Source organism: Mesorhizobium sp. GbtcB19, assembly GCF_019091085.1.
Lineage (GTDB): Bacteria > Pseudomonadota > Alphaproteobacteria > Rhizobiales > Rhizobiaceae > Mesorhizobium.
On sequence record NZ_JAGXJY010000013.1, the window covers coordinates 107,481 to 163,877 of the forward strand.

The window sequence follows — 56,397 nt, forward strand, 5'->3', positions numbered from 1 at the left end:
AAAAAGGCGACGAAAAGGTGCTGATGATGAATGACGGCGTCATCAACCGCAAATCGGTGACCGGCGACCTCTCCGTCATCCGCTTCACCTCCTATGCCTTCGACATGTCGGCCTTCATGTCGGCGGCGAACGACATCACGCTTTTGCCCAAGGACCGGACGACGGCATATCTGCTCAACCCGGATCCCAACGACAAGATGTTCCAGCGCGAACCGGGCAGCTACTGGGCGGAGCTCAACCAGCGCTTCGCCGAATGGTCCTATTCGCTGGTGTTCGCGCTGATCGCGCTGGCAGTCGCCGGCGACGCGCGCTCGCACCGCGAGGCGCGCATCAATCCGCTGATCACGGCAATCGCGGTCGCGCTGTTCGTGCGATGGCTGGGCTTCTTCGCCGCCGGCAAGGCCGACAGGGTCTCGTATTACGTCTACCTGCTCTACGCTATACCGCTCTTCGCTTCGGCGGTTTCGATCTGGTTCATCGTTTCCTCGCGCAGCATGGAACTGCCGGTCAGCTGGGCCGACTGGCTGACCAACCTTGCCAAGCGCGCCGGCGACAACTGGACGGCGTTCAAGCTCTGGCTCGCCCGGCGCGCCTCCGGCCAGGGAGCCTGATCATGGGCTGGACGCTGGGCCGCTATTTCTTCTTCCGCTACGTCACGATCACCTTCTGGTTCTTCCTGGGCCTGCTGGCGCTGGTGTTCCTGATCGATTTCACCGAGTTGTCGGGCCGTACGACAGGGCTGCCGGGTTTCACCTACGGCACGGCCTTCGCCATCTCGGCGCTCAGGATGCCGATGATCATGCTGCAGACGGTGCCGTTCGTCGGGCTGTTCTCGGCGATGGCGACGCTGGTGTCGCTCAACCGCCGCTATGAGCTGGTCATCGCGCGTTCGGCCGGCGTTTCGGCCTGGCAGTTCCTGTTCCCGTGCTGCGTCGGCGCACTGATGTTCGGCGCGCTGTCTGTCGGTGTGATCAATCCGATCGCCGCGCACGGCTTCTCCTGGTCCGAGCAGATGGAGAACGATCTCAGGGCCGGCAAGTCGAACGCCGTCACCACCAATGTGACGCCCTGGCTCAGGCAGAAGACCGAATCGGGCGACACCATCATCGGCGCCCGCGCCATTCTCAACCAGGGGCTCGAGATGGCGGACGCGGTGTTCTTCATCCTCGACCCGCAGGGCAACATCGCCGAGCGCAAGGATGCCGCCAAGGCCTTCCTGCGCGACGGCTACTGGGAATTGCAGGACGTCAAGGTCTTCAAGGGCGGCAATATCCAGGCGCTGGCGTCCGACAAGGTGCCGACGAATCTCAAGCCGGAATTCGTGCAGGAGAGGCTGGCGCGTCCGGAAACCATCCCCTTCTACGAGCTGCCGCGCAAGATCGAGGTTGCCCGCTCCTTCGGGCTCAAGGCAAATGCCTTCGCCATGCAGTTTGATTCGCTGGTGGCGCTGCCGTTCCTTCTCGTCGCCATGACGCTGATTGCTGCAACGGTTTCAATGCGATTTGCGCGAATGGGGCAGTCGGCAACGATGATTCTGGGTGGCGTCGTGGCCGGCTTTCTGCTTTATGTCGTTTCGGTACTGGTCAAGGCCTTCGGGGTAGCCGGATTCGTGCCTACAGTGGTGGCTGCATGGGTTCCGGTTGTCGTGGCTATGTTCTTTGGGGTGACCTTTCTGCTATACAAGGAAGACGGCTAGTGAGGGAGGCTGGATTGCGCAGCCATAGGCAGGCCGGTTTGGCACGCCTCTATGGGGCGACAGCCTTGGCATGTCTGTTTGCCTGTGCGGTGCCGGCGGTACCCGCGCTGGCCCAGGAGATCACTGCCAAGCCCGTCCCTTCCGGCACGCAGATGCTGCTGGCCGCCGATACGCTGGTCTATGACAACGACAAGCACACGGTGACGGCAGTCGGCGGCGTGCAGATCGACTATGGCGGCAACAAGCTGGTCGCCCAGCGCGTGGTGTATAACCGCGACACCAAGCGCCTCGTCGCCAGCGGCGCGGTCGAGCTCGTCAACAGCGACGGCACCAAGGTCAATTCCGACCATATCGACATCACCGACGACTTCGCCGACGGCTTCCTCAACGCGCTGCGCGTCGAGACGGTCGACAAGGCTTATTTCGCCGCCGAGAGCGCCGAGCGCATGGGTGGCGTGCTCACCACCTTCCATAACGGCGTCTACACCGCCTGCGAGCCTTGCGAGGACAAGCCGGACAAAGCGCCGACCTGGCGCGTCAAGGCCCGGAAGATCATCTGGAACGGCGAGAAGAAGACGGTCCGCTTCGAAAACTCGAATTTCGAATTTTTCGGCTTCCCGCTTGCCTATCTGCCCGCCTTCGAGATCGCCGACCCGACGGTGAAGCGCAAGAGCGGCTTCCTGATCCCCGGCATCGCCTACAACACCCATCTCGGCGTCGGCGTCAAAGTCCCCTATTATTTCGCGCTGTCCCCGACCTATGACCTGACCGTCACCGGCACGGGCTACACCAAGCAGGGCTTCCTCGGCGAGGCCGAGTGGCGCCAGCGCTTCAACAATGGCCAGTACACGCTGAAGATCGCCGGCATCAATCAGCAGGATCCGGGCGCGTTCGTCGACCCCGGCTACACTGTGAATTCGGGACCGAAGAACGACCCGAACAAGTTCCGCGGCATGATGGGCACCAAGGGCCAGTTCGCCATCAACGAGCGCTGGAATTTCGGCTGGGACGTGCTGCTCCAGACCGACAAGAACCTCTCGCGCACCTACAACATCGAAGGCTACAGCGACCTCGTCCACCAGTCGTCGATCTATCTGACGGGCTTGTACGGCCGCAATTATTTCGACGTCCGCGCCATGCGCTTCGAGGTGCAGGAAGACACGCTCTCCAGCGATTCGACCGCGCGCGCGGCCAAGCAGCCCTGGGTACTGCCGTCTTTCGACTACGCCTATATCCCCGACATGTCGGTGGCCGGCGGCCAGCTGTCGTTCAACGTCAATGCGCGCGTGATCAGCCGCAACCGGCTGGACGCGGTGCTGGCCAATCCGGCCGACAAAGATTCCATCAACAATGTGCGCGGCATCGAAGGCCAGTCCAGCCGACTGTCGGCGGAAGCTGAATGGAAGCGCACCTTTACCACCGAGGACGGCCTGCAGCTGACACCGTTGCTCGCCTTCCGCGCCGACGCCGGCTACGTCAACGCCAACTCTGCCTCGATCGCGGCCGTCAACCAGATGGCGGAGAATCTTAAAGAAGACGGCGACATGCGTTCTTCGCTCGCCCGCTATATGGCCACCCTCGGCCTAGAGGCGCGTTGGCCGCTTCTGTTCTCGATGCCAAATTCCAGCCATATCCTGGAGCCGACAGCGCAGGTCTTCGTGCGTCCGAACGAGCAATATGTCGGCGGACTGGCCGTTCCCAACGAAGACGCGCAAAGCTTCGTCTTCGACGCCACCACGCTGTTCGAGCGCGACAAATTCTCGGGCTATGACCGTATAGAAGGCGGCACACGCGCCAATGTGGGCTTCCGATATTCAGGGGCCTATGACAATGGCTGGGCCACGAATGCTATCTTCGGCCAGTCCTATCAACTCGCGGGCCAGAACTCCTTCACCGCGCCCGATCTCGTCAATGCTGGAGCCGAATCCGGCCTGGACAAGCCGACCTCGGATTATGTCGGCCTAGTCGGCTTCAACAGTCCGAGCGGATTCTCCGGGTCCATAAGCGGGCGTTTCGACGAGCAGACGTTCGAGGTCAGGCGCGCCGAGGTGAAGGCCGCCTATTCCGGCCTGCCGATATCGCTGAGCGCCAAATATGCCTTCATCGAGGCGCAGCCGCTCTACGGCTTTGCCACCGACCGCCACGAAGTCACGCTCGGCGCCTCGACGCACCTGGCGCAGAACTGGCGGCTGTTCGGCACCGGCACCTACGACCTCGAGACGAATGTGCTGGTCAGGGACGGTGTCGGCTTCGCCTACAACGATTCCTGCTTCACCTACATCATGACCTATTCGCAGACGCGCGATACCGTCACCAAGGAATTGTCGCAGAACATCGGCTTCAACCTGTCGTTCCGCACGCTCGGCGATTTCGGCTCGTCAACAAGCGCGATCGACACCATCCAGTGAGATGGGCAAGCGCACGGCCCGCGAGCCGTGCGCCGTTTCGGGCGCTGGCGGGTGCTTTGGTCTTGATTTGAAGCGTGATCCCTCGAAAATATGCTGATTCTCGGGGGCATGTGCCGGCGACATCGTTTCGCCGCATAGGACGGGCATGGGGTCGGCTGCATTGCGCAGGCGTTCGGAGGACGCGCGGCGCCGACGTGATGGGGAAATTGGGAAGGTAAGATGAGGAAATACCTGTTTTCGGCAGGATTGGCGCTTCTGGTGGCGGCGGCCTCGATTTCGGTCACGGCCGGCGTGCAGCCTGCTTTCGCGGCTGAGATCAAATATGTCGTCAACGGCATACCGATCACCACCGGCGACATCGCGCACCGCGCCGCCTTCTTCAAACTGCAGCATAAGAAAGGCGATGCCAAGGAGGAGATGATCGACCAGACGCTGCGCCTGGCCGAGGCCAAGCGGCTCGGCATCCGCATCAGCGATCAGCAGGTCGACGCCGCCTACCAGCGCTTCGCCTCGGGCAACAAGATGCCCCTGGCGAAACTCGACGCGATCATGAACCAGTCGGGTGTCAGCAAGGAACACTTCAAGGAATTCATCCGTGCCCAGATGGCCTGGAACCAGGCGCTCAGCGCGCGCTACCGCTCCGGCGAAGGCGGCTCGGTGACCGAGCAGGATGCGGTTCGCCGCATGCTTGACAAGGGCGGATCCAAGCCGACCGCCATGGAATACATGCTGCAGCAGGTGATCTTCGTGGTGCCGGCTTCGGAGCGCGCCGCCACGCTTGCCAAACGCAAGCGCGAGGCCGACGCCATGCGCGCCCGCTTCAACGGCTGCGCTACCACGCGCGAGTTCGCCAAAGGCCTGCTCGACGTCACCGTGCGCGATCTCGGCCGGGTGCTGGCGCCGCAATTGCCGTCCGACTGGGCCGAGCAGATCAAGGCGACCAAGGTCGGCGGCGCCACGCCGACGCGCGAGACGGACCGTGGCATCGAATTCATCGGCATCTGCTCCTCGCGCGAGGTTTCCGACGACAAGGCCGCGCAGATGGTGTTCCAGGCCGAGGGCAGCGGCGACAAGGACGCCGACGAACTCAGCAAGAAGTATGTCGCCGAGCTGCGCCAGAAGGCCAAGATCGTCGAACGCTAGAGCGTTTCCACCGTTTCACGGAAACGACGAACCGCTCTATCTCTTTGTTTCGGCGCAATTCCGGACGGAAAACCGCTCACACTTTTCCTGGAATTGCTCTAGAGACGGATGATTTCATGTCCAATCGACCTGAAATCTGAATCCGTCTCTAAATCAAAGAAACCGAGCATGATGTCGTCCGAAAACCGCTGCACACTTTTCGGCATCATGCTCCGAGCGACAAGCGTGCCACACCTCAGCAAGTCCAACGCATGAGCACGCACAAGACCGATGCGCCGCTGGCGCTGAGTGTCGGCGACCCCTCGGGCGTCGGGCCAGAGATCGCCATCGCCGCCTGGCAGGCGGGTGACAGCGCCGGCGTGCCGCCCTTCTACCTGCTCGCCGACCCCGCTTTGATCGAAGCCCGCGCTCGCCTTGTCGGCGCCAATGTGACGATTGCGGAGACGCTGCCGGGACAGGCAGCGCATCATTTTGCCCGCGCCCTGCCCGTTGTAACGCTCAATGCCCGGCACGTCGACAGCCCGGGAGAGCCGGATCCGGCCAATGCCGCCGGCACGATCGAAGCCATCGACAGTGCCGTCGCCGACTGTTTCGCCGGCCGCGCCGCCGCGGTGGTCACCTGCCCGATCGCCAAGAAGCCGCTCTACGATGCGGGATTCGGCTTTCCCGGCCACACCGAATATCTGGCGCATCTGGCTTCGCGCCACACCGGCAGGGATGTGACGCCGGTGATGCTGCTGGCCGGACCCGATCTGCGCACCGTTCCGGTAACCATCCACATCCCTCTGGCCGATGTGCCCAAGGTGCTGACGACGGAGCTGATCGTCGCCACCGCGCGCATCACCGCCGCCGATCTCAAGAGCCGCTTCGGCATCGCACGGCCAAGGCTGGCGATCGCCGGGCTCAACCCGCATGCGGGCGAAGGCGGCGCCATGGGCCTGGAGGACGCCGCAATCGTGGCGCCGGCCGTCGAGATGTTGAAGGCGCAAGGCATCGACGCGATCGGGCCGCTGCCGGCCGACACGATGTTTCATCCGCGCGCACGCGCGACTTATGACGCGGCGCTCTGCATGTATCACGACCAGGCCCTGATCCCGGCCAAGACGCTCGCCTTCGACGAGGCGGTCAACGTCACGCTGGGCCTGCCCTTCATCCGCACCTCGCCCGACCACGGCACCGCTTTCGATATCGCCGGGAGAGGCATCGCGCGCGCCGAGAGCCTGATCGCCGCGCTGAGGCTGGCGCGCCGGCTGGCCGACAGCGGCCGGCAGGCCGCCGCCGCATGAGGCTCGGTTGAGCGGGCGCACCACAATCGACGGATTGCCGCCGCTGCGCGACGTGATCGAGCAGCACGGCCTGCAGGCCAAGAAAGCGCTCGGGCAGAATTTTCTGCTCGACCTTAATCTCACAAGCAAGATCGCCCGCGCCGCCGGCGATCTCGGCGAGGCGACGGTGATCGAGGTCGGTCCGGGCCCTGGCGGACTGACGCGGGCGCTGCTCTTCAACGGCGCGCGGCGCGTGATCGCCATCGAGCGCGACGAGCGCTGCCTGGAAGCGCTGGCAGAGGTGTCCAGCCATTATCCCGGACGCCTCGAGATCATTCCCGGCGACGCGCTGAAGACGGATTTTGCCGCGCTTGCTGCCACGGCGAATGGCGGACCGGTGAAGATCGCCGCCAACCTGCCCTACAATATCGGCACCGAGCTTCTGATCCGCTGGCTGACGGTGGCCGACTGGCCGCCTTTCTATCAGTCGATGACGCTGATGTTCCAGCGCGAGGTGGCGGAGCGCATCACTGCGGGTCCAGGCAGCGACGCCTATGGCCGGCTCGGCGTGCTGGCCGGCTGGCGCACCGAGGCGCGGATTGCGTTCGACGTGCCACCGCAGGCGTTCACGCCGCCGCCGAAGGTCACCTCCTCCGTGGTGCATCTGGTGCCGCGGCCATCTCCCCTGCCCGTGGACGGCAGAAAGCTCGGCCGCGTCACCGAGGCCGCCTTCGGTCAGCGCCGCAAGATGCTCAGGCAAAGCGTCAAGAGCCTGGGTGGCGAGGCGCTCCTCACCCGCGCCGGCATCGATCCGACGCGGCGGGCTGAGACGCTGAGCGTGGAGGAATTTGTCAGGCTGACCAACGCCGTTTGATTGCCGGCGCCATCACTGGAACCCACGAACCGGCGCCATAGATAGGCAGGCGAAACAGCCTGGAGCCCGCCATGCCTGCCTATGTCATTTCCGATGTCACGATCCGCGACCGAGACGTGATCGAAACCTATCGAACCCGCGCCGCCGCTTCCATAGCCGTGCATGGCGGGCGCTATCTCGTTCGAGGCGGCGACGTGGAGACATTGGAAGGGAATTGGATGCCCGGACCGCTGATCGTCGTCGAATTTCCTGACATCGAGGCCGCGCGGCGCTGGTATCGCTCCGACGAATACGCAGCCGCACTTGAGGTTCGCGACACAGCGCTGAGCCGCAATCTCATTCTGGTCGATGGCGTCAGATTGTGAGGCAGTCGGGTCGCAAGTGAGGGTCGTCTGGTTGGCCTTTGCACTTCGCGAGGCGCTACAGGGCGCCGCCCTCATCCGGCCCTTCGGGCCACCTTCTCCCCGTAAACGGGGCGAAGGAAGGGTCACTGCGTCTTCTCGTCCAGCAATCCCGAAATGAAATCGAACAGGCCGGGCCGCCTGTCGCGCCGAAGCCGCTCCGCCGTGACGATCGCGCGGACCTCGGCGAAGGCGCGGTCGAGATCGTCGTTGACGATGACGAAGTCGTATTCCTTCCAATGCTCGATCTCGAGGCGGGCGTTCTTCAGCCTGGTCTCGATGACGGATTCCTGGTCCTCGGCACGGCGCTTCAGGCGCGCCTTCAATTCCTTCATCGACGGCGGCAGGATGAAGATCGAGACGATGTCGGCGCGCATCTTCTCCTTGAGCTGCTGAGCGCCCTGCCAGTCGATGTCGAACAGCATGTCGCGGCCTTCGGCCAGCGCGATTTCCGCCGGCTCGCGCGGCGTCGCATAGCAGTTGCCGTGCACTTCGGCCCATTCGAGCAGCGCGTCGGAATCGCGCAGCCGCTCGAACTCGCGCATGGTGCGGAAATGATAGTGGACGCCCTCGATCTCGGAGCCGCGGCGCGGCCTTGTGGTGACGGAGACCGAAAGCTCTAGACTTCCATCGCTTTCCAGAAGATTGCGCGCGATCGTCGACTTGCCGGCGCCCGACGGCGACGACAGCACCAGCATCAATCCGCGGCGGCGGATGCGGGATCCCAGATCCCTGGCAGCCGTCGGCTCCTTGGCAACCATTCCCGTCACTCCAGATTCTGGACCTGTTCGCGAAACTGGTCGACCACCGCCTTCAGCTCCAGACCGATCGCGGTGACCGCAGCGGCGTTCGATTTGGAGCATAAGGTATTCGATTCGCGGTTAAATTCCTGCGCCAGAAAATCGAGCTTGCGGCCAACGGCGCCACCGCTTCCAAGCAACGCCCGCGCCGAAGCGACATGCGTCTTCAGCCGGTCGATCTCCTCGCGGATGTCGGCCTTGGTGGCGAGGAAAGCGGCTTCCTGGTGCAGCCGGCCAGCGTCGAGATTGGCGGAGGCGTCCATCAGCAGACGCACCTGCTCGGCGATGCGCTCGCGGATCGCCGCGGGCTCGCGCGAGGGATCGGCCTCCGCCTTCAATGTCAGCGCCTCGATGGTGTCGATATGGCCGGAAAGCAGCGCGCCGAGTGCAGCGCCCTCACCGCGGCGCGCCTGCTCCAGGCCGGCAAGTGCAGTCTCGAGCGCCGACAGGATCGCGGCATCAAGGGTTGCCCGCTCCTCTTCGGTCTCGACGGCTTCGGGAATGTCGAGCACGCCGCGCAGCGAGAGCAGGCCGTCGGCGGTGGCGGGCTCGGTGCCGAACTGCTCTTGCAAGCGCTTGGCGAGCCCAGCCAGGTCCTTGAGGAAGGCCTCGTTGACCACCGGCTGGATTTGTTTGGCGGCGGCGCGGCCGACGGTCAACGTCGCCTGGAAATTGCCGCGCGCGAAGCGCTTCTGAACGGTCTGCCGGACCGCGGTCTCCAGCCGGTCGAAACCCTGCGGCAGCCTCAGCCTCACCTCGGCGCTCTTGCCGTTCACCGATTTCACCTCCCAGGCGATCGAGGTGCCTTCGCTTTCGGCGGCGGACCGCGCGAAACCGGTCATGCTCTGCAGGCTCATTGCCCTGTCGTCCCCCTGTCGCGGCCAAGGCATACAAAGCCCAGCGCCGCGCGCCCTAAAAATCGCCGGTCGATCGGCCGGCGCCTCCCTCAAAACATGAATATGGCCCCGCGTCAAAGGACGCGCGCGGCACGCTTACTGCGCGTCGTCGCCGCCGGCGTCGCCGTTCTCGCCGCTGCCCCCGGCGTCATTGCCGTCGGGAGCGGCTGGCGCCGTCGTCTGGCCGGAAGCTTTGGCGGCGTCATCCGCCTGCTTCTTCTGCAGCGCCCGGTAGCGAGCGACGTTCTGGTTGTGCTCTTCGAGCGTCGCGGCAAAGACGTGGCCGCCACTGCCGTCGGCGACGAAATAGAGGTCGTCGGTCTGCGACGGATTGGCGACCGCTTCGAGCGCCGCGCGGCCGGGATTGGCGATCGGCGTCGGCGGCAGCCCCTTGATCATGTAGGTGTTGTAAGGCGTCTGCTTGTCGAGATCAGACTGATAGATCGGCCGGTCGGCGGGCTTTCCCTTGCCGCCGAACAGGCCGTAGATGATGGTCGGATCGGACTGCAGCCGCATGCCCTTGGCCAGGCGGTTGATGAAGACGGCGGCGACGCGCGAGCGCTCGTCGCTCCTGCCCGTTTCCTTCTCGACGATCGAGGCAAGCGTGACGAAGTCGTCGATGTTGGCGATCGGCAGGTCGGGCGCGCGATGCGACCAGACGTCCTCGACCAGCTTCTTCTGGTCGGCGACCAGCTTGTCGACCATCTGCTGCCTGGTGGCGCCCCGGGTGAAGCGCAAGGTGTCGGTGGCAATGCTGCCCTCGGGCGGCAAGCTCGCCGGCATGTCGCCGGTGAGCGCCTCCTGTTCGGCGACGCGCTGCAGCGCCTGCTCGACCGTCAGCCCTTCGGGAATGGTCAGCGAGTACATCACCGACTTGCCGCTCTTGAAGAGCTCCATGATGTCGCGCATCGAAGCGCGCGGCTTGATGGCGTATTCGCCGGCCTTCAGCGCCGATTCATTGCCGGTGGCTCGCACGCCGAGCCGGAAGATGCGGGCATCGCTGATCAGGCTGCGGCGTTCGAGCTGGTCAGCGATATCCTGCACGCCGGTGTTCGGCTTGATCAGGAAGGTGTCGCCATTGGCCGACGGGCCTGGCTCGACGAAGGCCTGCATGCCGAAATAGAGCGCGGCACCCGAGGCGAGCACGAGCAGGATCACCACGGAGAGGAAGAAATTCAGGAACACGACGACCTGGCTGCGCGAGGCGCGCGAGCGCTTCGACGGCGGCGGTGTGCCGGCTTCCGGTCGCAACGCTTCGGCCGCCGTCTTCGGCATGATCGGGCCCTTCGTGCCTTGCCGCCCGAAATCCCCGCCTTCGCCCGGATTGGTGTTCCCCGGATTTGTGCTCATGGGCGCGCCCTACCGTCTGATCTTGCAACGAATCCCCCGGCCACAAGCTAGGGGAGAATTTGGCAAAAATGACGGCAGGTGGCGGGACTGCCGGCTGGTTGTCTGTCTCCGAGCAATCCCGGTCGGAAGCGACAATGCGCGCTTCCGTGGGATCTTTCAGCCATCGTAACGCTGGAACACGAGCGAGGCGTTGGTGCCGCCGAAGCCGAAGGAATTCGACAGCGCGACATCGATCTGGCGCTGGCGTGGCTTGTTCGGCACGAGATCGATCGCCGTCTCGCGTTCCGGATTGTCGAGGTTGATCGTCGCCGGCGCGATGTTGTCGCGTATGGCGAGGATCGAGAAGATCGCTTCCGCCGCACCCGCAGCGCCCAGCAGATGGCCGATCGACGACTTGGTCGACGACATCGAAATCTTCGAGGCGGCATTGCCGACCAGCCGCTCGACCGCGCCGAGCTCGATCGTGTCGGCCATGGTCGATGTGCCATGCGCGTTGATGTAGTCGATGTCGGCCGGCGAAAGCTTCGCCCGGTTCAGCGCCGCCGTCATGCAGCGGAAGGCGCCGTCGCCGTCTTCGGCCGGCGCGGTGATGTGATGGGCGTCGCCCGTCAGGCCGTAGCCGGTGACCTCGGCATAGATCTTGGCGCCGCGCGCCTTGGCGTGCTCCAGCTCTTCCAGGACGACGACGCCGGCGCCCTCGCCCATGACGAAGCCGTCGCGGTCGCGGTCGTAGGGCCGCGAAGCCGTCTCCGGCGAGTCGTTGCGCTCGGTGGACAAAGCGCGGCAGGCGGCGAAGCCAGCGATCGACAGCCGGGTGATCGGCGCCTCGGCGCCGCCGGCAACCATGACATCGGCATCGCCCCACATGATCAGCCGGGCCGCGTCGCCGATGGCGTGCGCGCCGGTCGAGCATGCGGTGACCACCGCATGGTTCGGGCCTTTCAGGCCGTGGCGGATCGAAACCTGGCCGGAGACCAGGTTGATGATCTGCCCGGGAATGAAGAACGGGCTGATGCGGCGCGGGCCGCGCTCCTTGAGGATCATCGCGTTTTCGGCGATGCCGTCGATGCCGCCGATGCCGGAGCCGATCAGCACGCCGGTGGCGCATTGATCCTCATGCGTCTGCGGCTTCCAGCCGGAATCGGCCAGCGCCTCGTCGGCGGCGGCGATGCCGTAAAGGATGAACTCGCCGATCTTGCGCAGTTCCTTCGGCTCGAGCACGGCCTCCGGATTGAAGGTGCCGTTCGAGCCGTCGCCGCGCGGGATGACGTGGGCGATCTTGCAGGCAAGATCGTCCACCTCGAAGCCGGTGACGCGCCGGCAGGCGCTGCGGCCGGAGAGCAGTTCCCGCCAGCTGTGCTCAACGCCCATGCCGAACGGCGAAAGCAGGCCAAGGCCCGTGACGACGACACGCCTCATCGCAGGTCCTCCCCGGTCATGCCTGCGAAAAAACTCAGGCCGAGGCCTTGTCGATATACTTCACGGCATCGCCGACCGTCAGGATGGTTTCGGCGGCATCGTCCGGGATCTCGACGCCGAACTCTTCTTCGAACGCCATGACGAGTTCGACCGTGTCGAGGCTGTCCGCGCCCAGGTCGTCGATGAAGCTCGCCTGCTCCGTCACCTTGTCGGCATCGACGCCGAGATGCTCGATGACGATCTTCTTGACGCGCTCTGCGGTGTCACTCATTTGGGGCAATCCTCGTCTTAAGTTGTCTATCTTCGTTAGCGGGCGGAATGCCGCTAATCAAGCTGAAAGATGGTCTTGCGGACAACGCAACGCCACAGGACCGGTTTTTGCCCGAACCGCCGGGTTGCGGGCCGCATTACACGAAAAATCACGGGCGTCCAAGCCGAAATGGCTGTTTTCACAGGCGCTCGGCTCCCCAGATCGCCCTTAGATCATCGCCATGCCGCCATTCACGTGAATGGTCTGGCCGGTGACGTAAGCCGCCTCGTTGGAGGCGAGGTAGGCGACCGCGGACGCAACCTCGGCGCTGGTGCCCATGCGCTTGGTCGGGATCGCGGCCATGATGGCCTCTTTCTGCTTGTCGTTGAGCTTGTCGGTCATGGCCGATTCGATGAAGCCGGGGGCGACGCAATTGACGGTGATGTTGCGGGTGGCGATCTCTTGCGCCAGCGACTTGGAAAAGCCGATCATGCCGGCCTTGGACGCGCAGTAATTGGTCTGGCCGGGATTGCCGGTGACGCCGACCACCGAGGTGATGTTGATGATGCGGCCATGGCGGCGGCGCATCATCGGATGGGTCAGCTCGCGGGTCAGCCGGAACACGGCGGTGAGGTTCACCTCGATCACGGAATCCCAGTCGGCGTCCGACATGCGCACGAACAGGCCGTCCTTGGTGATGCCGGCATTGTTGACCAGGATATCGACGCCTTCCAGATCGGCTTCCGCCTTCTGTCCGAGCGCCTTGACGGCGTCGCGGTTGGTCAGATCCGCCGGGAAGAGCTTCACCCGATCGCCGAGTTCACCTGCGAGCGCCTCGAGCTTCTCGACGCGGGTGCCGTGCAGGCCGACGATCGCGCCCTGGCTGTGCAGCACCCTGGCGATCGCTTCGCCGATGCCTCCCGATGCGCCGGTGACGAGCGCCTTGCGGCCGGTCAGTTCGAACATTTTTGCAACCTCATTTTTCCGAATGCGACGCAGGCGATCCCGGCTCCGTATACGCCAAATCATCCAAGCCACGCCAGAAGTCTTCGGCATTTAGGACATCTTCGTCGCCGCGCCGAATCCGCTCCACAACGGCAGTTGCAATGCGATACTCCTCGATCAGGCGCTCAGCTTTGCTTCGGCCAATTTTCGATACGGGCATGCAACACCTGTAGGCAGGAACTTTTCTTAGCCTAGCACGGTCAGTGCCGCCTCGACCTCCGCCGCCGTGCCGACCGTGCCGGTGGCGATGTCGCGGTTGATGCGGCGCGCCAGGCCCGACAGCACCTTGCCGGCGCCGACCTCGTAGAGGCTCGCAACGCCATTGGCGCCGAACCATTCCACCGTCTCGCGCCAGCGCACGCGGCCGGTCACCTGCGCGACCAGGCGGCGGACGATCTCGTCCGGGTCGCTGGTCGGTGTCACGGTGACGTTGGAGACGACCGGGACCACCGGCGCCTGCTTCGCCACGCCGGCCAGCGCTTCGCGCATGATGTCGGCCGCCGGCGCCATCAGCGCCGAGTGGAACGGGGCGGACACCTGCAGCATCAGCGCCCGCTTGGCGCCCTTTTCGGTGCAGAGCTTCGCCGCCAGCTCGACCGCCGCCTTGGCGCCGGAAATCACCAGCTGGCCGCCGCCATTGTCGTTGGCGACCTGGCAGACCGAGCCTTTGGCAGCCTCAGCGCAAGCGGCTTCGACATCGGCCTGTTCCAGCCCGATGATCGCGGCCATGGCGCCCTCGCCGGCAGGGACTGCCGCCTGCATGGCGTTGCCGCGGGTGCGCAGCAGCTTCGCCGCATCGCCGATCGAAACGAAGCCGGCGGCGGCAAGTGCCGAGTATTCGCCCAGCGAATGGCCGGCTACATAAGCCACCTTCTCCTTCAGCGAGAAGCCGCGCGCTTCGAGCGCCCGCATCGCCGCCAGCGAAACCGCCATCAGCGCCGGCTGGGCGTTGGCGGTCAGCGTCAGCGTCTCCTCAGGGCCTTCCCAGATCAGCTTCGACAGGTTTTCGCCGAGCGCGGCATCCACTTCCTCGAAGACGCGGCGCGCCTCGGGGAATTGGTCGGCGAGGTCCTTGCCCATGCCGACGGCCTGGCTGCCCTGGCCCGGAAAGGTGAATGCGACGGCCATTTGAGGTCTCTCCAAAGGCTGGTTTTCCCTGCCTCTGGCGCAAGGCGGACGGCCAAGTCAAGCCCGTGGACGTCTCTTCGGCCCGCATTTCAGCCGGAAAACCGCGCTGACTCCCTGTTCCAAAAGGCTTTTTGACGATCACACCTGATGAAAACCGCTCACGTTTAGTTTGCTGGCTCTTCTTATTTCCGCCACAGGCGCTAGCTTTGCGTGACACTTCGATGACAGAACCATGACGCGTGTGGAAGGCGTGTTGCGTGGGCCGGGGGAAGTAGAGTGGCAAGGATCAGGAAAGGCGCGGCCAAGCCCGTGCCTCAATTTTTGGAAGACGATCCGTCCACCGGCTATCTGCCGGGGCGACCCTGGCCGACTGTACGCTACGGCCTGGCGACGCTTCTTGCCGCGGCCCTGCTTGTATTCGCGATAGAATGGATCGTGCGCGGCGATTTCTTCGGAACGGTCGATTTCTTCCTGCAGCCGTTCAAGCCGGGCTGGACCACCATCATCGTTTTCGCGCTGGTGCTGGTTGGGCTCGACGCCATACTCGGCCGCAGCCACCAGAGCCTGATGATCGTGGCGCCGCTGACGCTGGCGCTGGCCTTTGTCGGCCACCAGAAGTCGCATTATCTCGGCGATCCGCTCTATCCGACGGATTTCCTGTTTGCCCGCCAGATCATGGCGCTGATGCCGCTGCTGGTGCGCGAGCGCCCATGGACCGCCGTCATGCTCGCCGCCGGCATCGTCGGCGGGCTGGCGCTGCTCGTCTATGGCTGGCGGAGCTGGCGCCGGCGCGTGCCGATCCTCAGCCGCAAGGGCCGCCTGGCGCGGCTGGCGCTGGCCGTGCCGCTGCTCGCCTTCTTCGTCTCGATCATGGACTACGCCACCTTCTCGTGGACGCGCGACCGGCTGCAGATCATCCCGATCATGTGGGATCAGAAGGAAAACTACGCCTCCAACGGCTTTGCGCTGGCCTTCGCGATGAACGTGCCGATGGCGCATGTCTCGGCGCCGCCCGGCTACTCCGACAAGACGATGGCCGCGATCCAGCGCCCCGACGTCGCCGCTTCGGTGCCGGACGAAAAGCCCGACATCATCGTGGTGATGAGCGAATCCTTCTGGGATCCGATCAAGCTCCCCGGCGTGACCATCAAGCCAGACCCGATCCCGACGGTCAGGGCGTTGCGCTCCGGCTCGATGTTCTCGCCCGAGTTCGGCGGCATGACCGCCAATATCGAGTTCGAGGCGCTGACCGGCTTTTCCAACGCCTTCCTGCCGGCAGGCTCAATCCCCTACCAGCAATATGTGCGCACCCCTACGCCTTCGCTGGCGACCTTCCTGAAGAGCGAGGGCTACCGGGCGCGCGCCATCCATCCGGGCACCAACTGGTTCTGGAACCGCGGCGCCGTCTATGCCGATTTCGGCTTCACCGACTTCCGTTCGGAAGAGACGTTGCCGCCGATGGAAAAGCGCGGGCCGCTTGCCTCGGACGCGGCGATGACCGACGAGATCATCCGCGAGGCCGACACCAGCGACGATCCGGTGTTCCTGTTCGCCGTCAGCCTGCAGAACCACGGACCTTACGAGCCCTATCGCTATTACAATCCGACGCATTCGGTCGACGCGCCGATCAGTTCCTGGGCGCGGGAATCGCTGCTTTCCTACGCCGAGGGTTCGGCCGATGCCGATCGCGGCCTGCAGCGGCTGATCGACTGGGCGAAGAAGCGTGAGCGCCCGACCATCATCGCCTTCTTCGGCGACCATCTGCCGCCGCTGGGACCCGTCTATGTCGAGACCGGCTTCCTCAAGGACAACGTCGCGCCGCGCAAGGAACCGACGGCGGACGCCGCGCTCGAGCATCACGACACGCCTCTGGTCATCTGGTCGAACCGGTCCGGCCCGGTGGAAAATCTGGGCGCGGTGAGCCCGGCTTTCCTGCCCTACCATATCCTGACCACGGCCGGCATCACGCACCCCTATTACACCGGCTTCCTCGGCGCGCTGCGCGAACATTATCGCGTGGTCGACCGCAACCTGCTCCTGTCGCCCGAGGGCGAAGCGACGCCGGATTGGGCGAGGCAAAAGCAGATCGATCCGAAGATCAACGATTTCCGGCTCATCCAGTACGACATGATGTTCGGCAAGCGCCACTCGGCGCCCGACTTCTTCCCCGAGACGGTGGACAAGCTCGTCGCGCATACGAGTTGAGGTGACGGCAATCTAAGCCCCCGGGACAGTTGGGCTGATCAGCCGGCGGGGCCACCACCCCGGCTGCGAGGATTGGACCGATGCACTGGCGCGCAATTTTGTCCCAAACTCATGGCAGAACGGGGCCAAGGAAGATCACAGCCGAGATCTTCGCCTTCCTCATCTTCGACAGAGACGCCAGTTACTTCATGTCTTTTAGCCGGCGCAACGCCTCCGGGAATCGGCGTGAGAGCGGCGCTTCGTAGCCGCCAGGGAGATCCACGTGCATGTCACCTGAGCCGGCTGGACGAAGACCTGTTACGCGAGCACCATTGACCAGCCAGGATCGATGTGTCCGTTCGAAGCCGGAGGGGACCAGTCGCTCCGCATAGGAGGAAAGCGTCCCGCGAACGAGCGGTCGCCGTCCGTCATCCAGCAGCACTTCGACGTAGTTGCCGGCGGCGCGCAGGGCCAATACCGCGCGCAAAGGGACGCGTATCGTACGGACCCCGGCGGCGATGTCGAAAGTGGGTTCGCTCCCGGACTGCGGGGCGACATCGCGCTTGGCCTTCTCCGAGTAGGAACGGTAGGCGACCAAGAGGGCCGCAATGATCAGGTAAGTCAGTGCATCCTTGCGATATTCATAGAGCCAGTCGCCGAGCTCAAATTGATAGTAGGAACCCATGACGCCGTAGATGACCTTCCTCAAGGCCACCATGCCCAGCACATGTTGCGCCGAGAAGAAGAGACTGGCCAAGACGTGAACCAATAGCACGCGCCCCCAATGTGCCCGACCGGGACTTGCGAGCCGGAGCGCGGACGCAATGATCCACACTGCTCCCAAAGCCGACAGGCCGCTCGACGCCTCGGCCACGCACGGGATCCACAGCGCGACGCCCGGGCCGTGTCGGAGCGAATTGTGCACGAGGGTGAACACGTTGGATAGATCGACCAGCGCCAAGCCGGCCGCAATCATCCCGAACGAGGCAGCGTCCAGCCCAGATGAAGCGCTTTTCGTCACGTTGAGAAGGCCATTCATCCCAGCACTCGTTCTTTCATCCCTGTTCTCGCGCCGGCCGTCCCCCAATGCTTGTTCGCGCGAACAGTTCAATCATAGTCGGGCTCCCCTCTCAGGAAAATACCAGCGGCAAGACCAGACGGTTTGGCCAATACCAGCGGCAAGGTGAGAGACAGATGCAGAAGGGATATATCCGCCGAATTGGGCTGGGCACTATGGCCTTGCTTGCCACGGCCGTCGCCGCGCACGCCTTGCGATACTACGCCACGTTGGACAACGTGTGGTTCGGCGTCGATCCGAATATCAAGGCAGTCATACTGCAAGTGCCTCTGCAAGCCTTGACGCACATGTTCGTAGCCCCTGTTGCTTTGGCCCTGGGACCGCTGCAATTCTTTCCGGGATTACGAGCGCGCCATCCGACACTGCATCGTTGGTCCGGCCGAGTTTACGTCCTGGCGTGCGTCGTGAGTGGTGCAGGAGCACTGGCTACGTCGCCATTTGCTTCGGGTGGCTGGGTAGCTGGTCTCGGCTTCGGGATTCTCGCGGTGCTATGGATCGGCACCACTATGGCCGCTTGGATTTCCGCCGTGCGGGGAAAGCTTGAGTGGCATCGGCTACTTATGCGATTCAGCTATGCGTTGACCTTCGCAGCCGTAATCCTTCGCCTGCAGATTCTGATCGGTTTTGCATTGGGGTACGGCAGCTATTCCGGCATGTCGCCGATTCTTGCGTTTACTTCATGGATACCCAATGTCCTGATCGTTGCCCTGTATTCGGCGTTAGAAGCTCGGTGGCGGTCCCGTGGGTTCAATGAAAGCCGCCCGGCCCGCGCCAGACATGTCGAACGCCTGTCGCAGTAGCGGACTACTTGCGCCGCTCGGCGCCCGACTTCTTCCCGAGACGGTGGACAAGCTCGTCGCGCATACGAGTTGAGGCGGCGGCCGTTCGAGCCGGCGCCTAGAGCGTTTCACCGTTTCACGGAAACGGCGAACCGCTCTATCTCTCTGTTTTTACGCAATTCCGGACGGAAAACCGCTTCACACTTTTCCTGAAATTGCTCTAGCCGTGCGGGTTTGCGGCGCGTGGGTCCGGTATGGGCACCGCGGCGATCAGTTCGCGCGTATAGGCCTCGCGGGGTGACGACAGCACCGCGCGGCGCGGGCCGGCTTCGACGATGCGGCCGCCCCGCATGACGGCGACGTCATGGCTCATGCGCTCGACCACCGCCATGTCGTGCGAGATGAACAGATAGGCCAAGCCCAGCGTCTCCTGCAGCTCCAGCATCAGGTCGAGAACGCGCGCCCTGACCGACACGTCGAGCGCGGCGACGCTTTCGTCGGCGACGATGAGCTTGGGTTCGAGCGCCAGCGCCCGGGCGATGCAGATGCGCTGGCGCTGGCCGCCGGAGAACTCATGCGGATAGCGCGAGGCATGATCGGCGGCGAGCCCGACGCGCGCAAGAAGCGAGGCCACACGCTCACGCCGCTCGCCTTTGCTGCCGATGCCGTGGATGACGAGCGGCTCGGCGATGGCGGCACCCACCGTCATGCGCGGGTCGAGCGAGGCATAAGGGTCCTGGAAGATCATCTGCGCGGCGCGGCGCACCGGCCGCATCGCACCGGCGGAGAGACCCTGGATGGAGGTGCCGCCGATGGTCACCGAGCCGGTGAAAGGAACCAAACCGAGCACCGCCTTGCCGGTGGTGGACTTGCCCGAGCCGCTTTCGCCGACGAGGCCGAGCGTCCGGCCCGGCCTGATGTCGAAGGATACGTCCTGCACCGCCGGCGCCTCCAAGGCGCGACGGCGGAACAGGTTGGAGGAAGCGCCATAGTCGACGACGAGGTTCTTGACCGAAAGCACCGGCGCGGCGCCGTTTGGCGCCGGCGGCCGGGCGGTGGCCGTGACCCGGGGCGGCGCGTCGGTTCCCGCGAAGGCGCCGAGGCGCGGCACGGCGGCGAGCAGTTCACGCGTGTAGTCGGCCTGCGGCCGCTCGAAAATATCGAGCACGGAGCCCGCCTCGACGATGCGCCCATCGCGCATGACGGCCACCCGGTCGGCCATCTCCGCGACGACGCCCATATCATGCGTTATGAGGATGATGGCGGTGCCGAATTCGCGCTTCAATTCGCGCATCAGTTTCAGGATCTGCGCCTGCACGGTGACGTCGAGCGCCGTCGTCGGCTCGTCGGCCAGAAGCACCTTCGGCCGGCATGACAGGGCCATGGCGATCATGACGCGCTGGCGCATGCCGCCGGAGAGCTCGTGCGGGTACTGCTTCATGCGGCGCGCCGGGTCGCTGATATGCACGACGTCCAGCATGTCGCGGGCACGCTTTTCGACGCTTGAACCCTCCGCGCCCTGGTGGATGCGGATCGCCTCGGTCAACTGCGTAGCGATCGAATGTACAGGGTTGAGCGACGTCATCGGCTCCTGGAAGATCATGGCGATCTCCCCGCCCCTCACGTCGCGCATGGCGCGTTCGGGCAGGCGCGGAAGCGATTGGCGTTCGAGCCTGATGTCGCCGCCGGCGATGCGCAACGAGGCGCGCGGCAACAGGCGCATGATCGAAAGCGCCGTCACCGACTTGCCCGAGCCGGACTCGCCGGCAAGGCAGAGCGTCTCGCCCGGCGCCAGCACAAAGCTGATGCCGTCGATGACGCGCCTGGCGCCCTCAGGCGTCAGCGCGTCCACCGACAGATTGTCGACGGTCAGGACGGCATCCTGTCGTCGGGAATCGCCAGACCTCAAATCGTCTGCCATCAGTTGAAGACGATCCTTGGGAAATAGAACGACACGACCCAGTTCGGCATGTCGACGATCTCGCTGATGCGCAAGTCGCCGCAGACCGAGCAAAGCATGTAGGCATCGACCGGCTTCAAGCCATGGTCGGCGGCAAGCAGGTCGACCATGCGCATGACGCTTTCGCGCGCCGCGATCATCAGATCCGGTCCCACGCCGGTGGTCGCTTCATAGCCGGCCCCGTCGAGATGTCGGGTCACCGGCCCCGGCGTGGTGAAGCGCGGGCTTTCCAGCCGCGCGTCCTTGACCAGCTCGATCGTCGCCTCGACGTCCATGCGGCTCTCGATGGCCGTGCCGCAGACCTCGCCGTCGCCCTGGGCGGCGTGGGTGTCGCCGATCGAAAACAGCGCGCCCTCGACCTCGACCGGCAGATACAGCGTCGTGCCGGCGGCAAGGTCGCGGATGTCGAGATTGCCACCGACGCGGCGCGGCGGCACGATAGAATGCAGGCCGGGTTCGGCCGGTGCCACGCCGATCGTGCCGGCGAAGGGTTTCAGCGGCACGCGCCCGCCCGGGCCATAGAGCGCCGGCGCCATCGAGGCGGCGTCATATTTCCAGATATGCAGGGCCGGCTCCTTGAACTGGTCAGCGAGCAGGCCGAAGCCCGGAATGTTGGCGGTCCAGCCGAGACCCGACGGCTCGAAATGGCGCAACGTGATCTTCAGCGCATCGCCTGGCCTGGCGCCCTCGACATAGACCGGTCCGGTCACCGGGTTGACCTTGCCGAAATCCATGGTCGAGACATCGGCCACCGTGGAGTTCGCATCGAATTGGCCGCCCGAGGAATCGAGGCATTCGAAATGGATCGTCGAACCCGGCCTGGCCGTCAGCGCCGGCTCGAAATCGCGGTTCCAGCCGAAATGGTGGCTGGCGCGATGGATGGTGTAGTCGCACTTCACGCACATGGTTGCTTCTCGTTTATCCTTGGCAAGCCGCCCTCCCGTTTGGCGGCATCATTGAAAGGCGGCCGGCGGCGGACTGAACGCCCGCCACCGGGAAATGAGACGGCCTATTTGTTCACATAGATCGCTTCGTAATCGATGACGCGGGTGGGATCGATGTAGATCTCGTCCGGGCCGCCCATGCGCTTGGACTTGGCCACCACGCGGCGCTCGTTGAAGACCGGAATCCAGGGCGCGTCATTGGTCTGGATGTCGGTGAAGATCTGCGCCCAGGCCTTGTTGCGCTCCTCGGCCTTGGCCGGCACCGGCATGGCGTCGGCGGCCTGGCCGCGGGCATCGATGTCCTTGTTGCAGTACCACGACCAGTTCCAGCCGCCGGCCACCGCGCTGCCGCAGCCGAGGATCGGCCCATAGAAGTCGGATGGGTCCGGGAAGTCGGCGATCCAGCCGAGCCCGCCGGACCAGACCATCGGCGCCTGCCCCTGCGTGCCGCCGGCGGCGATGACGTTCGGATTGGCCACCGCCTTGATCTCGGCCTTGACGCCGATCGCGGCCAGATCCTGCTGGATCGCCTGGGTGATGCGCGGCTGCGGGTCGGTGTTGGAGGTGTAGATTTGAGTGGCGAAGCCATCCTTCAACCCGGCTTCGGCGAGCCGCGCCTTGGCCTTTTCCGGGTCGTAGGCATAGCCCTTGTAGTTCTGGTCGTAGCCCGGCATCAACGGCGGCAGGACCTGGCTCGCGGGCGTGGCGCGGCCGTTGATGATGCGCACGATGCGGTCCTTGTTGATGGCCATGTTGACCGCCTGCCGCACCTTGGCGTTGTCGAAAGGTTTTACCTGCGTGTTCAAGGTGACATAGCTCGTTTCAAGCTGCTGGCGGTCGACGATCATGCCCTCGAACTCCGGCGACTTCTTCATCTCCAGGAATTTCGCCGGCGGGATGCCGTCGCCGGCGATGTCGACCTCGCCCTTCTGCAGGCGCAAGAGCGCCACCAGCGGCTCCTGGCCAACCTCGATCGTGAAAGAGTCGACATGCGGCCGCTCCTTGATGAAATAGTCGGGGTTCTTCACGAAGACGAGGCGCTGGCCGATCGTCCACTCCTTCAGCGTGAAGGCGCCGGAGCCGACCGGGTGCTTGCCGAAGTCGCCATTGGCGGCTTCCACAGCCTCCTTCGGCACGACGGACGCGAAGTTGAGCGCCAGCACGTTGAGGAAGGTGGCGTCGGGCTGCGACAGGGTGAACCTCACCGTGTGATCGTCGATCGCCGTGATGCCCTCCATCGTGTCGGCGGTGCCGGCCGTCATCTTGTCGGCGCCGGTGATCGAGTGGAAGAAGCCGGCGCCCGGACCTTGCGTCTTCGGATTGACCGCGCGCTCGATGGACCACTTGACGTCCGCCGCCGTCACCGCGCGGCCGTTGGTGAACTTGACCCCGGGATGCAGCTTGAACGTGTAGACCTTGCCGTCGTCGGAGACGTCGTAGCTGTCGGCAAGCGAGGGCCCCAGTTCCGTCGTGCCCGGCTTGTAGTCGACCAGGCGCGAGAACAGGGCGTTGATCATCGACCAGTTCTGCCAGTCATAGCCGATGGCAGGGTCGAGCGTGGCGATGTCGTCCTTGTAGGTGACGATGATGTCGCCGCCATTGGTCGGCGTGTCGGCGAAGGCGGCGGGCACCAGGGCCGAACTGGCGAGCAAGGCCGCGAGGCCTATTCTTCTGACGAATTTATACATGAGTTCACTCCTCTGTTGGTCTTGTTGGTTATTGGCTGCGGATGCGGGGATCGACGAACGGGGCGACAAAATCGGCGAGCAGATTGCCGAGCACGATGGCCAGCGCCGAGACCAGGGTGACGCCCATGATGATGGGCACGTCGACCTGCTGGATGGCCTGCCAGGCAAGCTGGCCGATGCCGGGCCAGCCATAGACTGCCTCGACCACCACCACGCCGCTCATGAACTGGCCGATGTCGATGCCGACCATGGCGATGATCGGCAGAAGCGCGTTGGGCAGCGCGTGGCCGAGCACGACGCGGCCGCCGCTGAGGCCCTTGGCGTGAGCCGTGCGCACATAGTCCTGACGCAGCACCTCTATCATGGCGGAACGCACCATGCGCGCGTACCACCCGGCGCCGAGCACGCCGAGGGTGACCGCCGGCAGCACGACATGCCTTGCCGTGCCGAAGCCGGACATTGGGAACCAGCCGAGCGTGGCGGCAAAGACATAAAGAAGCAGCAGCGCTACGACGAATTGCGGCGACGAGACACCGACGAAGGAGAGCATCATGATGGCGCGGTCGACGAAGCCGCCGCGCCGGACCGCCGCGATGATGCCGAAGGTCAGGCCGAGCGCCACCTCGACGACGATGCCGGCGGCCATCAGCACGAGCGTCGCCGGCAGCCGCGCCAGGATCAGCGGCAGCACTTCGGTCTTCTGCGTGTAGGAGCGGCCGAGATCGCCATGCAGCAGGTTGCCGACATAGTGCAGGAACTGCATGACCAAAGGCTGGTCGAGGCCTAGCTCATGCCGGATGGCGGCTACCATCTGCGGCGTCGCGGAGCGGCCGGCGATCAGCACGGCGGGATCCGCCGGCAGGCAATAGAGCAGCAGGAAGGTGATGGCGGCGACGCCGAGCAGGATCAGGGCGGCCTGGACGAGGCGGCGGGCGAGGAAGGCGGCCATCGTCACAGCCTCCCGCGCTGCGTCGGATCGAGGATGTCGCGCAGCGCGTCGCCGATCAGGTTGAAGGACAGCGCCGTGGCGAGGATGATCGCGCCGGGGATGAACACCAGCCAGGGCGCGTCCTGGAAGTAGCTCTGGCTCTCGAAGATGATGTTGCCCCAGGAGGGCTGCGGCGGCTGCACGCCGATGCCGAGGAAGGACAATGTCGCCTCGAGCAGCACCGTGGTGGCGATGCCGAGCGTGCCCCAGACGATCGCCGTCGGCATCAGATGCGGCAGGATGTGGAAGACGATGATGCGGCCGTTGCCGGCGCCCAGCGAACGCTCGGCGAGGATGAAGTCACGCTCCACCAGGCCGCGCGTTTCGGTATAGACGATGCGGGCGACCTGCACCCAGTTCACCAGGGCGATCACCATGGCGACGATCCACAGGCTGGGCTTCAACAGCGCCGCCAGTGCGATCGCCAGAAGCAGTGCCGGAAAGGCCATCATCAGGTCGGTGAAGCGCATCAGGAGATTGCCGGCGGTGCCGCGCAGATAGCCGGCGAGCAGCCCGACCAGAAGCCCGATCGCGACGGCGACGCCGTTGGCGACGAGACCGATGATCAGCGAGGTGCGGGCGCCGAACAGCACGCGGGCGAAGAGGTCGCGGCCGAGCGTGTCGGTGCCGAAGAAATGGCCGCCGCCGGGCGGCAGCGGCGCGCCTTCGAGCGACAGGCCGTCGGCCAGCTGGTCGTCCGGCGAGAAGTGCGCGATCCATGGCGCGAAGATCGCCGCCAGCAAAACGATCGCGACCACGATCAGCCCGAACAGGGCGGAAGGCCGTCTTACAAGTTCGCGCAGAACTCGCATGGCAGCCTACATCGCTCGCGGCACGGGCTCGTGCCCGGCGACGATTGCTACGGCGACGTGCTCGACGGTGAGCCGGCGCTGCATGGCGAGGCGACAGAGCGTGCGATAGGCAGCGGTCTCATCGCCGCCCTGCGCGGCCATGATCGAGCGCATCGCGTCGTAGACGATCGGCCGCAGCCGCAGACGCTCCTCCAGGCCGGCAATGCGCGCCCTGACCGCGGTGCGCTCGTGATGGGCGTGCGTGGCGAGCACCAGCGCCGGATAGACCGAGGAAGCGGCGACCGGCTTGGCGATGAGCGCGCCGGCGCCCTTTTCGAGCGCCCAGGCGATGCGGCCCGGCGCTTCGGAGCCGAGCAGCGCGACCACCGGGACGGGCGCCTCATCGCCGGCCCATGGCAAGAGATCGTCCCACCCCTGGTCGGCGTCGACCAGGACGATGTCCGCCGCCGTTTCGGTGAGATCGAGCGGTTTCCACTGCACCAGGACAGTCACGCCGAGACGTTCGAGCTGACGCGTCAGGCGCTCGATGTTGTCGTCGGCGCGATGCAGGATCGCGGCGCGCCAGGAAACGAAATTCGGTGTCCGCGTCATTGCACGACCCTCAGATGCGGAGCGTGCTCATTGGCCAGCGTGCCGACAAGGTAAGGGTCGGCTACGATCGCGCCACGCGAGGCGATGACGTCGAAGCCGGACTGCTCGTTGATGCGGCCGAGATTGAAGGGCAAGGCCGCATGGTTGGTCCGCGGGTCGATGGCCAGCATTCCGAGCACGGTCTGCCGCGGCCTGGCATGCAGGAAGCCGCGCACGCTGGCCGGATCGTCGCGATCGGCCTCGGTGACCGCCTCGGCGCAGAGTTTTACGGCGGCATAGGCGCCGGCAAAGAAGCTGGAGACGCGGCGCCCGGCGCCGAAACGGGCAGCGACGCGCTGCTTGAAGATCCGGTTTTCGCGCGATTCCAGGCTCTCGAAGTAAGAGGCCGTCGAGAGTTGACCGACGGCTATGCCCGGGTCGATCTCGCCCAGCTCGCACTCCGTCAGATCGCAGCTCAGCACCGGGCAGCGTTCCGGCGCGAAGGCGGGATCGCGGTCGGCCAGCCGGCGCACGGCGGCCAGGAAGGCATAGCTCGACGGGCCGATCATGTTGTTGAGGATGAAATCGGGCCGGTGGCGTTCCAGATCGGCGATCAGCAGGCCGACATCGGTCTCCTCGATCGGCAGGTAGCGCTCGCCGAGCACCTCGCCGCCGGCGCGGGTGAGAAGCTCGCGCGCCAGCCGGTTCATCTCCCAGCCCCAGACGTAGTTGGCGCCGGCGAGATAGACGCGCTTGCCGTGGCGAGGCAGCATGTAGTCGAACAGCGGTATGAGATGCTGGTTGGGACAGGCGCCGGTGTAGATGACGTTCTCGTTGGCCTCGAAGCCCTCGTAGGGGCAGATGTACCAGAGCAGCCCGTCATATTTCTCGACCAACGGGATGACGTCCTTGCGCGACAAGGAGGTGATGGTGCCGATCACGTTGCGGCATTGATCGTCGCGCAGCATTGTGCGGATCAGGTCGAGGTAGCGCTCGGGCTGGCCCGCGGGATCGCCGAAGACCGGCTCGATGTGCACGGGGCCGCCGGCCTGCTCCAGTTCCTCGATGGCGAACTCGGCGCCGGCGCGGCAGTCGCGGCCGATCGCCCCGTAGGGACCGGTTGTCGAATAAAGGATGCCGACCCTGAACGTCTTCACCCGGACCTCAAAAATCAAAGGCCCCGCACGCGCCCCATGCTGCCATGAGACGCGGCGGGGCCATGCTGCCCTTACCCGGCCTAGCCGGGCGCGATTTCTTACGCAGGAAAATGTGCGCTTGCGAAATAGAACACGAGCAGGCGCACGCTTGTCAACGGCCACGCGCTGGAATGGGCCGCGATGGCGCTACGCGCGACCTTCGACATAGGAGATGATGACGAATTGGATTGGCCGCGAGCCCAGCTGCCCCTGCCCTCACTCGGGCCGATACAGCTCGTCCATGCTGAGCGCCGCCAGCTCGGAGAACGGCGCCTGTTTCTTCACCCTGCCATGCTCCAGGATCACCAGGTCGTCGCAGAACGAGATCGTGCTGCGGTGGTGGCTGATGACGATCGTGGTGCGGCGGCCGGCGCGCGACTTCAGCGTTTCGACGATCGCGGCTTCCGAAAGGCCGTCCACCGCGTTGGTGGCCTCGTCGAGAATCAAGATGTCGGGATCGCGCACCAGGGCACGGGCGAGCGCGATGCGCTGCCTTTGGCCGGCCGAAAGGTTGACGCCGCGATAGCCGACGACCGTCTGGTAGCCTTGCGGCAGCGTTTCGATGAAGCCATGCGCCTCGGCAAGTTCGGCCGCGCGGCGGGCCTCGTCGGCTGTGGCCGTGTCCTTGCCGTAGGTGATGTTGGCGAGGATCGTGCCGTCGACCAGTTCCAGCTCCTGGCTGGCTAGAGCGATGTTGCGGCGCCAGTCGGCCGGATCGATCTCGCCGAGCGATGCCCCGTCGACAAGGATCCTGCCCCCATCCGGCTCGACGAAGCGGCAGAGCAGGTTGACGATCGTCGTCTTGCCGGCGCCGGAGCGGCCGATCAGCGCGGTCGAGCGCCCGCTCGTGATGTCGAAGCTTGCCGCATGCAGCACCGCGGCACGCTGCTCCTCATTGGCATAGCTGAAGCTGACGCGCTCGAAGGCGATTTTTTCGCTCAAGGCGGCGAATGGCCGGCTGCCCTCGGGCGGCGCCGGCTTGCCTTCGGGGTCGAGCAGCCAGGTCACCTCCTCCAGCGAGCCGGAAAGCCCCTGCAGCTGGCTCCAGGTCATCTGCAGCGACCTGACATGCGGCTGCAGGCGGTAGAGCAGGATGAGGAAGGCGGCGACCAGCGGGAAGCTCAAGCCGGCGAACCAGGCGCCGATCACCACCGCCAGGAACAGCATGGCGTGCAGCACTTCGGTCAGCGGCCCCAGGGCGCCCTGGCGGTTGGAAAGCAGGAAAGCCGCCCGCCGCACCCCGTCCGATGCCTTTTCGAACGCCGCCTTCTCGCGCGCCTCCTGGCCGAAGATGCGGATCAGCCGGCCGGCATGCACCAGATGCAGCATCTGCGAGGCCAATGCGCTGTTGCGCGCCGCGACGCTGCGGCTGGGTGCCCTGAGATGCGCCGACAGCGCCATATGCGCCGCTTGGATCAGCGCCAGCCCGAGCATCACCAACAGCGTCATCTGCCAGGAGAGCAGGAGAAGGAAGGCAAGCAGGATGATGGCCGCCGAGGCGCTGACGATGGCGCCAAGCGCCCCCTGGATGGCGTCGGAGGCGCGCCAGGATTCGTTGGAGATGATGTTGAGCAGCCGCCCGGGGCTCTGTCTCAGAAAGAAGGGATAGCCGATATTGAGAAGACGATCGGCGAGCGCGCCGCGTATCGACTGGCTGGCCTTGCCGTAGATATGGGCGGTCAGCACCGAATTGGCGAAGGCGAGCAGGTTCTTGAGCAGGATCGAGGCGAGGATCGCGGCCGCAATCGCGATCAGCCGCTCGCGCTCGCCGAGCCCTGCGCCGACCGTCTGCAGGAGCGCGGAAAGGCCGGCCATGCCGGTCGCCTCGCTGTGCCCCAGCATGACGCCGAGCAGCGGGATGACGAGCCCGATGCCCAACCCTTCCAGCGCGGCACTGGCGAGCCCGAGCACGACGACGACGGGCACAAGGCCGAACTGACGCCGCCCGAGCGCGCGCCGCACGATCGACCAGGCAGGGGCTTTGGGTCCGGTCATCGCGCACTGGCCTCCGCGCTGGCCTCAACGGTCTCCTCGACGCGTTGCGCTGGCCGGTCCGGACGTCTGGCAAGCACGAGCAGTGCAAACTTCGCCGCGCCCGCGAGGTTCATCAGCACGATCGGCCAATGCGACAGCCTGAGCTCCTGGTCGAAACGCGGCCCGCCGATGAGCTCGCGCGTGGCGGCCCGCATCGCCCAATAGAAGTGCCGGAGCAGCCAGGGTGCGCGGCGCATGTGCTTCAGGCAGAGCGCGCCGTTGCCGAAATGGTAGTCCCGGTGCAGCCGGTCGATCGCTTTGCGGTCGCGCCGGCCGTGATGGTGGAAGATGGTCATGTCGGGCACATATTCGACCGGTATGCCGGCGAGCATGGCGCGCACCAGATAGTCGGTGTCCTCGGCCGAGCGCAGCGCCCCGCCGGCGCCGAAGCGTTCGTCGAAGGGGCCGACGCGGATGGCGACGTCGCGATGCATGGTCATGTTGCAGCCAAGCACGAAGCCGCCCGGATGGACGGTGGGCGTCAGCCGCTCGCGCTTGTCGCAGCGCTTGATGGTAAAGGGCAGGTCCCTGGCGTCGCCGATCTCGACGCGGCCGCCGCGGATCAGCCACTTCTCGCCGCTCGCATAGTGCCGTTCGAGGTCGACGAGGTAGTTGCGGTCGAGCCTGCAGTCGTCGTCGACGAAGACCAGCACGCGTCCGCGCGCGTGCGCCAGCCCGGCATTGCGCGCCGCCGCCAGTCCGGGGCGAGGCTCCGAGATCGCGGTCAGCGTGATGTCGGACGCCGTGGCTGCCGATGCAAGAAATTCGGTCGTGCCGTCACGCGAGCCATTGTCGACCACCACCAGCTCGGCGGCGAAGGCCGGATGCGCCCGGCAGGCGGCGCGGATCGAGTCGATGCAGGCCTCGAGCACCGCGAGGCGGTCGCGTGTGCAGACGATGAAGGAAACCTGCGGCCGCCGCTGGACGGGCGATGGCGGAGCAAGGTGCCGCAGCAGCGGATGGCGCTCGGCCCTCATGCCGCCCCCATCCAATAAGGTGCGAGCACCGACGACGCCGGAGCGGATTTGAAGCGGTAAGCCATCCAGTCCGCGCGCCGGCCGGCCCACATCGAGGCCTGGCTCAGCCAGGGCGCCCAGGCGCCCGGGCTGAGCGCGTATTTCTCGCGGCGGCGGATCGCATTCCACTTCCCTGTCAGCGTCAGGAGCTCGTGGGTCAACGCAGGCCGCTGCCGGTCGTTGACGAGCTGGTAGAGGAAATAGAACAGGTTCAGCGCGCCGGCCGCGAAGCTCGGCCGCGACGCGGCGGGCAAGCCGGCGATCCGCTCCTCCAGGGCGCGGATGAAGGCGGCTGCGCGGCGCACACTGTCGAGGGAAGCATCGTCGCCGACGGCGCGCAGGTCGGCGCTTTCCTCAGCCAACCCCTCCGCCTCGAGATTTTCGCCGACGATCCGCAAATGCGTGCGCCGCATCTCGCTGCCGTGCAGGCTGGTCACGCTGCCGGGATGCAGGCGGTAGACAAGCAGGCTTTCCGGCATCACGGCCACCGGATAGCGGCCGGCGAGCCGCCGGAAGAGGTCGAAATCCTCGGCATGCCGGTAGCCGCCGTCGTAATAGAGGTCCGCCGCGTCGATGACCCGGCGGTTATAGACCACGGTCGGATGCATGAGGAGCGTGAAGAATTTCGACAGCACGGGAAGGCTGAGCCGGAACACGGGATCGAGCCGGCCCTTGGCGATGCGGCCGTGCAGCAGCGTGTCGACCACCGAGCCGCAGAAGCCGAGCTCGGGCCGCGCGGCAAACAACGCCGCCTGCCGCGACAGGCGCCAGGGATAGGCGAAGTCGTCGGCATCCATGCGGGCGATGAGCTCGCCGCGGGCCACCGTCAGCCCCTCGTTGAGGCTGGCGACGAGCCCGCGATTCTCGCGCGAAATGATGGAGACGCGGCTGTCGTCGCGGCGATAGCGTTCGAGGATCTCCAGCGACCGGTCAGTCGAGCCGTCATCGATGGCGATGACTTCGAGCCGGTCGTAGTCCTGGCGCAGCATCGAGCCGATCGCGGCGGCGACGTAGGGCTCGGCATTGTAGACCGGCAGCAGGACGGAGATGAGCGGGCGTGTCATGGATAGCTCCGGTCCGTCGGCTGCAAATCGAGTGCCGCTTTTGCGCCGGGATAGTTGGCGCCGAATCGCCGGACTTCGCCCGGCGCGCGCGGCCGCGCCACATAGGGAAAATAGCGCTTGAAGCTGTTGAGCGGCTTTTCGAAAAGCACCCAGGAGAGCGAGGCGGCTATCACCGTGGCGGCGCCCGCGACCAGGAACCGGCCCGGCCCCTCTTCCGAGACGTTGAGCGGTATCCAGGGCTGCGCCTTGACGGCATAGGCGAGCAGGATCGGGTGGTAGAGATAGACGCCGTAGCTGATGCGGCCGAGGAAAAGCAGCGGAGGCAGTTCACAGAGCCTGCCGAGCTTGCCGCCGAGACCGTTCGAGAAGGCAGCGACGATCGCCATCAGCGGCACCAGCGGCAGCACCTGCACCAGCACCCAGCGCGGCCACTCCCAGGCCGAATTCGCCGGCCCCGGATCGGACCAGACGACAAGCAGGAAAACCGCCGCCAGGGCCGGCCAGCCAAGCCGCATCCAGCGCGGCACGTCAGCGCCCCGGGCGCGGCGGGCGGCAAGCAGCGCGCCGCAGGCGAGCGCGTCCATCGAGGCAGGCGGCAACAGGTCCCGGGCCAGCGCCGGGTTGGCGGCGATCGGCCAGTAGAAGCGGTAGGCGAGCGAGAAGGCGATCACGCCGATGGTGATCGCCTCGATGCGCCTGCGCGGCGCCAGAAGCACGATCAGCGGCCAGGCGACGTAGAATTGCTCCTCGATGCTGAGGCTCCAGAAGTGACAGAGCAGCCAGGGCGTCCAGTCGTTGCGATGCGCGTACCAGAAGTTGGAGAGATAGAGCGCATGCCAGACAAGCGAGGATCTGGCCTGTTCCAGATCGGTGAACCAGACGAAGGCCAGCACCGCGAAATAAGGCGGGAATATCCGGAGCGCGCGCCTGGCATAGAAGGAGCGCAGCGCCGTCCCGGCGGCAAATTGGTCAGCGTCGCGCGCCTCCAGCAAAAGCCTGGTGATCAGGAAGCCGGAGAGCACGAAGAAAAGCCGCACGCCGAGATGGCCGAGGAAGGACGTGCCGTCGGGCGCGAAGAAATGCGAGTAGAGCACGAGCGTGACGGCAAGCGCCCGCAGCGTGTCAAGCTGGAGGTCGCGACCGCCGGCCATCATTCGCAGCCGCTGGCGCTGACGACGTGACCCAAGCCGCCTGCCGCAACATCCGTGACGGTCAACGGAAACCGCAAGCCTGCCGACTCCTGAACGCATATTTGCCTACGCTAAAGCACTGCAGCACAAAATGGTGCGCTGCAACACAGAATAGGTATCCGGCTGAACGGAAACGTGATGCCGGTTCCCGAAAATGCCATGCCCATGCCACTATTCCGCCCCTTTTGGCGAAGCGGCAATTCGCCGATCAATGCGGGGGTGCATCAGGCTTTCGAAATGCCCCTGGAGACTGGAAGCGTTCTGGCTTGAAGAGGACCGTTAGGCCCTTTCGATGTTGCGACGCAATTTGAAGTGAGCAGACTTCCGAGAGGACTTCAGGGAGTTCCAATGCTCCTGCTGTCGGGGATCGCTACCGGCGCGCCTTCGGGATGCCGGAGTGCCCCTCGTCAGTTGGTGAGTTGCAGCCTGGAGAACTTGTTGGCGATGGTCTGGAAGACGTTGGGCAGCTTGGCCGGGTCCTCGACGGCGTAGTAGTCGCTCGGGTCGGACGCGCAGGCGCTGTAGAGCGAACGGTTGGCCGGCGTGTCGGCCTGCAGCACCATGGTGTAGAGCTGCACGCCCTGGCTCTTCAATTGGGTGCAGACATCCTTGGTCCAGCCGTCGACGTTGCGCGCCGCCGCCGTCTGGTTGTCGGAGCCGAAGCGGCCGCTGGCGAGATAGCCATAGGATGTGTAGTCCGATTTCTGAGGCGTGTTGCTGGCGCCGTAGACGACGTTCTCGCCATCGGTGAGCAGCATCACTACCTTGGTGACGCCCGGCGTCTTCCAGGGCGATGCGTCGGTGTAGGGCGGCTGCGGCGACAGCACACGCTGGCCCCAGGCCAGCCCCTCCGAGACATTGGTGCCGGAGCCGTTCCATTCGCTCATCTGGGAGGCGGCGGCGCGCAGGCCGTCGAAATCGTCGGTCAGCGGAACGATCGGCGTCGGGCAGGCGCGGTTCGGCCCGATGGTGACCGCGCTGCCGGTCTCCGTGACCACCTTGTTGGTCGAGGCGACATATTTCGCGATCTTCTTCAAATCGGCGCCGGTGAGCGCATTGACCAGGCCGGTCAGCAGGCCGCTGAGATCGACGCCCAGTATGTTGTCGCTGAGCTTGCTGTCGTCGATGCTGTCGTCGAGGTAGGAGTTGTTGTAGCCGGTCGACGAATTGCCGTAGGCGGCGGACGGCTTCTTGGCGACATCCGGATCGTCGGGGGCGAAATAGGGCACGAACAGCGTGTCGGGATTGGATGGGTCGGGCGGCGTGTCAGATATGTTCAGCGCGCCCGGACGCGCCTCGACGCAGCCTTTCCAGCCGGTCCCCTTCCAGCCCGTCTGCTTCAAGGCGGGAACATCCTTCTGAAGCTGCTTGAACAGCGACATGTGATCGGGGCGCTTGCCTTTGACGACAGGGAAATTGATGCCGTTGGTGGACGACTTGCCGTTCATGTCGATCCAGGCCGGGTCGAATTCGGGACCGTTGACGTTGACGGCGGTGACGAAAGGCACCAGCGAGGCGCGAACGGGACGCGTCGGCGACTTGACCGCTTCGAGATAGTCGAGCAGCGACGTCGTCGCCTGTCTCAGCGCGGCGATGCGCGCGCCAGCCATGGAACCGGTGTTGTCCAGCACCAGCACCACTTCGAGCTGGTTGTTGGATTCGACCGCCGATGCGTTGACGCTGATGTGTCTCTCGTCACCAAACAGGAAGGCGAAGTTCAGGTTCACGTCGGCGCTGGCGGAGGCTTTGGTCTTGACGTAGTTGACGCCTTTGTCGACGACGAGCGTGGCCTTTGCATTGGCAAGTTCGCCGTTGTTGGCGACATTGGCCTGGAAATAGCGGTTGAAGGCGTCGCTGCGCGTCACATCCGCATCGCCGAGATGCGAGGAGGCAAGGTTGGCGGCGTCGAGGGCGTTTTGGAGATTGCTCTTGGCCCGCATCAGCGTCGAGACGTCGGTGGCAAATGCCACCGCGGTCAGGATCGCCGGCACGCCCAGCGCCAGCATCAACGCGAAATTGCCGCTCCTTGAGCGCCAAAACTGCCTGAGAAGCATTTCCTACCCCCGGAATTGCTCGATTTTCCGCCGCAATACGGCCCGCGCGCTTCTCATGCGCCCTTCATGATAAACGGCTGGTTACAACCAGATACAACCTTGTGTGGTGGTTAAAACGCCATTACCGGAAAATCGATAAAATCCGCTGCTGGCTAACGTTGGCGTTTTTTCAACGGCAGAATTGAAGGTATGGCAGGCCGCGCCTGACGGCACAGAGGAAAGAGCCCGACCGCGGAGCCCGCGACATTGGTGACGCCGGCCGGGCCTTGCCTTCCTGGCGAATTGCTATATAGACGCCCGCAATCTGCCGGTCCTTGCTGGGGGCTGAACGGAGGGCCGTGGCTTTTTCGAAGGTCGCGACACGAAGCCAGATGCGCTTCCGGCCTCCCGTGTCTCCGCTCTCGACCGTCTCGCGATGCTCCTTTCTTCCCCGCTCTCGATGATCGGGTCAGACAAGTTGCAGAGGCTTAGCCGCGAGGGCCGGACGGAGAAACGAAGAAAGGCACTAAAACATAATGGCTCTTTACGAACATGTGTTTCTTGCCCGGCAGGACCTGTCGCAGCAGCAGGTTGACGCGCTTGTCGAACAGTACAAGGGCGTCATCACCGCGAATGGCGGCTCGGTCGGCCGGATCGAGAACTGGGGACTGAAGTCCCTCACCTACCGGGTCAAGAAGAACCGGAAGGCTTACTACACGCTGATGGACATCACCTGCCCGCCGGCCGCGCTCAACGAAATGGAGCGCCAGATGGGCCTGTCCGAGGACGTCCTTCGCTTCCTGACCGTCAAGGTCGAAGCGCATGAGGAAGGCGCTTCGGCGATGATGCAGAAGCGCGAAGAGCGCTCCGAGCGCGGCGGCTTCGGCGACCGTGAGCGTGGCGATCGTGGCCCGCGTTCCTTCGGCGACCGCGACCGCGGCGACCGTGGTCCGCGTTCGTTCGGCGACCGCGAAGGCGGCGACCGTGGCCCGCGCCGTCCGCGCGAAGGCTTTGAAGGGGGTGCAGAATAATGGTCGACATCAACCAGATCCCGACCCGGCGCCCGTTCCACCGCCGCCGCAAGACCTGCCCGTTCTCCGGCGCCAACGCCCCGAAGATCGACTACAAGGACGTGCGTCTTCTGCAGCGCTACATCTCCGAGCGCGGCAAGATCGTGCCCTCGCGCATCACCGCCGTCAGCCAGAAGAAGCAGCGCGAGCTCGCCAAGGCGATCAAGCGCGCCCGCTTCCTCGGCCTGCTGCCCTACGTGGTTCGCTAAGATCTCCGAAGCGGGCGGCTCGCTGCCCGCTTCTTTCACCCATGGCGACGGGCGCCGCTGGGTCTCGATCAAAATCCCGAGTTGGGGCCAATTGCCTCTAACTGCCAAGACAGGCAGGACAGCGACAAGAGCGGCGACGCCGCGCCAAGCTTCCTGACCTGTTCCAATTCATTCAGCGCCGATCGAACGGTCGGCGCACAGACGAAGGAACGAAACCATGGAAGTCATTCTCCTCGAGCGCATCTCCCGCCTCGGCCAGATGGGCGAAACCGTGAAGGTCAAGGACGGGTTCGCCCGCAATTTCCTTTTGCCGCAAGGCAAGGCGCTGCGCGCCAACGAAGCCAACAAGAAGAAGTTCGAGGGCCAGCGCGCCCAGCTCGAAGCCCGCAACCTCGAGCGTAAGTCGGAAGCCACGCAGGTCGCCGAAAAGCTCGACGGCAAGAGCTTCATCGTCGTGCGCTCGGCCGGCGAGACCGGCCAGCTCTACGGCTCGGTGTCGACCCGCGACATCGCCGACCTGCTCATTGCCGAAGGCTTCACCGTCAACCGCAACCAGATCGAGCTCAACCAGCCGATCAAGACCATCGGCCTCTCCAATGTGGCGATCGCGCTGCATCCGGAAGTCGAGGTCACCGTGACGCTCAACGTCGCGCGTTCGGCCGACGAGGCGGAGCGCCAGGCCAAGGGCGAGACGCTGACCACCGCCGAAGCCATCTATGGCGACGACATCAACGACAACGCCCGGCCGGAGAATTTCTTCGACCCGAACGCCGAGTTCGAGGGCGGCGAAGAGAACGCCTGATCGACCACACAACCGAAGCATCGCTTCGGTTCGCCGTCCTCCAGAATCTTCTGGACTAACGCCCGGGTCTACGACCCGGGCTTTTTTGTGCCAAACGGAACTTTTCGACACCCTATATCTTGTGCACATTACAGCGTGGCGCGTCGATTGGACGCGGGCAACGCGCTGTGGCATTTTGGCATTCCAGTCCGATTACCGGGTGATCCGACTGAGGGGACATTTGGTCATGAATATCCTGTTGAAACACGTTCTGGAGCGCCTGGTACGGGCCGGCGACCTCAAGGTGACCGGGCCCAAGGGCACGACGCACAAGTTCGGCGACGGCAGCGGCGAGCCGGTGCATATCCACATCAAGAGCATGCATGCCGAGCGCGCCATCAGCTTCGACCCGATGCTGGCGGTGCCCGAGGCGTATATGGACGGCGAACTGGATGTGCTCGAAGGCGGCGTGCTGGGGCTGATGCGCATCGCGTTCCAGAACATGGGCTCGAGCGGCATCGACGTGTCCTGGTCGAAGGCGATCGAGGGTCTGCGCCATGCCTTCCGCCGGCTGCAGCAGATCAACACCGCCACGCGCTCGCGCCGCAACGTGCAGCGCCACTACGACCTGTCGGGCGAGCTCTACAAGCTCTTCCTCGACGAGGACATGCAGTATTCCTGCGCCTATTTCGAGCAGCCCGACATGACGCTGGACGAAGCGCAGCTTGCCAAGAAGCGCCACATTGCCGCGAAGCTGCGGCTCAAGGCCGGCCAGACCGTGCTCGACATCGGCTCCGGCTGGGGCGGGCTCGGCCTCTATCTCGCCAAGATCTTCGATGTCGACGTGCAGGGCGTCACGCTCTCCACCGAACAGCATGGCGTCGCCACCGACCGCGCGCATGCGCAAGGCCTCCAGGACCGCGTGCATTTCGAGCTCAAGGACTATCGGCACATCAACGAGCGCTTCGACCGCATCGTCTCGGTCGGCATGTTCGAGCATGTCGGCGTCAACCATTACCGAACCTTCTTCGACAAGACCGCGACGCTGCTCAAGCCGGACGGCGTGATGCTGCTCCACACGATCGGCCGTTCCGGCGTGCCGTGGGCGACCAGCGCCTTCGTCCGCAAATACATTTTCCCGGGCGGCTACATCCCGGCGATGTCGGAGGTGATGCCGGCGATCGAGAAGTCGGGCCTCGTGGTGACGGACATAGAAATCCTGCGGCTGCACTATGCCGATACGCTGAAGCACTGGGGCGCACGCTTCGCCGCCAACCGCGACAAGGCCAAGGCGATCTATGACGAGCGCTTCTGCAGGATGTGGGAGTTCTATCTCGCCGCCTCGGAAGCCGCCTTCCGCTGGCAGGATCTGGTGATCTTCCAGTTCCAGATCGCCAAGAAGAACGACACGCTGCCGGTGACGCGCGACTATATCGCCAAGTGCGAGAAAGCATCGGAGCTGCGCGACCGCGGCCACCAGGAGCCGGAAGCGCCCGCTGCCCCGCCGGCCAAGCCGACGCGCAGGCGCAAGGCGGTGGAATAGGCAAGCATTGCCGCTTGCCATTGTGGCCTGACGCCACGAAAAAGGTCTCGTTCGCGAGACCTTTTTCATGACCTACCTCATCTACATCGCAGCAGCGCTTGCCGAGATCGCCGGCTGCTTTTCGTTCTGGGCATGGTGGCGGCTGGAGAAGTCGCCGCTCTGGCTTCTTCCGGGCCTCGTCTCGCTGGCGCTGTTCGCCTTCCTGCTGTCGCTGGTCGACACCGACGCGGCGGGCCGCGCCTACGCCGCCTATGGCGGCATCTATATCGCCGCTTCGCTCGTCTGGCTGTGGCTGGTCGAAGGCGTGCGCCCCGACCGCTGGGATCTGGCGGGCGCGGCGCTTTGTATCGTCGGCGCCTCGGTCATCCTGCTCGCGCCTCGGGGAGCTTAAGCCGTGGAATTGCCCGCCCCGCTCCGCCAAGGCGTCGACAGCCTGCTGGAAAAAGTGCCGCTGGCCACGCTGAGGCAGGCCGCGAAGACGCTTTCGGAACGCTATCGCGCCGAGCTGCGCGACGGCCGCCTGCACATGGGCGAGGACATGGCGGTCAAGGCCTATCTGGCGACGCGGCTGCCCGCCACCTATGCCGCCGTGCGCGCCAGCCTCGAAGCGTTGACCGAGGCCCGTCCCGGTTTCCGGCCGGCGAGCCTGCTCGATATCGGCGCCGGACCTGGCACCATGCTTTGGGCCACACTCGATGCATGGCCCGAGCTGGAACGGGCGGTTCTGGTCGAGGCAAGTGCCGCCGTGCGCAAGACCGGGCAGTCGCTGGCGCAAGGCGCGATCGCCACCCGCACCGAATGGATCGCCGGCGACGCGACCATCGATCTTGACGGCATCGAGCCCGCCGACCTGGTCAGCGCCGCCTATGTGCTGGACGAGATCGCGCCTCTATCGCTGCCGAAGCTCACCGACCGCCTCTGGCGGCTCACGGCCGACACGCTTCTCATCGTCGAGCCCGGCACGCCCGCCGGCTGGCAGCGCGTCCTTGCCGCGCGGCAGCAACTGATCGCGGCCGGCGCGCATATACTGGCGCCCTGTCCGCACAGATCGCCCTGCCCGCTCGCGCCGCCCGACTGGTGCCATTTCGCGCGCCGCGTCGCCCGCTCGCGCCTGCATCGCCTGGTCAAGGAGGCCGAGGTGCCGTGGGAGGACGAGAAATTCATCTATCTCGCCGCCTCCAGGCAGCCTGCGCCGGCGCGCCCGGCGCGGGTGATCGCGCCGGCAAAAGGCGGCTCCGGCAAGGTGGTGCTGAAACTCTGCCGGCCCGACGGCAGCGCCGGCGAGCAGCTGTTCAGCAAGCGCGACGGCGAGTTGTTCAAGGCCGCGCGGCGGGCGGACTGGGGCGATACCGTATAGTGGCCAAGGCTCAGCTGCCGGCTTGATTTTGTTCTTTATTTGTTCTATTCATTCCAACGAATCACAATCCAAGTCAAATGGATTCGAAGCACGGGAATTTTGTCCTGTGGACGGCCTGCCACTCCTGTGAACATTGGGCATCAAACCGGTTGGGCCGAGGAGTGTTGCAGAAAGGTCAGCACCCGATCCGTCTCCTTCTGATATCGAGGAAGGCGGGATCGAAATCGGGGACATCATGGCAGAAGCGGCGAGAAAATTCGGCGCGGCGGAGACGCCGCTTTATCGCGAGGCACCGAACAATATCGAGGCCGAGCAGGCGCTGCTCGGCGCCATCCTCGTCAACAACGACGCCTTCTACCGTGTCTCGGACTTCTTGAAGCCGGCGCATTTCCACGAGCCGCTGCACCGCCGCATCTTCGAGGTGGCGTCCGAGCTCATCCGCATGGGCAAGATCGCGACACCGATCACGCTGAAGACCTTCCTGCCGGCCGACGAGAAGGTCGGCGACATGACGGTGGCGCAATATGTGGTGCGGCTGGCGGTCGAAGCCGTCACCGTCGTCAACGCCACCGACTATGGCCGCGCCATCTACGACCTTGCGACCCGCCGCGCGCTGATCACCGTCGGCGAGGACATGGTCAACATCGCCTATGACGCGCCGGTCGACATGTCGCCGTCCGACCAGATCGAGGACGCCGAGCGGCGCCTGTTCGAGCTCGCCGAAACCGGCCGCTATGACGGCGGCTTCGAAAGCTTCAACGACGCGGTCAAGACCGCTGTCGACATGGCCAACGCCGCCTATATGCGCGACGGCCATCTGTCCGGCATCTCGACGGGCCTGCGCGACCTCGACCGCCGCATGGGCGGCCTGCAGCCCTCCGACCTGATCGTGCTGGCCGGGCGTCCGGGCATGGGCAAGACGTCTCTCGCCACCAACATCGCCTTCAACATCGCCGAGGCCTACCGGCCGGCGCAGCAGGCCGACGGCACCTTCAAGGCCGCCAATGGCGGCGTCGTCGGCTTCTTCTCGCTGGAAATGTCGTCGGAGCAGCTCGCCACCCGCATCATTTCCGAGCAGACCGAGATCTCGTCGTCGAAAATCCGCCGCGGCGAGATCACCGAGATGGATTTCGAAAAGCTCGTCGCCTGCTCGCAGACGATGCAGAAGATCCCGCTGTTCATCGATCAGACCGGCGGCATCTCGATCGCGCAGCTTTCCGCCCGCGCGCGCCGGCTGAAGCGGCAGCGCGGCCTCGACCTCATCGTCATCGACTATATCCAGCTGATGCAGGGCTCGAGCGCCAAGTCCTCGCAGAACCGCGTGCAGGAAATCACCGAGATCACCACCGGCCTGAAGGCGCTGGCCAAGGAACTCGGCGTGCCGATCATCGCGCTGTCGCAGCTGTCGCGTCAGGTCGAAAGCCGCGACGACAAACGCCCGCAGCTATCGGACCTGCGCGAATCCGGCTCGATCGAACAGGACGCCGACGTGGTGCTGTTCGTCTATCGCGAGGAGTATTACCTCAAGAACCGCGAGCCGAAGCTCGGAACCGACGAATACATCAAGTGGGAAAACGAGATGAACGAGGCGCGCGGCAAGGCCGAGTGCATCGTCGCCAAGCAGCGCCACGGACCGACGGGCACCGTCAGCCTCGCCTTCCACGGGGAATTCACGCGGTTTTCGGACCTGGCGGAAGAGCATCATCTGCCGGAGAGGTTTGAGTGAGCGTTTTGGCCCACGTCAGCGCTCCGTCACACCCCCCTCTGTCCTGCCGGACATCTCCCCCGCAAGGGGGGAGATTGGCTGTTACCACGACCTTCGCCAATCGCCGACGTTGCAAAAAGAGCGCCGGTGGCCAAGCTGCTGATCTCCCCCCTTGCGGGGGAGATGGCCGGCAGGCCAGAGGGGGGTGGGCGGGAACGCCAGCCTTCGAAAATTTGCGGTTGGCACAGCCCTGATGGCCAAATCGCGCGTTCAGTTCATCTGCCAGAATTGCGGCTCGGTGCATCAGCGCTGGGCCGGCAAATGCGATGCCTGCGGCGAATGGAACACGCTGGTCGAGGAAGGCACGTCCGGCGGCATCGGCTCGGGACCGGCGAACACGCGCAACGCCCGCAAGGGCCGCGCCGTGGTGCTGACCAGCCTGTCCGGCGATATCGAGGACGCGCCGCGCATCGTTTCGGGCATCGGTGAGCTCGACCGCGCCACCGGCGGCGGTTTTGTCCGCGGCTCCGCGCTTCTGGTCGGCGGCGATCCCGGCATCGGCAAGTCGACGCTGCTGACGCAAGCCGCAGCGGCGCTCGCCTCGAAGGGTCACCGCATCGTCTATGTTTCGGGCGAGGAGGCGGTGGCGCAGATCAGGCTCAGAGCCCAGCGCCTCGGCGTCGCCTCGACGCCGGTCGAGCTCGCCGCCGAAACCAATGTCGAGGACATCCTCGCGACCATCGCCGACGGCAAGCGGCCGGATCTCGTCATCCTCGATTCGATCCAGACGCTGTGGACCGATCTTGCCGATTCGGCGCCGGGCACCGTCACCCAGGTGCGCGCGGCCGCTCAAGCCATGATCCGCTATGCGAAATCCACGGGCGCTGCGATCGTGCTTGTCGGCCATGTCACCAAGGAAGGCCAGATCGCCGGACCGCGCGTCGTCGAGCACATGGTCGACGGCGTGCTCTATTTCGAAGGCGAAGGCAATCATCACTTCCGCATCCTGCGCACGGTGAAGAACCGCTTTGGGCCGACCGACGAGATCGGTGTCTTCGAGATGTCGGACAAGGGCCTGCGCGAGGTCTCCAATCCGTCCGAGCTTTTCCTCGGCGAACGCCACGCGAAATCGCCGGGCGCCGCGGTTTTCGCCGGCATGGAAGGCACCAGGCCGGTGCTGGTCGAAATCCAGGCGCTGGTCGCGCCCTCTTCGCTCGGCACGCCGCGCCGCGCCGTGGTCGGCTGGGACGGCGCGCGGCTGTCCATGGTGCTCGCCGTGCTGGAGGCGCATTGCGGCGTCCGCTTCGGCCAGCACGATGTCTATCTCAACGTCGCCGGCGGCTACCGGATCTCGGAGCCGGCAGCCGATCTCGCGGTCGCCGCCGCACTGGTTTCCTCGCTTACCGGTCTTGCCCTTCCCGCCGATTGCGTCTATTTCGGCGAAATCAGCCTATCAGGCGCGGTGAGGCCGGTTGCGCATGCGCAACAGCGCCTCAAAGAAGCCGAAAAGCTGGGTTTTGGAAGCGCGGTGCTGCCGCTTGGCAGCGAGGAAATTGCCGGGGGGATCGGGGCCGGCGCGTTCCAACCCACCGAGCTTGCCGACCTTGTGGCACGCATAGCCGGCTCACGGCGCAGCCGTGCCGACGACGATGAGTGATGCGGCTCGTCGGGCCGTAAGACAGGAAGTGGGGCGAGGACCATGCCGATTACGCTGCTTGACGGAATTCTCGTCGGCTTCACCCTGGTTTCAGCAATGCTCGCCATGGTGCGCGGCTTCTCCCGCGAAGTGCTGTCGGTGGTCTCCTGGGCAGCGGCGGCGGCGGCGGCGTTCTTCTTCTACAAGCCGGTGCTGCCTTACGTTCAGCCCTATATCGAGAACGACAAGATCGCGATGGCGGCTTCCGCCGGCGTCGTCTTCCTCATCGCGCTGATCGTCGTCTCGGTCATCACCATGAAGCTTGCCGACTGGATCATCGATTCGCGCATCGGCGCGCTCGACCGCACGCTCGGCTTCCTCTACGGCGCGGCGCGCGGCATCCTGGTGGTCGCGGTGGCGCTGCTGTTCTTCAACTGGCTTGCCGGCGCCAAGGCGCCCGCCTGGATCGCCAACGCCAAGTCGCGGCCGCTGCTCGAAACGATCGGCGCCAAGCTCGAGAGCGTGCTGCCGGAAAACACCGAGGAACTGGTCAACAAATACACGCATAAGGGCACGCCGCAGGCCGGCGCGCCGGCAACGGGCGACCAGCCCGCGGCGGAGCCGCCGGCGGCCGGCGACGACAACGCGACGGCGCCAGACGACAGCGAGGGCGACGCCCCGGCCGACAACGAACCGGCCACGCCTGCGCCCGCTCCGGCGCCAGCGCCCGCGCCCGCGCCGGCAAACTGATTTTGGCAGGCTCTCGCGGCCTGCTCTCATCCTATTTGTCAATGCCTGCCGGCATGCGTTGCGTTCGGCGAGCGATGGCCCTATATGGCAGCTTTAGCGGAGCTTGAGCACCAGATGGCAGACTCAACGGCAGACAGAGGCAAAGTCCTTTCCGCCGAGGCCGACGATCATTTCCACGACGAATGCGGCGTATTCGGCATCTTCGGCCGACAGGACGCGGCGGCCATCGTCACGCTCGGTCTGCACGCCCTGCAGCATCGCGGCCAGGAAGCGGCCGGCATCGTCTCCTATGACGGCACCCAGTTCCATGTCGAACGCCATGTCGGCCTGATCGGCGACACCTTCACCAAGCAGCGCGTCATCGACAGTCTGCAGGGCAATCGCGCCATCGGCCACACACGCTACGCCACCACCGGCGGCGCCGGCCTGCGCAACATCCAGCCGTTCTTCGCCGAGCTTGCCGAAGGCGGCCTGGCGGTCGCCCATAACGGCAACCTCACCAACGCGCTCACCGTGCAGCGCGCGCTGCAGAAACAGGGCTCGATCTTCTCGTCGACCTCCGACACCGAGACGCTGCTGCACCTGGTCGCGACCAGCAAGGAGCGCGATCTTAATTCCCGCTTCATCGAGGCGGTGCGTCAGGTCGAAGGCGCCTTCTCGCTGGTGGCGATGACCGCCAAGAAGATGATCGGCTGCCGCGACCCGCTCGGCATCCGCCCGCTGGTACTGGGCGATCTCGACGGCGCCTGGATCCTGGCATCCGAAACCTGCGCGCTCGACATCATCGGCGCCCGCTTCGTGCGCGACATCAAGCCCGGCGAGATGGTGGTCATTACCTCCAAGGGCATAGAGAGCCTGTTCCCGTTCGAGCCGCAGAAGACGCGCTTCTGCATCTTCGAATATGTCTATTTCGCGCGGCCGGATTCGACGGTCGAAGGCCGCAACGTCTACGAAGTGCGCAAGCGCATCGGCGCCGAACTCGCGCAGGAAAGCCCGGTCGAGGCCGACATCGTCGTGCCGGTGCCGGATTCCGGCACGCCGGCGGCGATCGGCTTTTCCCAGGCGGCGGGCATTCCCTTCGAACTCGGCATCATCCGCAACCACTATGTCGGGCGCACCTTCATCCAGCCCGGCGATTCCATCCGCCATATGGGCGTGAAGCTCAAGCACAACGCCAACCGCCGCATGATCGAGGGCAAGCGGGTGGTGCTGGTCGACGATTCGATTGTGCGCGGCACCACCAGCCAGAAGATCGTGCAGATGGTGCGCGATGCCGGCGCCAGGGAAGTGCATATGCGCATCGCCTCGCCGCCGACCAGCGCATCCTGTTTTTACGGCGTCGACACGCCGGAGAAATCGAAGCTGCTCGCATCGCGCATGTCGATCGAGGAAATGGCCGAGTTCATCCGCGTCGACTCGCTCGGCTTCCTTACCATCGACGGCCTTTACCGCGCCGTCGGCGAAGCGCGCCGCGACAACGACCAGCCGCAATTCTGCGACGCCTGCTTCACCGGACAGTACCCCACCCGCCTGCTCGACTTCGAAGGCCACGACAATGTGCGCACGCTGTCGCTGCTGGCTTCGAGCGGGTCGTAAGCCGGTCCATCTTACGGAATCTCTCGCATGACCCTCGACCTTTCCGGCCGCGTGGCGGTCGTCACCGGCGCCTCGCGCGGCATCGGCTATTTCATCGCCAGGGAGCTGGCGGCGGCCGGCGCGCATGTGATCGCGGTGGCGCGCACCGTGGGCGGGCTGGAAGAGCTGGATGACCAGATCAAGGCCGATGGCCGTGGACAGGCGACGCTGGTGCCGCTCGATCTTTCCGACATGGCCGGCATCGACCGGCTGGGCGGCGCCATCCATGAGCGCTGGGGCAAGCTCGACATTCTGGTGGCGAACGCCAGCGTGCTTGGCGTGATCTCGCCGATCGGCCATGTCGAGGCAAAAACCTTCGAGAAGGTGATGACCATCAACGTCACCTCGACCTGGCGGCTGATCCGCTCGGTCGACCCGCTTCTGCGGCTCTCCGACGCCGGCCGCGCCATCATTCTGTCCTCCAACGCGGCGCATTCGGCGCGCGCCTTCTGGGCGCCCTACGCGGCCTCGAAGGCCGCGGTCGAAACGATGATGCGGTCCTGGGCGCATGAGACCGAGACCCTGCCGCTCAGGGTCAATGCCGCCGACCCGGGCGCCACGCGCACGGCGATGCGCGCGCAGGCGATGCCAGGCGAGGATCCGGAGACGCTGCCGCATCCGTCCGAGATCGCCAGGCGCATCGTGCCGCTGGCAAGCCCGGAGCTGAAGGAAACCGGCCTGATCTTCCAGGCCAAGCACAACCGCTTCGTCGCCTACCGGCAGCCGCAATAAGCTCGAACAAAAGCTGAGCGCAGCACGGATTAAACAGGCCTCCGGCAACGTTCTTCGAATGTAGCACATTCGAAAATCGGAGGACCGACATGCGCAGGCTTCTTCTCGTTGCCGCCACCGCCATTGCCGCGGCACTTGCCGCCACGGCCGGCGTGGCCTTCTCGCAAGACAAGAATATGAGCTTCTTCGTCACCAGCGTCGGCTCCGGCAAGGGCGCCGATCTTGGCGGCCTGAAGGGCGCTGATGCGCATTGCGCCTCGCTGGCGGAAGCCGCCGGCGTCACCGGCAAGACCTGGCATGCCTATCTGTCTTCCAGCACCGAAGACGCGCGCGACCGCATCGGCAAGGGTCCGTGGTTCAACGCCAAGGGCGAGAAGATCGCCGACGATGTCGCCTCGCTCCACGGCGACGCCAACGGCATCACCAAGCAGACGGCGCTCAACGAAAAGGGTGAGGTGGTCAATGGTCGCGGCGACACGCCGAACCGCCACGACATGCTGACCGGTTCCAAGCCGGACGGCACGAAGATCGCCGACCAGACCTGCGGCGACTGGACGATGAGCGGCGCCGAGGGCGCGGCGATGATGGGCCATCACGACCGCACCGGCCTCGACGATTCGGCGGCGGCGAAATCGTGGAATTCCTCGCATGCCTCGCGCGGCGGCTGCAGCCAGGAAGCGCTCAAGGGCACCGGCGGCGACGGCCTGTTCTACTGCTTCGCGGCCGAGTAAGCGCGGCCGTTCACGGGTCTGTGACCGGGGCGGTGGAAGCGTGTGCCGCCGCCCTGCTTTCGCCGTCCCGAGGGAGTTGCTAGGATCGGTCCGACTCCGACATTCGAGCAAAGTGAGGAATACCCATGGCTGCCACCCCCAGCGTAGCGTTGGTCTGGTATCTGGTGATCGCCGGCCCGCAGGGCGGCATGGTGGTGCTGCCCAGCACCTTCGACACCCGCGAACAGTGCACAAACGCCGTGACCGAATATCAGAAGCAACCGACCCCTCAGGGCTGGGCCGTGCAATGCGTGCCGAGCGCCTCGCCCTTCACCGATGAGGGGGATGCCGAAACGCCCTCGGCCCAGTAGCGGGGCGCTTCAGCCTTTAAGCACTCACCGACAACGTCGGCTTGTTGTTGATCGTCTGGAACACCACGCAGTAGCGCTCGGTGAGCTTCATCAGCGAATCGATGCGCTCCCGAGGCTCGTCGGTGTCGAGGTCGAATTTCAGCCTTATCTCGCGAAAACCGACCGGCGCGTCCCTGGCGACGCCGAGCGTGCCGCGAAAATCGAGGTCGCCCTCCGCCTCGACGGTGGCGTTGCCGAGCTTGAACTCCAGCGCCGTCGCCACCGCTTTCAGCGTCACGCCGGCGCAGGCGACCAGCGCCTCCAGCAGCATGTCGCCGGAGCATAGCTCGAGGCCCGAGCCGCCGGTCGCCGGATGAAGCCCGGCGACGGCAAGCGCCCTGCCCGTCTCGACCTTGCAGGCGATCGACTGGTCGTCGAGCGTGCCGCGGGCTCTGAGCGTGATCAGCGCCCGCGCGGCATCGTCGCGATAAGCTTCCTTCAGCGGCGCCTGCATGGCCTTGAGTGCTGTGGCGTCCATTGCCCATCCTTTTCGTCGACTTGTTGCTGCATCGGCACCCGCCGTCCGATCGAGATTTGCCCCGATTGATCGGCAAGGCAATGCATTTATCCTGCCACCGTTCCGGCCAAGTCTTTACCGTTGAAGGGAATGGCGAGCGGCCTGCTTCGCTGGTTTCGCGGCAATCAGGAAAGCAGCCGCTCCATCCCTCTCTGGAGTTGCTCCAGTCTGCATCCGGGTATCCCAAATGGGACATTGACGGACGATGTCCCGAAAAAGTCTGATCCGGGCGAGTGTCGTCTGCCATTTTTTCCCGGTGCCCCGCATGCCACGTACCCTTTCGACGAAGCCAAAACAGGATGGATTCCGCGCGCCCGGCGAGTTCGAGCCCAAGTCGGGATGCTGGCTGATCTGGCCGGAGCGACCGGACACCTGGCGCCTCGGCGCCAAACCGGCGCAGAAGCTGTTTGCCAATGTCGCCGCGGCGATCGCGCAAAGCGAGCCGGTGACGGTGGCGGCGTCCAGCCGGCAGTGGCAGAACGCCAGGGCCCGGTTGTCGGAACATGTGCGCGTGGTGGAGATGTCCACCAACGATTCCTGGCTACGCGACAGCGGCCCGAATTTCGTCGTCAACGATCAAGGCGCCGTGCGCGGCGTCGATTGGACCTTCAACGCCTATGGCGGTTTCGACGGCGGGCTCTACGCGCCATGGGACCTGGACGACCTGGCGGCGCAAAAGGTGCTCGAAATCGAGAGGATGGATCGTTATCGCGCGCCGCTGATCGCCGAAGGCGGAGGCCTGCAATGCGACGGACAGGGCACGCTCATCACGACGGAGCAATGCCTGCTCAATCGAAATCGCAACGCGCATCTCGGCAAGGCCGAGGTGGAACGGCAACTGGGCGACTATCTCGGCGTCGACACCATCATCTGGCTGCCGCGCGGCTTTGCCTTCGATGAGACGGACGGCCATGTCGACGATGTCTGCTGCTTCGTGCGCCCGGGCGTGGTCGCGTTGAGCTGGACCGACGATCGCGACGATCCGCAATATGAGATCGTGCGGGAAGCCGAGGAAGTGCTGCGCTCGGCCCGCGACGCGCGTGGCCATGCCCTCGAGGTGCATCGTCTGCCCCATCCCTTGCCGATCGAGATGACGCCGGAAGAAAGCGAAAGCGTGGACCGGCTCGATTCGACCTGGGCGCGACCGGCCGGCAACCGGATCGCAGCGAGCTACATCAACTACTATCCGGGCAACAGCGTTGTGGTCGTGCCGGAGTTCGGTTCCGACCTCGACGTGAAAGCAAGGGCAAAGCTGGCCGAGTTGTTCCCCGACCACAGAATAGTCGGCATCGAGAATTCCCGCGAGATTTTGCTGGGCGGCGGCAATGTCGCCTGCATCACCTTGCCGGTCTATGCCCCGCAACGACGTTGAGCGACGACGAACGCCGGCTAACCGGCCGCGAAACGAAACTGAGGGCTGAGCGATCCATCGGTGCCAGCCTAGGCGAAAAGGAGGAGATTCATGCGCGCCCTGATCCTGTCAACGCTGCTTGCCGGGCTCGCCTGCGGCATCGCCAGCGCAGCCTCAGCGGACGAGGAAAAAGTCGTCAACGTCTACAACTGGTCGGACTACATCGCGCCGGACACCGCCGAGAAGTTCGAGAAGGAGACGGGCATCAAGGTTCGCTACGATGTCTATGACGGCAACGAGGTGCTCGAGACAAAACTGCTCACCGGCGGCTCCGGGTATGACGTGGTCTATCCTTCGGCCTATCCGTTCCTGAAGAACCAGGTGAAGGCGGGGGCCTTCCTGGAGCTCGACACGTCCAGGCTCGCAAACCACGCGAAGATCGATCCGCAGGCTCTTTCGCTGATCGCGGGCGCGGACCCGCAAAACAAGCATGCCGTGCCCTACATGGCCGTCACCGACGGCATCGGCTACAACGTCGCCGCGGTCAAGCAGCGGCTGCCGGACGCGCCGACGAATTCCTTCGCCATGGTCTTCGACGTCGACGTCATCAAGAAGCTCTCCGATTGCGGCGTGGCGATGATCGACGCGCCGGCTGAAGTCATCCCGATGGCGCTGAATTATCTTCATGTCGACCCGCGCTCGACCAGTCCCGACGACCTCGCCAAAGTCGAGGAACTGATGGCCAAGGTGCGGCCCTACATCCGCTATTTCCACTCCTCGAAATACATCAACGACCTGGCAAACGGCGACATCTGCGTCGTGCTTGGCTGGTCCGGCGACATACTTCAGGCAAGGACGCGTGCCGCCGAATCCGCCAAGAAGCTGGAGATCGCCTATTCCATTCCGAGGGAAGGCACGCTCATCAACTTCGACACGATGGCGGTGCCGAAGGATGCTCCGCACCCCGACAACGCCATGGCCTGGATCAACTTCAACCTGCGGCCCGATATCGCCGCGGCCAACTCCAGCTATGTCTCCTATGCCAACGCGATACCGGATTCCCTGCCGCTGATGGACAAGGCGATCGCCAGCGATCCCGGAGTTTTTCCTCCCGACGACGTGAAGGCCAAGCTGTTCGTGGTCAACAACAGCGACGCGAAGCTGCTACGGTCCCAAAACCGCATGTGGACGCGCGTGGTGACGGGGCAGTAGGGCCGGCGCGCAGCATCAGTCGCGCGCGGCCTCGCGAACCGCGGCCAGCAACTCCACCTGGGAGTGCACGCCAAGCTTGCGATAGACCTGCTTGATGTGGTTGCGGGCCGTGCCCGGCGAAATGGAAAGGCTTCGCGCGATGGTCTTGGCGTTGCCGCCGTCGATCAGATGCCGCGCGATCTCGGTCTCGCGCGCGCTGAGCAGGGACCGCCCGGCCTCGATTGCCCCGCCCTTGTCCCGGAGCCGGCACAAGTGAAACAATCTTTCCAGAACCAGCTTCGTTGCGCCGCCCGCGGCGCAGGCGAGCGCCAGATCCTGGTCGCCAAAGGGCGGCGCGCCGTTGCGTCGCAGAAAGGTGACATAACCAGCGGTCAACCTATCGAGATTGAACACGCCGGTTATCTCGTCGAAGCTGTCGGAAGGGCCATAGAATTCGCGATAGTAGGGGGAGTGCTGGAAATCGCCGTTGCGGAGAGCCGATAACGGCAACAGGAAATCCTGCCGGCTGCTGGCGAACCGCTGGAAGAAGGGATCCAGCCGGTAGACGCGGGCGTCGTAGTCGCGGTTCCAGCGATCGGGGCCGGCGTCGTCGATCGTCAGGGAAGTGATGTCACGGCGATAGAAGCCGACATAGACGCGATCGGAGCCAAGCAGCACGCACGCCGCAGCGGTGAAGCGAGCCGACAATTCCTCGGGCGTCGCGGCGCCGGCCGCGGCGGCGACGCCGCCGCTCCAGCTTGCAAGTCGGTCGAGGGAAAAATTCGAAAGCATTCGCGCCCAGCGTAGCGCATGCCGCTGCAAGTTCAACCTGGCGCATGGCGGCGAGACGGGCCGGTATGGTGGCTCGGGCACCGTGACGGATCGCGAGACCAAGTAGTTGCTTTGACTTCGCAGGCCCAGGCCATACCTATTGCGGAACCCCTTGCGGAGGCATCATGAGGTCCAAGCTGAGACTCGTCCCCTTCATCCTGCTGGCGCTCGCTGCCTTCGCGCAGCCGGCCCTCGCTGAAACACCGGACCGGCCGGCGCCCACCGGCGGCGTGCTGTCGCTTTTGCCGCCGCCGCAGGTCACCGAGCATTCGATCACGCTTGGCGGGCGCAAGCTGGACTACCAGGCCAAAGCCGGCACGCTGTCACTGCTTTCGGGCAAGGGCGAGGTCACGGCCGAGATCTTCTATGTCGCCTACACGCAGCAGTCGCCGGCGCCGGCGAAGGACCGGCCGATCACTTTCGTCTTCAATGGCGGGCCGGGCGCGGCGTCGGCTTACCTGCATCTCGGCGCAATCGGACCGCGCATCGTCGAGACCGCCGCCGACGGCGAGTTCCTGCGGCCGCCGCAAAAGCTCATCGACAATCCCGACAGCTGGCTCGACATGAGCGATCTCGTCTTCGTCGATCCGGTCGGCACCGGCTACAGCCGCGAGGCGCCGGGGCACGAGGGCAAGGAATTCTGGAGCGTCGACGCCGACGCCAGTTCGGTCGGCGCCTTCATGCGACTCTATCTGGCGCAGAACGGCCGCACCGGAGCGCCGCTGTTCCTCGCCGGCGAAAGCTATGGCGGTTTCCGCGCCGCGCTGCTTGCCCGCACGCTGCAGGAGGACGTGGGCCTCAGCCCAAGCGGCATCGTGCTGATCTCGCCGGCGCTGGAATTCATGCTGGTACGGCCCGATCAGTTCGACCAGTTGCACTGGGCGCTCGAACTGCCGTCGCTGGCGGCAACGCGGCTGAAGGGCGACGGCGTCAGCGGCGACGCGCTGCACGACAGGCTGGCCGAGGTCGAGCATTACGCGCTCGGCGATTACCTGACGGCGTTGAACAGCGGGCTTGAGCAAGGCGGCAAGCTCGCCAGCACACGCGTTTCGGAGATCACCGGCCTACCGCTCGAGCTCGTCCAGCGCAATTTCGCCCGCATCCCGACCGGCCTTTTCGCCAAGGAATTCCAGCGCGCCACGGGCAAGGTGCTCAGCCCCTATGACGCCACCATCGGCACCGCCGACATCGAGCCGCAAAGCCCGCGCGACGCCGGCCCCGATCCGGTGCTCGACCGCAGCGTTCCGGTGCTGACCTCCGCCTTCGTCGCCTATGCCCGCGACGAGCTGAACTACCGCACCGATGTCAGCTACAGGCTGCTCAATGGCGAGATCAGCCGCAATTGGGACTATGGCACGTCGGGTCAGGGCTATGCCGGGGTGATGAACGATTTGCAGCGCGCGCGCTCGCTCAACCCGGCGCTCGGCGTCGTCATCGTCAACGGCTATACCGATCTGGTCACGCCCTATCTCGCCTCGCGCTATCTGGTGAACCAGCTTCCATCGCTTTCCGATGCCAAGCCGATCCGGCTCGACGTCGTCGAGGGCGGCCACATGATGTATCTGCGGCCTGACGGTCGACGCGCGCTGAAGGACGCGGCATCGGAGCTTTATCAGGCGACGCAGTAGGCAGGGCTATGCCCGCAGGCGGTCACGCGCCCGCATCAGTGCAAATCCGAGCAGGTTCTCGCCGCGCCACAGCAACGGATTGGCGGCCTTCTCGTCATCGGCCGCGAGGCCGATGCCCCAGATGCGGTCGACAGGGCTCGCCTCGACCAGAACCTTGTCGCCCGTCGCGAGCAGAAACGCACCCAAATCCTTGTTCTGGCTGAATTTCTGAAAGCTGCCCTCGGCGACGATATCGTTCTTCTCGCGGTCCCACAGCGCGCCGTCGAAGCCCTTGACCTTGCGGCCCAATTCCTTCGCCTGCTTGGGGCTGCCGGCCTCCACGATCCGCGCCGCCATCTCTTCGTCGCCGAACAGGCGCGCCTTGGACGCCATCATCCAGTGTTCAGCCGTCGCATAGCGCGAACCGGCCGCGGTGAAGGGCGCCGGCCACCACTGGCTGAAGCAGGATGCGGTGATGCTGCCGTCCTTCGAGGGCTGGTGGCCCCAGAAGAACAGCAGACGCGGGCGCGATTTGGAGCGGACGGCTTCTTCGAGCCAAGCGCGGTCGTAGGTCATGCGGCGGATGGAACAGCGTGAGCCTCGGCTTTGTCAATCGGCTGGACACCTTGTTCCTGCCAATCCCCTGCGCCAACGCAAGCACCGTGCTGGAGCAGCGCAGCCCTTGCGTTCGCTCGTATAGCTGCCACCTCCAGGCAAGCAGATCGATACCATGGCCGATATCGTCGTCCTAGAAAGCCGAGAAAGGGTGCTGGCCGGCATCCTGTTCACGGCTGCCGCCTATTTCCTGTTTTCGGCGCAGGATGCCTCGATCAAGCTTCTGGTCGCCGGCATGACGGTCTGGCAGATCATGTTCTTCCGCTCGATCACGGTGCTTCTCGCCTGCAGCGCGATCGGCGGCAAGCGGCTGTTTGCCGACACGATCGCCTCGCCGATCGTCAGGCCGATGCTGGTGCGCAGCGCTTTCACGCTCGCCGCCTGGCTCTGCTACTACAACGCCGCGCGCTCGCTGCAGCTTGCCGAGCTCACCACCATCTATTACGCCGCGCCGATCATCGTCACCGTGCTGTCGGTGCTCATCCTGGGCGAGACGGTGCCGCTGTTGCGCTGGATCGCGGTGTTCATCGGTTTCGCCGGCGTGTTCATCGCCTGCGATCCGACGCGGCTCGGCTTCTCCGTGCCGGTGCTTCTGGTGCTGGCTGCCGCGGTGCTTTGGGGCATCGCCGTGGTGCTCTTGCGCAAGACTGCCATGCAGGAGCGCACCATGATCCAGTTGGTGCTCAACAATTTCTATTTCCTGCTCTTCTCGGCTCTGCCGGCGCTGATCTGGTGGCGCACGCCCGACGCAACGCAGCTGCTGTTGCTGCTCAGCGTCGGCGCGCTCGGCGGCGTGGCGCAATACATGCTGTTCGAAGGCATGAAGCGGGCGCCGGTGTCGATCGTGGCGCCGTTCGAATACACACCTCGCTGGTCTGGGCCTTCGCGCTGGGCTACGCCATCTGGGGCGACGTGCCGCGCACGGAAGTGTTCATGGGCGCGGCGCTGATCATCGGCGCCGGCTTGCTGGTCGTCGGCAACGAGCGTTTCCGCAAACGGGAGCAGGCCTCATGACGGAAGGCTGTCAGGAGCAACCGGGTAGGCTGGCACCATGACCGATACGCTCGACATGCCGGAAAAGCTCGCGCCTGCCGCCGCCGACGCAGCGGCCGAGCGCACGCTCGGCATCGTTCTCGTGTCAGCTTCGGCCATCGCCTTCGCGCTCACCGGCGTGCTGACCAAGTCGATTCATGCCGATCCGCTGACGATCACATGCTGGCGCGGTTTTTTCGGCTCGATCCTGATCACACTCTACGTGCTGTGGCGCCGGCGCCGCTCGGGCGGGCGCGAAAGCCTGCGATTGGGCTGGCGCGGCTGGCTGCTGGCAATTGAGGGCGCTGCCGCCAGCATCGCCTTCATCTCGGCGTTCAAATTCACCTATGTCGCCAATGTCGCGGTGATCTACGCCACCTCGCCTTTCATCGCGGCGCTGCTCGCCTTCCTTCTGGTGCGCGAGAAAATCCGGCTGCAGACGATGATTGCCGCGGCCGTATCGCTGTGCGGCGTCGCCATCATGGTCGGCGCCGGCCTCGGCAACGGCCATCTGTTCGGCGACGGGCTGGCACTGCTGATGACCGCCGGCAGCGCGCTCTACATGATCATGGTGCGCGCCTTCCGCGATTCGCCGGTCGTCTGGGCGGGCGCGGTGTCGGCCTTCCTGCTTTTCGTGCTCGGCTGGTTCGTCACCGATCCGCTCGCGGTGTCGACGCGCGACGTGGCGTTGCTCGGAGCCTTCGGCTGCTCCTTCGCCTTGGCGTCGATTCTGTGGACGGAAGGCTCACGGCTCGTCCCATCCGCCGAAGCCGGCCTGCTCGGCTCGGCCGAGGTGCCGTTCGCCATCCTGTTTGCCCTGATCTTCCTCGGCGAAGCCCCGCCAATGGCCAGCATCGTCGGCGGCGCCATCGTGCTTTGCGCGGTTTTCGCCCATGCCGGGCGCGACTGGCTGAGGGCCAGATCGGCGCGTTCGTAAAAATATTTTTCGAGTCACGGAACCATCATCCGACTCGCGCATTATTGGTTCGACGGGTCACCCCCCAAGTCCCCCCAAACCCCTCGACCCGTCCGACTAGAAGCCGACCCGCAAAAAGGTCGGCTTTTTCTTTGGAGAAACCTTCCCTTCAGGACGGCAGGGCCAAGTCGCTGCCGAGCAGTTCGGCCAGATCCCTTGCGGGGCGAGGAGCTTCGCGCCCGAGCCGGATGGCGAAGTCGGCCATCGGCAATGGCGGCAGGTCGAGATCGGGCGACGCCTCCACGATGCCGGAATGGGCGAAACGCCGGGTGCGCGGCGTCAGCGCGATGCCGGCATCGACCGCGGTGCGCAGGCCGGCGAGGCTGGCGCTGCCGGCGGCGATGCGATAGCGGCGACCGGCGGCGTCTAACGCATTGAGCGCGGCCTCGCGGAAACCGCAATAGGGGTCGAGCAGCGCCAGCGGCACCGTTTCCTGCCGCGTCGCCAGGCCTTTTTCCGAGCAGAGCCACAGCATCGGCTCGCTGATCACGGCCGCTTCGTCCGGCGATGCGGCATGGCGCATGGTGATCGCGAGGTCCAACTGGCCCGCCTGCAAGGCCGAGCCGAGCTCCTGGGAACGGCCGACGCGCAGTTCGATCCGCACGCGCGGATGGCTGACGGCGAAGGCCCTGAGCAGGTCCGGCAGGCCGTGATCGGCGAAATCCTGCGTCGTGCCGATGGCGATGCGGCCGCCGGCTCTCGCGCCTTTGAGCGCCAGCCAGGCCTCGGTGTGGACGGCCAATATGCGCCGCGCGTGGCCGACAAGGTCCTCGCCGGCCGGCGTCAGCCCGCGCCCCCTGCCCTGCGGGGTGAGCAGCGGCTCGCCGACGATCTCTTCCAGCCGCTGCATCTGCGCGGTCACCGCCGACGGCGTGCGGCCGACAGCGGACGCGGCTTTTGCGAGCGAGCCGCCATCGACGAAGGCGAGGAAGGTTTTCAAGAGGTCGGGGTCGAGCGTTTCCATATTTCGACAATATCGAACCTTTTGTCAAAAACAATTCGATTTTATTGACGAATGGATCGGCCCATATCTCTTCCATCGAAGGCGCGAGACGCCAAACCCGAAGGAGAAGAAAATGCCGATCATCAATATCAGCGTCACCGGCAAGCCGGACGCCAAGCTGTCCGCCGCCATCGCCAAGGAGGCTACCGAAATCACGGCGAAGCTGCTGCGCAAGGATCCGACCATCACTGCGGTCGCGGTCAACTACATCGATCCGCAGCACTGGTTCGCCGGCGGCAAGTCGCTGGCCGATCACGGCACCAACACGTTCTGGCTAGACATCAAGGTCGTCGACGGCACCAACACCAAGTTAGAGCTCGAAGCCTATCTCAAGGCGATCTTCGAGGCCTTCGGCCGTCTGCTGGGCGGCGTGCATGAGGAAAGCTATGCCTTCGTGCATGAGGTGCCGGCGGCGGCCTATGGCTATGGCGGCAAGACCCAGGAGTTCCGGTTCATCAGCGGCAGGTTGAACGCGGCTTAAATTTTGCTGCTCCGCCCTCCTGGACGGCACGCTACCTCGCGGGAGGATGAAGCCTGGTATCCAGCGCGAAATCCTCCTGCAGGT

General features: G+C 65.1%; 52 protein-coding genes and 1 pseudogene (2 of these 53 running past the window's edge). 28 read left to right on the forward strand and 25 right to left on the reverse strand.

All coding sequences use genetic code 11. The annotated features are described in order from the left end of the window. From lptF to KVT37_RS21575, 7 genes are all read left to right on the forward strand, one after another. Positions 1–611, forward strand: the 3' portion of a protein-coding gene (gene lptF, locus KVT37_RS21545) for an LPS export ABC transporter permease LptF (RefSeq protein WP_217576769.1). It extends 586 nt beyond the left edge of the window; only the last 611 of its 1,197 coding nucleotides appear in the window; its start codon lies beyond the left edge, outside the window; the stop codon is at positions 609–611. Next, complete coding sequence (gene lptG / locus KVT37_RS21550; RefSeq protein WP_217576887.1) at positions 611–1,696, forward strand: LPS export ABC transporter permease LptG; 1,086 nt, start codon at positions 611–613, stop codon at positions 1,694–1,696. Before lptF ends, lptG begins: the two co-directional genes overlap by 1 nt. Next, positions 1,696–4,104 carry an LPS-assembly protein LptD gene (locus KVT37_RS21555; RefSeq protein ID WP_217576771.1) on the forward strand — a complete coding sequence of 803 codons (2,409 nt, stop codon included), beginning with the start codon at positions 1,696–1,698 and terminating at the stop codon, positions 4,102–4,104. Before lptG ends, KVT37_RS21555 begins: the two co-directional genes overlap by 1 nt. Positions 4,105–4,323: 219 nt before the next feature. Next, a complete protein-coding gene (locus tag KVT37_RS21560; protein WP_217576773.1) occupies positions 4,324–5,247 on the forward strand; it encodes a peptidylprolyl isomerase in 924 nt (307 codons plus the stop codon). 251 nt (positions 5,248–5,498) lie between these two features. Beyond that, positions 5,499–6,533, forward strand: coding sequence for a 4-hydroxythreonine-4-phosphate dehydrogenase PdxA (gene pdxA, locus KVT37_RS21565; protein WP_217576775.1), 1,035 nt, complete (start codon positions 5,499–5,501; stop codon positions 6,531–6,533). A 7-nt stretch (positions 6,534–6,540) separates the two neighbouring features. Continuing rightward, positions 6,541–7,386: a 16S rRNA (adenine(1518)-N(6)/adenine(1519)-N(6))-dimethyltransferase RsmA gene (gene rsmA, locus KVT37_RS21570; RefSeq protein WP_217576777.1), complete on the forward strand. Its 846-nt coding sequence runs from the start codon at positions 6,541–6,543 to the stop codon at positions 7,384–7,386. 71 nt (positions 7,387–7,457) lie between these two features. Then, positions 7,458–7,751, forward strand: a complete 294-nt coding sequence (locus KVT37_RS21575) for a DUF1330 domain-containing protein (protein WP_217576779.1) — start codon at positions 7,458–7,460, stop codon at positions 7,749–7,751. Between the two features lie 122 nt (positions 7,752–7,873). On the opposite strand, the gene gmk is transcribed toward KVT37_RS21575, so the two are convergent. From gmk to fabD, 7 genes are all read right to left on the reverse strand, one after another. Beyond that, entirely contained in the window at positions 7,874–8,548 is a 675-nt protein-coding gene (gmk, locus tag KVT37_RS21580; protein ID WP_127228408.1) for a guanylate kinase, read from the reverse strand. 5 nt (positions 8,549–8,553) lie between these two features. Beyond that, the gene (locus KVT37_RS21585) at positions 8,554–9,444 is read right to left on the reverse strand and encodes a YicC/YloC family endoribonuclease (RefSeq protein WP_217576781.1); all 891 of its coding nucleotides are present in this window, start codon (positions 9,442–9,444) and stop codon (positions 8,554–8,556) included. 135 nt (positions 9,445–9,579) lie between these two features. Next, a complete protein-coding gene (gene mltG, locus KVT37_RS21590; protein ID WP_217576782.1) occupies positions 9,580–10,833 on the reverse strand; it encodes an endolytic transglycosylase MltG in 1,254 nt (417 codons plus the stop codon). Between the two features lie 156 nt (positions 10,834–10,989). Further along, complete coding sequence (fabF, locus tag KVT37_RS21595; protein WP_217576783.1) at positions 10,990–12,252, reverse strand: beta-ketoacyl-ACP synthase II; 1,263 nt, start codon at positions 12,250–12,252, stop codon at positions 10,990–10,992. Positions 12,253–12,286: 34 nt separating this feature from the next. After that, complete coding sequence (locus tag KVT37_RS21600; RefSeq protein ID WP_006203723.1) at positions 12,287–12,523, reverse strand: acyl carrier protein; 237 nt, start codon at positions 12,521–12,523, stop codon at positions 12,287–12,289. 207 nt (positions 12,524–12,730) lie between these two features. Further along, positions 12,731–13,468 carry a 3-oxoacyl-[acyl-carrier-protein] reductase gene (gene fabG / locus KVT37_RS21605; protein ID WP_217576784.1) on the reverse strand — a complete coding sequence of 246 codons (738 nt, stop codon included), beginning with the start codon at positions 13,466–13,468 and terminating at the stop codon, positions 12,731–12,733. 225 nt (positions 13,469–13,693) lie between these two features. Beyond that, positions 13,694–14,635 (reverse strand): ACP S-malonyltransferase, encoded by a 942-nt coding sequence (gene fabD / locus KVT37_RS21610; RefSeq protein WP_217576786.1) that lies wholly within the window; start codon positions 14,633–14,635, stop codon positions 13,694–13,696. Positions 14,636–14,911: 276 nt separating this feature from the next. On the opposite strand from fabD, the gene KVT37_RS21615 reads away from it, so the two are divergent. Beyond that, positions 14,912–16,840, forward strand: a complete 1,929-nt coding sequence (locus tag KVT37_RS21615) for an LTA synthase family protein (protein WP_217576788.1) — start codon at positions 14,912–14,914, stop codon at positions 16,838–16,840. A 181-nt stretch (positions 16,841–17,021) separates the two neighbouring features. Here KVT37_RS21615 and KVT37_RS21620 read toward each other — a convergent pair whose 3' ends face one another. Continuing rightward, the gene (locus KVT37_RS21620; protein ID WP_217576790.1) at positions 17,022–17,858 is read right to left on the reverse strand and encodes a LytTR family DNA-binding domain-containing protein; all 837 of its coding nucleotides are present in this window, start codon (positions 17,856–17,858) and stop codon (positions 17,022–17,024) included. 155 nt (positions 17,859–18,013) lie between these two features. On the opposite strand from KVT37_RS21620, the gene KVT37_RS21625 reads away from it, so the two are divergent. Further along, positions 18,014–18,697 (forward strand): DUF2306 domain-containing protein, encoded by a 684-nt coding sequence (locus tag KVT37_RS21625; protein WP_217576792.1) that lies wholly within the window; start codon positions 18,014–18,016, stop codon positions 18,695–18,697. A 199-nt stretch (positions 18,698–18,896) separates the two neighbouring features. Here the strand turns inward: KVT37_RS21625 and KVT37_RS21630 are convergent, their stop codons facing one another. The 12 genes from KVT37_RS21630 to KVT37_RS21685 form a co-directional block, all read right to left on the reverse strand. After that, entirely contained in the window at positions 18,897–20,597 is a 1,701-nt protein-coding gene (locus tag KVT37_RS21630) for an ABC transporter ATP-binding protein (protein ID WP_217576794.1), read from the reverse strand. Next, entirely contained in the window at positions 20,597–21,541 is a 945-nt protein-coding gene (locus tag KVT37_RS21635) for an acetamidase/formamidase family protein (RefSeq protein ID WP_217576795.1), read from the reverse strand. The genes KVT37_RS21630 and KVT37_RS21635 overlap by 1 nt, the downstream gene beginning before the upstream one ends. A 104-nt stretch (positions 21,542–21,645) precedes the next feature. After that, positions 21,646–23,268, reverse strand: a complete 1,623-nt coding sequence (locus KVT37_RS21640) for an ABC transporter substrate-binding protein (RefSeq protein WP_217576797.1) — start codon at positions 23,266–23,268, stop codon at positions 21,646–21,648. Positions 23,269–23,296: 28 nt separating this feature from the next. After that, positions 23,297–24,217 carry an ABC transporter permease gene (locus KVT37_RS21645; protein WP_217576799.1) on the reverse strand — a complete coding sequence of 307 codons (921 nt, stop codon included), beginning with the start codon at positions 24,215–24,217 and terminating at the stop codon, positions 23,297–23,299. 2 nt (positions 24,218–24,219) lie between these two features. After that, positions 24,220–25,068, reverse strand: a complete 849-nt coding sequence (locus tag KVT37_RS21650; protein ID WP_217576801.1) for an ABC transporter permease — start codon at positions 25,066–25,068, stop codon at positions 24,220–24,222. Between the two features lie 6 nt (positions 25,069–25,074). After that, complete coding sequence (locus tag KVT37_RS21655) at positions 25,075–25,659, reverse strand: ANTAR domain-containing protein (protein WP_217576803.1); 585 nt, start codon at positions 25,657–25,659, stop codon at positions 25,075–25,077. After that, positions 25,656–26,795 carry a transporter substrate-binding domain-containing protein gene (locus KVT37_RS21660; protein ID WP_217576805.1) on the reverse strand — a complete coding sequence of 380 codons (1,140 nt, stop codon included), beginning with the start codon at positions 26,793–26,795 and terminating at the stop codon, positions 25,656–25,658. The genes KVT37_RS21655 and KVT37_RS21660 overlap by 4 nt, the downstream gene beginning before the upstream one ends. Before the next feature lie 255 nt (positions 26,796–27,050). Beyond that, positions 27,051–28,829: an ABC transporter ATP-binding protein gene (locus KVT37_RS21665; RefSeq protein WP_217576807.1), complete on the reverse strand. Its 1,779-nt coding sequence runs from the start codon at positions 28,827–28,829 to the stop codon at positions 27,051–27,053. Next, on the reverse strand, positions 28,826–29,845 hold the full coding sequence (locus tag KVT37_RS21670) for a glycosyltransferase family 2 protein (protein WP_217576809.1): 1,020 nt from the start codon (positions 29,843–29,845) through the stop codon (positions 28,826–28,828). The genes KVT37_RS21665 and KVT37_RS21670 overlap by 4 nt, the downstream gene beginning before the upstream one ends. Beyond that, positions 29,842–30,948, reverse strand: a complete 1,107-nt coding sequence (locus KVT37_RS21675) for a glycosyltransferase family A protein (protein WP_217576811.1) — start codon at positions 30,946–30,948, stop codon at positions 29,842–29,844. The genes KVT37_RS21670 and KVT37_RS21675 overlap by 4 nt, the downstream gene beginning before the upstream one ends. Beyond that, entirely contained in the window at positions 30,945–32,099 is a 1,155-nt protein-coding gene (locus tag KVT37_RS21680; RefSeq protein WP_217576889.1) for an acyltransferase, read from the reverse strand. The genes KVT37_RS21675 and KVT37_RS21680 overlap by 4 nt, the downstream gene beginning before the upstream one ends. 446 nt (positions 32,100–32,545) lie before the next feature. After that, positions 32,546–34,192, reverse strand: a complete 1,647-nt coding sequence (locus KVT37_RS21685) for a pilus assembly protein (RefSeq protein WP_217576814.1) — start codon at positions 34,190–34,192, stop codon at positions 32,546–32,548. Positions 34,193–34,707: 515 nt separating this feature from the next. Between KVT37_RS21685 and rpsF the strand changes: the two genes are divergently transcribed. From rpsF to KVT37_RS21750, 13 genes are all read left to right on the forward strand, one after another. Continuing rightward, on the forward strand, positions 34,708–35,202 hold the full coding sequence (gene rpsF / locus KVT37_RS21690) for a 30S ribosomal protein S6 (RefSeq protein WP_217576820.1): 495 nt from the start codon (positions 34,708–34,710) through the stop codon (positions 35,200–35,202). Then, on the forward strand, positions 35,202–35,450 hold the full coding sequence (gene rpsR / locus KVT37_RS21695; RefSeq protein WP_006203718.1) for a 30S ribosomal protein S18: 249 nt from the start codon (positions 35,202–35,204) through the stop codon (positions 35,448–35,450). The genes rpsF and rpsR overlap by 1 nt, the downstream gene beginning before the upstream one ends. 217 nt (positions 35,451–35,667) lie before the next feature. Then, positions 35,668–36,252 (forward strand): 50S ribosomal protein L9, encoded by a 585-nt coding sequence (gene rplI / locus KVT37_RS21700; protein ID WP_217576822.1) that lies wholly within the window; start codon positions 35,668–35,670, stop codon positions 36,250–36,252. Positions 36,253–36,478: 226 nt separating this feature from the next. Continuing rightward, the gene (locus KVT37_RS21705) at positions 36,479–37,774 is read left to right on the forward strand and encodes a cyclopropane-fatty-acyl-phospholipid synthase family protein (RefSeq protein ID WP_217576824.1); all 1,296 of its coding nucleotides are present in this window, start codon (positions 36,479–36,481) and stop codon (positions 37,772–37,774) included. A 67-nt stretch (positions 37,775–37,841) separates the two neighbouring features. After that, positions 37,842–38,165: a YnfA family protein gene (locus tag KVT37_RS21710; protein WP_217576826.1), complete on the forward strand. Its 324-nt coding sequence runs from the start codon at positions 37,842–37,844 to the stop codon at positions 38,163–38,165. A 3-nt stretch (positions 38,166–38,168) separates the two neighbouring features. Then, positions 38,169–39,131, forward strand: coding sequence for a small ribosomal subunit Rsm22 family protein (locus tag KVT37_RS21715; protein WP_217576828.1), 963 nt, complete (start codon positions 38,169–38,171; stop codon positions 39,129–39,131). Between the two features lie 235 nt (positions 39,132–39,366). Next, complete coding sequence (locus tag KVT37_RS21720; protein ID WP_217576830.1) at positions 39,367–40,857, forward strand: replicative DNA helicase; 1,491 nt, start codon at positions 39,367–39,369, stop codon at positions 40,855–40,857. Between the two features lie 232 nt (positions 40,858–41,089). Beyond that, positions 41,090–42,493 (forward strand): DNA repair protein RadA, encoded by a 1,404-nt coding sequence (gene radA / locus KVT37_RS21725; protein WP_217576832.1) that lies wholly within the window; start codon positions 41,090–41,092, stop codon positions 42,491–42,493. Positions 42,494–42,535: 42 nt separating this feature from the next. Beyond that, the gene (locus KVT37_RS21730; RefSeq protein ID WP_217576834.1) at positions 42,536–43,222 is read left to right on the forward strand and encodes a CvpA family protein; all 687 of its coding nucleotides are present in this window, start codon (positions 42,536–42,538) and stop codon (positions 43,220–43,222) included. 114 nt (positions 43,223–43,336) lie between these two features. Beyond that, positions 43,337–44,818 carry an amidophosphoribosyltransferase gene (gene purF, locus KVT37_RS21735; RefSeq protein ID WP_217576836.1) on the forward strand — a complete coding sequence of 494 codons (1,482 nt, stop codon included), beginning with the start codon at positions 43,337–43,339 and terminating at the stop codon, positions 44,816–44,818. A 27-nt stretch (positions 44,819–44,845) separates the two neighbouring features. Then, positions 44,846–45,589 (forward strand): SDR family NAD(P)-dependent oxidoreductase, encoded by a 744-nt coding sequence (locus KVT37_RS21740; protein WP_217576838.1) that lies wholly within the window; start codon positions 44,846–44,848, stop codon positions 45,587–45,589. Between the two features lie 89 nt (positions 45,590–45,678). Continuing rightward, the gene (locus tag KVT37_RS21745; protein ID WP_217576840.1) at positions 45,679–46,320 is read left to right on the forward strand and encodes a hypothetical protein; all 642 of its coding nucleotides are present in this window, start codon (positions 45,679–45,681) and stop codon (positions 46,318–46,320) included. Positions 46,321–46,445: 125 nt separating this feature from the next. Continuing rightward, positions 46,446–46,670: a hypothetical protein gene (locus tag KVT37_RS21750; RefSeq protein WP_027165524.1), complete on the forward strand. Its 225-nt coding sequence runs from the start codon at positions 46,446–46,448 to the stop codon at positions 46,668–46,670. A gap of 16 nt (positions 46,671–46,686) precedes the next feature. Here KVT37_RS21750 and KVT37_RS21755 read toward each other — a convergent pair whose 3' ends face one another. Next, positions 46,687–47,187, reverse strand: a complete 501-nt coding sequence (locus KVT37_RS21755) for an OsmC family protein (RefSeq protein ID WP_217576842.1) — start codon at positions 47,185–47,187, stop codon at positions 46,687–46,689. A gap of 304 nt (positions 47,188–47,491) precedes the next feature. Here KVT37_RS21755 and aguA point away from each other — a divergent pair, with 304 nt between their 5' ends. Together aguA and KVT37_RS21765 are read left to right on the forward strand one after the other, a co-directional pair. Continuing rightward, entirely contained in the window at positions 47,492–48,598 is a 1,107-nt protein-coding gene (gene aguA, locus KVT37_RS21760) for an agmatine deiminase (RefSeq protein ID WP_217576843.1), read from the forward strand. Between the two features lie 90 nt (positions 48,599–48,688). After that, complete coding sequence (locus KVT37_RS21765) at positions 48,689–49,789, forward strand: polyamine ABC transporter substrate-binding protein (protein WP_217576845.1); 1,101 nt, start codon at positions 48,689–48,691, stop codon at positions 49,787–49,789. Between the two features lie 15 nt (positions 49,790–49,804). Here KVT37_RS21765 and KVT37_RS21770 read toward each other — a convergent pair whose 3' ends face one another. Continuing rightward, positions 49,805–50,560 carry a LuxR family transcriptional regulator gene (locus KVT37_RS21770; RefSeq protein WP_217576847.1) on the reverse strand — a complete coding sequence of 252 codons (756 nt, stop codon included), beginning with the start codon at positions 50,558–50,560 and terminating at the stop codon, positions 49,805–49,807. Between the two features lie 164 nt (positions 50,561–50,724). Here KVT37_RS21770 and KVT37_RS21775 point away from each other — a divergent pair, with 164 nt between their 5' ends. Next, the gene (locus tag KVT37_RS21775) at positions 50,725–52,227 is read left to right on the forward strand and encodes a S10 family peptidase (protein WP_217576849.1); all 1,503 of its coding nucleotides are present in this window, start codon (positions 50,725–50,727) and stop codon (positions 52,225–52,227) included. 6 nt (positions 52,228–52,233) lie between these two features. Here the strand turns inward: KVT37_RS21775 and KVT37_RS21780 are convergent, their stop codons facing one another. Further along, a complete protein-coding gene (locus KVT37_RS21780) occupies positions 52,234–52,782 on the reverse strand; it encodes an NADAR family protein (RefSeq protein ID WP_217576851.1) in 549 nt (182 codons plus the stop codon). A 154-nt stretch (positions 52,783–52,936) separates the two neighbouring features. Here KVT37_RS21780 and KVT37_RS21785 point away from each other — a divergent pair. Further along, positions 52,937–53,835 (forward strand): annotated as a pseudogene (locus KVT37_RS21785) (DMT family transporter). 37 nt (positions 53,836–53,872) lie between these two features. Continuing rightward, positions 53,873–54,790 (forward strand): DMT family transporter, encoded by a 918-nt coding sequence (locus KVT37_RS21790; protein WP_254634173.1) that lies wholly within the window; start codon positions 53,873–53,875, stop codon positions 54,788–54,790. A 148-nt stretch (positions 54,791–54,938) separates the two neighbouring features. On the opposite strand, the gene KVT37_RS21795 is transcribed toward KVT37_RS21790, so the two are convergent. Further along, positions 54,939–55,793, reverse strand: coding sequence for a LysR substrate-binding domain-containing protein (locus tag KVT37_RS21795; RefSeq protein ID WP_217576853.1), 855 nt, complete (start codon positions 55,791–55,793; stop codon positions 54,939–54,941). 112 nt (positions 55,794–55,905) lie between these two features. Between KVT37_RS21795 and KVT37_RS21800 the strand changes: the two genes are divergently transcribed. Continuing rightward, positions 55,906–56,313, forward strand: a complete 408-nt coding sequence (locus tag KVT37_RS21800) for a 4-oxalocrotonate tautomerase family protein (protein WP_217576854.1) — start codon at positions 55,906–55,908, stop codon at positions 56,311–56,313. 31 nt (positions 56,314–56,344) lie between these two features. Here KVT37_RS21800 and KVT37_RS21805 read toward each other — a convergent pair whose 3' ends face one another. Further along, a protein-coding gene (locus KVT37_RS21805) for an RES family NAD+ phosphorylase (protein ID WP_217576856.1) crosses the window boundary here: on the reverse strand, positions 56,345–56,397 show its 3' portion. 454 nt of this gene lie beyond the right edge of the window; the window shows 53 of its 507 coding nt (coding positions 455–507); its start codon lies off the right edge, out of view; it ends in the stop codon at positions 56,345–56,347.

Bases quoted from the DNA above. Each gene is read 5' to 3' on its own strand.
- KVT37_RS21560 (WP_217576773.1), top strand. From the start codon at position 4,324: ATGAGGAAATACCTGTTTTCGGCAGGATTGGCGCTTCTGGTGGCGGCG.
- pdxA (WP_217576775.1), top strand. From the start codon at position 5,499: ATGAGCACGCACAAGACCGATGCGCCGCTGGCGCTGAGTGTCGGCGAC.
- KVT37_RS21575 (WP_217576779.1), top strand. From the start codon at position 7,458: ATGCCTGCCTATGTCATTTCCGATGTCACGATCCGCGACCGAGACGTG.
- gmk (WP_127228408.1), bottom strand. From the start codon at position 8,548: ATGGTTGCCAAGGAGCCGACGGCTGCCAGGGATCTGGGATCCCGCATC.
- KVT37_RS21585 (WP_217576781.1), bottom strand. From the start codon at position 9,444: ATGAGCCTGCAGAGCATGACCGGTTTCGCGCGGTCCGCCGCCGAAAGC.
- mltG (WP_217576782.1), bottom strand. From the start codon at position 10,833: ATGAGCACAAATCCGGGGAACACCAATCCGGGCGAAGGCGGGGATTTC.
- fabF (WP_217576783.1), bottom strand. From the start codon at position 12,252: ATGAGGCGTGTCGTCGTCACGGGCCTTGGCCTGCTTTCGCCGTTCGGC.
- KVT37_RS21600 (WP_006203723.1), bottom strand. From the start codon at position 12,523: ATGAGTGACACCGCAGAGCGCGTCAAGAAGATCGTCATCGAGCATCTC.
- fabG (WP_217576784.1), bottom strand. From the start codon at position 13,468: ATGTTCGAACTGACCGGCCGCAAGGCGCTCGTCACCGGCGCATCGGGA.
- fabD (WP_217576786.1), bottom strand. From the start codon at position 14,635: ATGGCCGTCGCATTCACCTTTCCGGGCCAGGGCAGCCAGGCCGTCGGC.
- KVT37_RS21620 (WP_217576790.1), bottom strand. From the start codon at position 17,858: ATGAATGGCCTTCTCAACGTGACGAAAAGCGCTTCATCTGGGCTGGAC.
- KVT37_RS21625 (WP_217576792.1), top strand. From the start codon at position 18,014: ATGCAGAAGGGATATATCCGCCGAATTGGGCTGGGCACTATGGCCTTG.
- KVT37_RS21630 (WP_217576794.1), bottom strand. From the start codon at position 20,597: ATGGCAGACGATTTGAGGTCTGGCGATTCCCGACGACAGGATGCCGTC.
- KVT37_RS21635 (WP_217576795.1), bottom strand. From the start codon at position 21,541: ATGTGCGTGAAGTGCGACTACACCATCCATCGCGCCAGCCACCATTTC.
- KVT37_RS21640 (WP_217576797.1), bottom strand. From the start codon at position 23,268: ATGTATAAATTCGTCAGAAGAATAGGCCTCGCGGCCTTGCTCGCCAGT.
- KVT37_RS21645 (WP_217576799.1), bottom strand. From the start codon at position 24,217: ATGGCCGCCTTCCTCGCCCGCCGCCTCGTCCAGGCCGCCCTGATCCTG.
- KVT37_RS21650 (WP_217576801.1), bottom strand. From the start codon at position 25,068: ATGCGAGTTCTGCGCGAACTTGTAAGACGGCCTTCCGCCCTGTTCGGG.
- KVT37_RS21655 (WP_217576803.1), bottom strand. From the start codon at position 25,659: ATGACGCGGACACCGAATTTCGTTTCCTGGCGCGCCGCGATCCTGCAT.
- KVT37_RS21665 (WP_217576807.1), bottom strand. From the start codon at position 28,829: ATGACCGGACCCAAAGCCCCTGCCTGGTCGATCGTGCGGCGCGCGCTC.
- KVT37_RS21670 (WP_217576809.1), bottom strand. From the start codon at position 29,845: ATGAGGGCCGAGCGCCATCCGCTGCTGCGGCACCTTGCTCCGCCATCG.
- KVT37_RS21675 (WP_217576811.1), bottom strand. From the start codon at position 30,948: ATGACACGCCCGCTCATCTCCGTCCTGCTGCCGGTCTACAATGCCGAG.
- KVT37_RS21680 (WP_217576889.1), bottom strand. From the start codon at position 32,099: ATGGCCGGCGGTCGCGACCTCCAGCTTGACACGCTGCGGGCGCTTGCC.
- KVT37_RS21685 (WP_217576814.1), bottom strand. From the start codon at position 34,192: ATGCTTCTCAGGCAGTTTTGGCGCTCAAGGAGCGGCAATTTCGCGTTG.
- rpsF (WP_217576820.1), top strand. From the start codon at position 34,708: ATGGCTCTTTACGAACATGTGTTTCTTGCCCGGCAGGACCTGTCGCAG.
- rpsR (WP_006203718.1), top strand. From the start codon at position 35,202: ATGGTCGACATCAACCAGATCCCGACCCGGCGCCCGTTCCACCGCCGC.
- rplI (WP_217576822.1), top strand. From the start codon at position 35,668: ATGGAAGTCATTCTCCTCGAGCGCATCTCCCGCCTCGGCCAGATGGGC.
- KVT37_RS21705 (WP_217576824.1), top strand. From the start codon at position 36,479: ATGAATATCCTGTTGAAACACGTTCTGGAGCGCCTGGTACGGGCCGGC.
- KVT37_RS21710 (WP_217576826.1), top strand. From the start codon at position 37,842: ATGACCTACCTCATCTACATCGCAGCAGCGCTTGCCGAGATCGCCGGC.
- KVT37_RS21720 (WP_217576830.1), top strand. From the start codon at position 39,367: ATGGCAGAAGCGGCGAGAAAATTCGGCGCGGCGGAGACGCCGCTTTAT.
- radA (WP_217576832.1), top strand. From the start codon at position 41,090: ATGGCCAAATCGCGCGTTCAGTTCATCTGCCAGAATTGCGGCTCGGTG.
- KVT37_RS21730 (WP_217576834.1), top strand. From the start codon at position 42,536: ATGCCGATTACGCTGCTTGACGGAATTCTCGTCGGCTTCACCCTGGTT.
- purF (WP_217576836.1), top strand. From the start codon at position 43,337: ATGGCAGACTCAACGGCAGACAGAGGCAAAGTCCTTTCCGCCGAGGCC.
- KVT37_RS21740 (WP_217576838.1), top strand. From the start codon at position 44,846: ATGACCCTCGACCTTTCCGGCCGCGTGGCGGTCGTCACCGGCGCCTCG.
- KVT37_RS21745 (WP_217576840.1), top strand. From the start codon at position 45,679: ATGCGCAGGCTTCTTCTCGTTGCCGCCACCGCCATTGCCGCGGCACTT.
- KVT37_RS21750 (WP_027165524.1), top strand. From the start codon at position 46,446: ATGGCTGCCACCCCCAGCGTAGCGTTGGTCTGGTATCTGGTGATCGCC.
- KVT37_RS21755 (WP_217576842.1), bottom strand. From the start codon at position 47,187: ATGGACGCCACAGCACTCAAGGCCATGCAGGCGCCGCTGAAGGAAGCT.
- aguA (WP_217576843.1), top strand. From the start codon at position 47,492: ATGCCACGTACCCTTTCGACGAAGCCAAAACAGGATGGATTCCGCGCG.
- KVT37_RS21765 (WP_217576845.1), top strand. From the start codon at position 48,689: ATGCGCGCCCTGATCCTGTCAACGCTGCTTGCCGGGCTCGCCTGCGGC.
- KVT37_RS21770 (WP_217576847.1), bottom strand. From the start codon at position 50,560: ATGCTTTCGAATTTTTCCCTCGACCGACTTGCAAGCTGGAGCGGCGGC.
- KVT37_RS21775 (WP_217576849.1), top strand. From the start codon at position 50,725: ATGAGGTCCAAGCTGAGACTCGTCCCCTTCATCCTGCTGGCGCTCGCT.
- KVT37_RS21780 (WP_217576851.1), bottom strand. From the start codon at position 52,782: ATGACCTACGACCGCGCTTGGCTCGAAGAAGCCGTCCGCTCCAAATCG.
- KVT37_RS21790 (WP_254634173.1), top strand. From the start codon at position 53,873: ATGACCGATACGCTCGACATGCCGGAAAAGCTCGCGCCTGCCGCCGCC.
- KVT37_RS21795 (WP_217576853.1), bottom strand. From the start codon at position 55,793: ATGGAAACGCTCGACCCCGACCTCTTGAAAACCTTCCTCGCCTTCGTC.
- KVT37_RS21800 (WP_217576854.1), top strand. From the start codon at position 55,906: ATGCCGATCATCAATATCAGCGTCACCGGCAAGCCGGACGCCAAGCTG.